Source organism: Bacteroides acidifaciens (genome assembly GCF_024623065.1).
GTDB classification, from domain to species: domain Bacteria; phylum Bacteroidota; class Bacteroidia; order Bacteroidales; family Bacteroidaceae; genus Bacteroides; species Bacteroides acidifaciens.
This window is the reverse complement of sequence record NZ_JANJZR010000021.1, coordinates 1-57,671: the sequence shown is the minus strand read 5'-3', so window position 1 is coordinate 57,671 and position 57,671 is coordinate 1. Positions and strand designations below refer to the sequence as shown.

Genomic DNA, 57,671 nt, shown 5'->3' with positions numbered 1-57,671 from the left:
TTGGGAACTTCCACCCGCGACATCTATTCGGGACTGCTGACCAATTACGGCACAGGAATAGGCAACGTCACCAACCCCTATGCAGCCCAAACAGTAAGTATCCCTACGAAAGACGGTACATATTCCAATCCCTACATTTGGATACGCCGTGCCAACATCATGCTGAAGCATATCGACGAACCGGCGTGTACAGACCAAGAGCGGCTGCATCTCGAAGCCATCGCCCGGTTCTTCCGTGCATACTGCCACTATGCGCTGATGATAAACTACGGTGATGTCATCTACGTAGACCATCTGCTTGACGACGCATCACCCGAGTTGACGAAAGCGCGCGACTCACGCCTCTATGTTGCCGACCAGATTTACAAAGAACTGGATTGGTGTATCAAAAACATACAGGACGACCTTGCCGAGCCCAATACGCTGAACAGCGACGTAGTGAAGGCCTTCATGTCGCGATTCACGCTTTTCGAAGGAACGTGGCGCAAATACCACCAGGTGGACGAATCCGAATGTGCGTCTAAGGAATACATCACCGGCAGCCAACTGCTCAATGTATGTGCCACAGTTTCCAAAGAGTTAATCGAACGTTACCCCACCCTGTACACTGGTAACTCGCAGGATACCCATCCCGGCAAAGGATGGGGAGAGATGTGGACAACGGAAGATCTTCAGGACATCCCCGGCGTATTGCTCTACGTGAGATATGTGGAAAACTACAAAATGCACCGCTTGGGACACTTCGAGCACATCGCTTCGGCAAGTCTCGAAATGCCGCAGTCTACCGTAGACCTCTACCTGACCAAAGATGGATTGCCCATCCACAATCGCAATGCCAAGCACTACGACTACAACCCGGCGGACAAATCCTATACGGAAGGAGAAACATACGACTATGCCAACTGCAATGTGTACCGCACTTTCCGTATGCGCGACCCGCGTATGTGGCAAACCATCATGCCGCCCTACCACGTGTCAGGACTTGGAGAAGCAAATAGCTACAAACTTGACAAATCGAACGATGGCAAATGGATGGAGTATCTCAACCAGTTTGCTCCACGCGGTATTTACGATGCCAATAACGACACATACAAGATTCCGAACTTAGCTGCCGGATACCATCAGATACCATCCCACAAGGCCTTGCCGAGTAGTAACTGGGCAGGAAACTACCTGAAAAACGTTCCCAACGTAGCCACCTGCGAGGTAGGAAACGATCAAATCGCCACTGGTGGCGAACAGCTCATATACGCCGGAAAAGCCTTCCAACGTGGCAAGAGCGGCTATTTCGTATGGAAACATCATGCGGCGTGGGACAAACAGGACCAGAACAATCCTATGGAAATATCAGACAAGCCTGTCTTCAAGATTGAAGAAGTAATGCTCAACTACGCTGAAGTCATGTACGAACTGGACAAATTCGACCAACCCGTAGCCGACCTGACCATCAACAAACTGCGCGACCGTGCCGAAGTGGGAAGAATGCAGGTAAGCGCAATCGGAGACGACTTTGACCCCGACCGCGATAAGACCGTAGACCCCGTTTTATGGGAAATACGCCGCGAACGTCTGATAGAACTTATGGGCGAAAGTTTCTCATGGGAGGATGTACGCCGCTGGAAAAAAGCCGACTATTTTGTCAACAAACAGCCTTACGGAGTTTACCTCGACAACGTATCAGCTACCTTCAACAACGGAAAAGCTACCACAGGCGGAACCGGAATCCTGAACCTGACAACCAAGATGGAAGCCTCGGAAGCAGAACTTGCCACTATGGGCAACGCCGGACATCTCTATTACTACCTCGATCCTGTATCGGCAGGCAAAGGATGGCAAGAGAAATATTACCTGTCTCCTATTCCTTCGGACGAATTGCTACTGAACAAAAAACTGGAACAACAGACGTTGTGGCAATAACATTCGGATAACCTGAAAGCAAACAGTCCGCCGACAACCTCCGAAGGTTGCAGGCGGACTGTTTGCTTTATCCTTCCTCCTATAAGACCCGATATATCACACGGTAATATCCAATAAAACCTTCCCTTCTACATTGAGTACTCTGACTCTCATTTCCTCTTTCTTTTTCTATAATCAAGTGTTTTTTTCGGATTTGGGAAGATGGGAAGATACGCTGTCCGGCAAAGGAATGGTCTGCAAGCGAAGCGGGACTACAGACGTCATCCATGCCATTCGCGTTTTTGATGTTGTAGCTCATCAGTTTCAGTATATACTGAGCCTGCCATGGAAAAAATAAACAGAACATCAACAAGTAATAAGAAAATCTTTTTTATTACTTGTATGTTTTTCAATGACTTATATCAAACGTTTCAAAGTCGTGTCTGAATTCCGGTCCAGCTACTCAAAGTTCTTCCGGTAGGTACATCCGTTTCTCCATTCAGAGCATCCGTAGGCTGTTTTTCCTTTTATAATCGTCCCCTTGCCACAAACCGGACAAGGCTGCCCGACCAACGATTCCGATTGCGTTTTCTTTGTTTTCGGTGCACTTGCTGCTTTCCGTTCGCGTTTTTTAGGTTCCTTCTTCGCTTTCTCTTCGGCTTTGGCAGTTATTGCGTCTTGAATGGTAATACGACGGTTCGTATTGTCAGACAGCACACTCATCACAATTTCCGAAACCATTTGCTTCAGTTCTTCGAGAAACTGGCGGGCATCGTATGTCTTCTTTTCAATCTCACGGAGTTTCTTTTCCCAAATACCTGTCAGTTCTGCCGATTTCAAGAGCTCTTCATGAATCAGTTGCACCAATTCCACTCCTGTCGGTGTGGCAATCAGGTTCTTTCTCTCTTTGCGGATATAGTTTCGTTTGAACAAGGTTTCTATAATAGCGGCACGGGTAGACGGACGACCGATACCATTTTCCTTCAAAGCATCGCGAAGTTCGTCATTATCTACCAATTTTCCGGCTGTTTCCATTGCACGAAGCAAAGTCGCTTCTGTAAAAGGTCTTGGCGGCTGCGTCCATTTCTCATTCAAGTCGGGAATGTGAGGACCACTCTCCCCTTTCATAAAGGCAGGAAGCACATTCTCCTCTCCGTCTTCTTTTTCGTCGGCAGACTCTTTTACGTCTTTCGCAAATACAACGCGCCAGCCCGGCTCAATAATTTGTTTGCCGGTGACTTTAAATTCTATCTTATCCACTTCGCCCATCACAGTAGTGGTGGAAATCTTACAATCGGGATAAAACACTGCTATAAAACGGCGTGCTATCAAGTCATAGACACGACGTTCCATATCGGTAAGATTTTGAGCATAAACCCCGGTAGGGATAATAGCGTGGTGGTCCGTCACTTTAGAGTTATCAAATACCTTTTTCGATTTAGGTAACGTGGAACCGTTCAGCGGGGCAGTCAAAACTTCGTAGTCACGAAGTCCTTTCAGGATACCGGGACATTTCGGATAAATATCGTCACTCAGGAAAGTGGTATCGACACGCGGATAGGTAGCCACTTTCTTTTCGTAAAGAGACTGGATAAGTTTCAGCGTCTCATCGGCGGAATAGGCGAATTTCTTGTTGCACTCCACTTGAAGAGAAGTCAAGTCAAACAAGCGCGGGGCGTATTCCTTTCCGTCTTTCTTGCCGACACTGGTTACTACAAATGGCAAGTCTTTGATACGTTCTACCAAAGCTTCCCCTTCTTCACGATTGGCAATGGGGTCGATGCCCGGATTGTCTATTTTCTTTTTTCCACCGTTCTTCTCTTCTTCCGCAGCTATTTCTTCATCACTTTTGCGGATGAGGGCAGAGAAGGTAGTGTCGCGATAGTTTGTCTTCAACTCCCAATATTGCTTGGGTTGGAAATTGGCGATTTCCAACTGACGGTTGACAATCAATGCCAAAGTAGGCGTTTGCACACGACCGATAGAGAGCACCTGCTTGTTTTGACCGTACTTAATCGTATAAAGACGAGTAGCGTTCATTCCCAACAACCAGTCACCTATTGCACGAGAAAGTCCCGCCTCATACAACGACTGGAAATCAGACTGGTCTTTCAACTTGGAAAAACCTTCACGAATAGCTTCTTCCGTCAAAGAAGAAATCCACAGTCGCTTCACCGGACAGCGTGCTCCAGCCTTCTGCATCACCCAACGCTGAATCAATTCTCCTTCCTGACCGGCATCACCGCAATTGATAATCTCATCCGCATTCTGCATCAACTGCTCGATAATATGAAACTGTTTCTCAATACCCGGGTCATGCCCAATCAGTTTGATACCGAAACGCGGGGGAATCATCGGTAAGCTGCCCAAACTCCACGATTTCCAATTAGGCGTGTATTCATGGGGCTCTTTCAAAGTACATAGATGCCCGAATGTCCAGGTCACCTGGTATCCGTTTCCTTCGATATATCCTTCTTTTCTTGTATGAGCACCGAGTACTTCGGCTATATCACGTGCTACAGATGGTTTTTCGGCTATGCAAACTATCATTCTTTCTCCTCTTGTTTTTATACTAAACTACGTGCAAAGTTACACGAATATTTGTCTAAAAGAACAATATTCTGCAGAATATGTTACTCCTACCAAAGTAAAGCACTCATAATGAGGATACGAGCAAAATAACATCCCGTTTCTTCATTCTATCTGGAGTGAAAAAACGGGATTATTACATTTTAGTCAATTAGTATCCATATAATATTCCGCACCTAATCATTTTATTTCAAACCTGTGAAGTCACAGAAGAGAGGATAGTGTGAAGAAGCGGTCGCAACGTCGGCTCCGGTCAGATATTCCATCACGTCGGCTTGCGTCACAGTAACGCCATGGTCTTTCAAAGATACAATAAAGTCCAGACGACGCTGTTTTCCACCGTTTTCAGTCGACTTGTCCGCACTAAGAAGATTCCAGTCTTCCTTTACTTTCTTGAAGAAGTCGCTTTCCAAATTGCCTTCATTGAAATAGCCAGCCAAGAATGCCGGCTTGTTATAAGCGGACAACTTCGTATGCAATGTCTGAAGCGCCTCGATACGTTTAGCCATATCCGTATCAAAATTCGTACTGGCTACCACAAATTTCTCATATTCCACTACCATTGCCGCACGCATCTCACTCTTTCCCGGCATCTGATATCTGTCCACACTGATTGGTTCGTCTTTCGTCAATATACCTACGCCAAACTCCCCGCCCTTGTAATCAATCGCTTTAGCAAAATAATCATACATATTACTCTTTTGCGCCAATGTATTCAACTGGTCTATGCCGCTTGAGCGCTCCGTCTCCTTATCCAGTCCCTGCAAGCAGATAATATCGGAATTCATTTTATTTATAACAGCAGCGATGCGATCATAGTCAATAATTCCGTCCGTACCGGCACAGTTTTTCGTGAAGTAATTAGCTATGCGTAGATCTCCCGCAGCTTTCGGAAATTCTTCGAGTGCCGTCACCTTACGGAAATCACAATAAAGAGGATAATGGTCGGAAGCCATCGAAACGTTAACACCGTCCAGATTATACACGACATTCGATTTCACCACACTCGTTGCAGGACTCTTCAATGCCACAACAAAGTCGATGCGCTTGGTAGATTGCCCCGTAGGGAAAGTATTTTCCGTAGAACTAACTACATTCCATTCCTTTTTCAACTCCGTAAAAAATGCCCCGTTCATCAAGTCTTCATTAAAGTCGCCTGCCATATACACTACCTTTTTGTATTCTTTGGCAAGCTGTGTCAATAACTTCGCAGACTCTATTCTGTTATTTTCTTCCAGAGCCAGGTGCGTGGAGATGACTACATAGTTCTCAAATTCGGCTATGGCAGCAGAACGAAGTTCGGCACCGGGAAGCGGGTAAGTCCGCGTACTGACCGGTGTTCCTTTAAATAAAAGACCGTTTCCGTATTCACCTCCCTGATAGGTGATTGACTTGCTGAAATAGTGGTTCATTCCTGTTTTATCCGCCAAGGTTTTCAACTGGTCGACTTTATTACTGCGGGTAGTCATATAGTCCACTTCCTGCAAGCAAACAATATCAGGTTCCATCCCATTGATAATAGCTGCAGTTCTGTCATAATTAATCACATCATCGCTACCGGCGCAATGCCTTATGTTAAAAGTCAGTACTCTGAGATTATCCTCTCCTTTCGGGTAAGTATAAGAAACCTCCTGCTTACCATAGGGTATCATATTATCAAACTTGGAGTTGTCCATGTCATCGGCACAGGACAAGTTGGCAAACACTGCTGCCAGAAGACATATATAAGAAATCATATTTTTCATAAGAATTTATATTTCTGAATCTAATTAATTAAAGTTCAATCCGTCATTCCAACCGGGATTCTGTGTTACCACACCATTGGACAAAGTACGTTCGCTGATAGGAACAGGGTATAAATAATCTCTGTCTTCATTCCATTTTTTAGTAATGAGACTGTGACAAATGATATAACCACTCTCGTCGTTCGACAAGCGAATCTGTTCGCCAATCTCCAAATACAAAGGTACATTTCCGGCAGGTTTCGTTCCAACATAGAAACAGACATCATCCGTACCGTCCTGATCCAAATCGTAAGTGCCCGGACCGGGGATATAGATTCCCAGCAAGTCGTTCTCGAATAATTTCCCTTCTTTCCAACGCATGATGTCGTAATAGCGGAAACCTTCCATCGCCAGTTCGATAGTCCGTTCACGACGAATTTCAAGAATTACCCCCTGGTTGGCTCCTTTCACATTCGGATAACCTGTGGCAGCACTCATCAGGTACGGATCCGGTTTTGAATTAGCCAGTTCCATATCCAGATTCCCCATCCCTACCCTGTCTCTGAGTAACTTGATGGATTTATTAATATCCGCCTGCTTCAAAGTTCCCAATTCGGCTTTTGCTTCTGCAAAATTCAAGTACACCTCTGCCGTACGGAACAGTGGAATATCATTGCATGACTTATTATATTCATCATAATTAGCCGTCATCGAATATTTTATCAGGTGATACCCCGTCATTGTGTAGGCAAGGTTCGGAGCCTCTTTCTTTGTACTTCCTATTCTCGTATATCCGGGAGTACGGATAGTTTGTGCTAGTCGCGGGTCCCGATTCTGACATTCCTGGTCGAAAGTCATTGTTTCATAACCGGCTTTATCCGTGAAACGGCTTCCGTCCGCCATCAGATAAGAATTCACAATCTTCTTATTTAACCCCGGACGCCCCATCGTGGTGGCATTCTCATAATTCTGCACATTATGAAGCACGGAAAGAGAGGCTTCATAGTCGCGACCGAAAATGATTTCATCCGCTTGCAAATTCATGGAAGCGAATAAATCCCTATAAGGTGTGCTACCCGATTTATAGAGCGTATATCCGCTTTCATTCATAAATGTTTCGGATGCCGAGACACAAGCGTCCAAATATTTCTCATAATCCTCTAATCCATGATATTTACGGAAAGTCCCCTCGAACAGACAGACACGGGATTTCAGTGCCAAGGCTGTCCACCGGGTCAGTATATATGCATTTTTTGTTTTCGGAAGATGGGTAATCGCAAAATCCAGGTCGGCTAACATTTTCTGCATGACGAATTCCCGTGAATCCCGGGCTTTATATAAATCCGGGTCGTCCGAATCAAGTGCTTTGTCATACCAGGGAATGTCACCGTACCTCTTCACTTTCTCAAAATAGAAATAAGCTCTGAAAAAACGGGCGACACCATCATAGCGGTTACGGGCATTCACATCCGTGCAGTTGTGGGAATACTGTAAATAGAAATTAATATCCCGAAGTGCAGTAAAATTCCAGCCGTTACCCTCGTCGGGGATGATACGCTGCCCGGACATTTCGAGCATCAAATCGGACTTGACAATTAAATCGGATGATTCGGAATAGATATCGGCGGCAGCCGGAATCAAGTTATTATAAAACTGGTTCGTAAACAACCGCAACTCATCCTCAGTCTTGAAATATACATCCGGATAGAGACGGTCTTTGGGCGTCTTATCCAACCAATCGTCGCAAGAAACGAAAGATACCGCCAATGCGAGCAACCAAGATACTATATAAACAGATTTCATAATTCAGAATATTATTTAGTTTAAAAAGTTACGTTCACTCCGAAAGAATAGGTTTTCGACCAAGGATACAGTTTAGCGTTACCATTCGCAGATTTAATAGAGTTCTCCGCCGAAGCTTGTTCCGGGTCAATGTAATCGCTCTTTAGCGGAGAGAAGGTAAACAGGTTCTCGCCACTGAAATAGATATGCAGGCGTTCTATCTTCACTTTCTTTGTCCATACGGCGGGAATCGTATAGCCTACTGTTATATTCTTCACCCTGCAATAAGCCAGGTTCTGCAAATAACGGTCGTTCACCACTCCCAAGGAACGGTTGTTGCCCAAAGCAAGATAACCTATCGGACGCGGGAAATAAGCATCCGGATTTTCCGGGCTCCACACATTACTCAAGAAATCACGGGGAATGAATGATGAATACGGACGTGCATACGGTCCCCAGAAGAATACGGAATTCGTGCCCGGATACCAATCCTGATGCCCTACCCCCTGAAGATAGATGGAGAAGTCGAAGCCGTACCAGTCGAAACCACCTTGAATGCTATATGTATAGCGCGGCAATGAGTTTCCGATTATTTTCCGGTCGCCGGGGTCATCCGCCGTATTCGAACCGGAAGAAATTTTATGGTCGCCGTCCAAATCGATGAATTTCACGTCACCGGCATGAAGTCCCGGATTCACTTGTGCCGTGTTGATGACGAAGTTCACAGCTGACTGATCGATATTATAGCTTGCCGCTTCTTCATCTGTTCTGAAAAGTCCGTCTACCACATATCCCCAAATATCACCCAGTTTCTGACCGACATAATAATCACTCAATATCTTGGACGGATTATCGAATTTTGTTATTTCCGATGTGTTGTCTGCCAGACCTACGGACAGGTTATAGCGGAAAGGCTTGTTTGCCAGTTTGAAGGCATCGTTCCAGGTCAACATCAATTCCCAGCCTTTAGTACGCAGATTGGCTGCATTTTGCTTGGGCTCATTAGCCCCATAAGCACCGGGCAATTTCTTGCCGGAAGTTTGCATCCCTTTGGTATCTCTGATATAGGCATCGGCAGTCAGATTCAAACGGTTATTGAAGAAACCGAGATCCAGTCCCACATTCCAGGTTGAGACAGTTTCCCAAGTCAAGTCTGCAGAGTTCGGGTCGGAAACACTGGCATAGGAACCTTTCTTCTGGTCGCCAAAGATATAGTTCATGGTGCCGTTGGTGTTAATGGTCTGGATATAATCATAATATCCTACCTGCTGGTTTCCCAACGAACCGTACGACAGACGCAATTTCACATTATCAATATTCTTCTTCAAGTTTCCGAAAAACGGTTCTTCACTGATTCTCCATCCTACGGAAGCCGAGGGGAAGAAACCGAATCGGTGTCCGCTTCTAAATCGGGAACTTCCGTCATAACGCCCGCTCGTCTCGAATAAGTAACGACCACCCTTGTAGGAGTAATTAAGACGATAAAATGCTCCTAAAAGTGCGTATTCATTCTGTCCGCCGGACATAGTCATCGCATCTCCTACTGCCAGGTTCAAGTCATTCAGGTCATCGGAAAGCAAGCCTTGGCGGGAGACTTTAATGTCTTTCAAACGTTTGGTTTCATAGTTATAACCAGCCATAATCTTGAATTGGTGGTCGGCAATATCCAACATGTAGTCACCATAAACATTGAAAGCCTGGTACCAATGATTGGTTTGTGTTTCTTTCAACTGGTTCACGCCGTTTCCGGTAGTCAGATAAGATATTTCACCCGGATATTTGGAATAGGGCACATTCACCGTCCTGTTCATGGTTTGGTAGTTGTAATGCAGGTAACTGTAATTGGCACGGACATTCAGGTTCTTCATCACGTTGAAGCTTGCCTCAAAAGTGGTGGAGAACTCATAGCGTTGGTCTTCATTCTTATGCTTGCCATAAGCAAGGATAGCACCCATTCCATCCAAAACAGCGGAATTACTCAATGAAGTCAGATACACGGCACTACCGTCTGGATTGACAGGAACGAAGCTGGCCAACGCATGATTCACTGCGGTATTGAAGTTGTTATTGATACCCGATAATCCCGGATAAGAGTAACTATTGTAATGGTACTTCGTATTATTGCTGATAGTCAGTCTGGGGGTTATTTTAGCCGAGATTTTGCTTCTGAAGTTATACACCTTATACTTGTCCGGGTTCTGCCTGAAAATACCAGTCTGGTCGACTGTATTTCCTGACAAGTAATAGTTCAGTTTGTCATTTCCCCCGCTGACACTGATATTATGTTCCCACATCGGCCTGTTTTTACGATAGAGATAATTATACCAGTCAAAGTTACCGTAATAGACGTATGTGTCTCTTCCGTCGCGTTGGTCGGTCACTACCCAGGGACGTTCCGGATTCTCCGTTTTATCATTCCGGCGCAGCCAAAGCTGGCGGTAGTCTTCTTCTGTGTAGTTAGTATAAGGCTTTCCATTATAGTTGGTATAAAACAAGTCATTGATACCTGCCGAATAATAGCCTCTGGTTTCAAAATCGGTAGAAGTCGTCTGATTGCTCCATGAATATCTTCCATCATACGATACGGTAGTCTTACGGGCAGAACCTTCTTTAGTAGTCACAAGGATAACACCATAAGAGGCACGCGCACCGTAAATGGCAGCCGAAGAAGCATCTTTCAGCACTGAAATGGATGCGATATCATTCGGGTTCAAGCGGTCGATGTCTCCCTCTATACCGTCAATCAGAACCAGCGGCGACGCGTTGCCGCTAATAGAATTGACACCACGGATATTGATGGTTGCCGAAGCCCCCGGATAACCTGAACCGAAGGTTACATTCATATTAGGTACTGTTCCTTGCAGCATCTGCGAAGCTCTCGGTACAGGCCTGTCTTCCATCGTTTTACTATCTACTACAGCAACAGCCCCCGTCAGGTTGATTTTCTTTTGAGTGCCATAACCAATGACTACCACTTCTTCCAACGTCGCTGTATCCTCACGGAGCATCACTCTCGAAGATTTCTGCAACTCGGGGACTTTGATTTCCTTCTTCTCAAATCCGATATAGGACACTACTACTACCGCATTGACCGGAACGGACGACAATGTAAATTCACCATCCAAATTCGTAATCGTTCCCATAGACTGTCCTACCACCTGTACACTGGCACCGATTACCGGCTCACCATTCACATCGACTACTTTCCCCGTAACCCGGTGTAAAGACTGTGACGGGGCGGCAGCGATATTTCGTACCGTCTTCTTCGTGATGATAATCATCCGGTTTTGCAGCTTGTACTCTACATCTTTATCCAAAACAGCGGCAAGCACATTGTTAACGGTTGCCTGTTGAAAGGAAGCCGTTATTCTCTTGTTTTCGTTAACCTCGTCCGTTTTATAGATAATGGAGTACTTTGTCTGCCGCTCAACTTCTTTCAATACCGCCTTTAGCGGCTCATTTTTAAAGACCTTCGTTACCGTCTGCGCCCCAAGTGACTGGACGCCCATACATAACAGAATCAGGAGAAACAGCCTAAAAAATGAGTTTCTTCGGTCATTCATAATTTTATCAATTAAGTTGTTACAATTTAAAGTGATTTATATTTAAGGATATATATATTCGATTGTAGTGTTTCTCAGAACCGCTTCTATAAGATAAAACAACTCATCATCCATCTGCCCAACCCCTATAAATACAAAAAAGCAGAAATAATCTGCTTTTTTGTATCGACCGGTGCTCATTTCTCAGCCCACTGGAATACCGGGTAACCGTCCGTTCCTTTTTTCCAAAGATTCGGATTCCAAGCTACGATAATATTTCCCAGTTCATCGACAGTCTTTGCAACTCCGTGAAATGTCGTTCCTGTGGCTGATGATTCATCTGACGCGGTAATCGTACCTCCGTTCACTTTCAGTATGATGCTTTCACAAGCATAACAGTTCTCATAGCTGCCCAAAGAAGCAGAGACACCGACAATACGCCCTACGGTTGACGAAGCATCTGTTCCGGTCAGATTACTCCACGCTACACAGTTCTTGATAGCAATATCACAATTCTTGTCGATTTGTCCCAAAATACCGCCTATGCCCCCTTTGGTTGCACTGACTGCTCCGTGTGCATAGCAATTCTCAATAAAGCCACCCACACCAACTTTCCGTCCGGCAATACCACCTGCTTTTCCGCCGCTTGCCGCTTGGTCGTTGACGGTTGCACTTGAATAACAGTTCTTTATATAACTTTCCTGTCCATCATAGCTATTTGCCAATACGCCGGCTATTCCACCTGCCGCACCTGAACCTGTCACTTCCCCGGTCGTAAAGCAATTCACAATTCTTCCCGTCTTACTGCCATTTCCCTTGTCTTTAAGTCCGAGATAACCGGTGATAATTCCAATGCCTTGCCGAGTAGACGATACAGAAGCGTTAACAAAGCCTACATTACGACAATCACCGCACAATACTCCGAAGAAACTCGGATAATCACCGGCAGAGCATTTAAAGTTTTTAATGACATGGCTGTCTCCGTCAAAATCTATCTCATAAGGAAAATCCCCTGAGCCATTCAGCGATTGCCAGTCATCAATACCTGCCATATCAATGTCAGCACCCAATTGGAAATAAACTTTTATTCCCGATTTCAGCACACTGCGCATATTCTTAATCTGCGTCCCATTCATAATCACATAAGGTTTGCTGTCCGTTCCGTTTCCTTTCTCGAACAAACCGCCGGCACCGTCTCCGTCACTATCATTATTTCCGTCATCCGTTTCCGTCTTTTCAAATGGAACACGAGTATAAGAATCTAAAGGATTAGGGTCAGAACACGAGATTGCAACAGATGCCATCATCAACAGCATCCCAAATCTGCCTATTTGAGTAATATTCATACTTGATTTCTTTACAATTAAACATTGAGTTCTTATCTTATATATATATCCTTTTCCTTATATTCTACTTTGATAGGTATGATTTCTTTAAGTGCGTCCATTACATCCACGATTGTCTCTTTATTGCGTAATGAAACACGGAACTTCATGTCGCCTAACTTCTCCGACCCCAACTGAATACGCACATCGTACTGACGGGAAAGTTTCTTCACCATCTCTCCTAATGTGATGTCATCATATTCGATTCTGTCTTCCGCCCATGCCATCGCCTGCCATGCATTGACTTTCTTTCCCTTCAACTGCCCTGTCTGCAAATCCAAAGAAATGGATTCTCCCGGCGACATCTGTATTTGTTCTTCCTTATAATTCAACTCTACCACTCCTTCTTGCAAGGTAGTCGTTATATAAGAATCATCCGGGTAAGCGGATACATTGAACTTTGTACCTTTCACCACCACATCATATTCCTGTGTTTTTACCATAAATTTCTTTCCATTCTGCCTGGTTACTTCAAAATATCCCTCTCCTTCCAGTTCCACAACCCGGTCGGCGGTATTGAAATGATTCGAATATCTCAATACGGAACCTGAATTCAGCCATACGATAGTACCATCCGAGAGCTGTACTTTACTTTTATCCCCCAACGGAGCCTCGCAGACAAAGAAGGTTTTCGGTGCAAACAGGTAAACAGCCTGCCGGATACCCAGTGTAGTACCGACAATCAACGCTACCACAGCAGCGATACGGGCTATCTTCCATATATTCAGTTTCGGTTTCTTCAATAATGGGACAATAGCTTCCTGCGTGTATATCTTATGCTTCAATGCTTCCCATTCGGCATTGGTCTGCGAATCGGGCACCCGGTTGTTCATCCATTCTTTCTCCCACTGACGGAATCTGCCATAGCCGTCTTCCGCCTGTTCGAGACTTTCAAACAGGGTTCTTTCGTCAGCTCTTGATATACGTCCTTCAAAGTACTGAATAGCCAATGCTCGGATATTTTCTTCTTGCTTCATTATATTCACTTTCTATAAGATGTAACAACCCATATTTCATTTACCCAACCCCCGAAACAAAAAAAGCAGAAAAAACTTTCCTGCTTCTTATTCTTTATATGCTCAAAGAACGTCTTAATCACTTATGCTCCATCATCAGCCACACCAATATCACTATATATAGGTCTACCGGATAATGTTCGCTGAAATGCCGGGAAAAATACTGCAAAGCTCTTGCAATATGTTTTTCGACCGCCGTAGTGGATATTTGTAGTTTTTCCGCGATTTCCCTGTTCTTCAATCCTCTGAAACGACTTAACAAAAAAATCTCACGCGATCTGTCCGGCAACTGATTGAGCACAAGAGCAATCTGTTCCTGCAATTCATTGTATAATAATTTATGTTCCGCATCCTGCATAAAGTCTGCGTAGTAGAGCCTTTCCTCTCCGTCCAGCTTTGCCAGATATTCCACCCGGTACTTTTCAACAATCGAGCGATGTTTCAAATAATTCAGGCATCCGTTACGGACCATAGAAAAAAGAAGAGAAGTGAGTGAAAGAGCAGATAACATTTCGCGACGTTCCCAAAATCGTAAGAAACACTCCTGAATAATATCGCGAACTGTTTCTTCATCTTCAATAAAACGAATAGCATACCCTCGCAAACGAGGATAATAACTCTTGAACAGAAACTCAAAAGCCGCATTATTACCTCTTTTCAGTTCTCCCAATAATTGTTTATCATTCATGAAATCTACCATAGTTTAGAATTTTACGCGCAAAGGTACGGTCCAATAGTTAACAAAGTGATGACAATATTATGAATATTTTTTCAATTAATCAAATTTGAGGTACTTTTTATACATGGCTCTTTCATTTAGGATTTCGTTGCTCATTCAAAAATGTTGTTATTTTATAGGGAGTGCTTCCTAGGGTGGTTAGGGTGCTTTTTTGCTTCCACTGTTCATAATTCATGAAATGGGGCGGCAATATAACGATTATAGCATATGAATCCGAAACGGTTAAGAAGACATCTGGCGTACAGACCTCTGAAAAGCGTCTGTATGTGAGTAGTCTGCTAACGGGCACTCCGGCGTTGGGTTCATTGGTGCGCAACCACTGGTTGATAGAAAGCATGCACTGGCCGTTGGATTTCAATGCTGCAAGACAGGATAAAACGCAAGTCGGCAAAAGCCGCCCGCAATCCTGACTCCATACAGAGAAGAGTCCATTCGGTATTCTCAATATGTAAAGGCCTCCGCAAAAAAGCGGTCTGACAAAAGAAAGGCATGACTGAACTGATGAGATATGTATCAATGAGCTTTACCCGACTTTTGAGTTTCCTACACCAAAAATAATGAAAATTTAGATTTGGTAAAAGAATAACTTTCTGACATACAGCAATAAAAAATACCTGATTTGCGATGAAGCGGAGAAGGTAAAAGTCAGGAAGGACAGGAAGTACATCAACCTCACCCTTGACAACATCAAGACGCAAATCATCAAGCACTACCAGAAACTTTCCGATCGTGAGGTCGCCCGAAAAAAGAAAACGGCAGGACATGGAAGTGCATTTCCGACACAAGGGGCAGACGAATGAGATACAGGCCGTTATATTCACCAAGAACGACTACCGTTTCAACGGTTCCAAGCAAAGCAGTTCATCTTGCGATACCGCTGATGCGGAAACCAGTCAGGCAATGGCGGACATACTTCACAGGAAGAAGAAACGCAAACGGAGAATGAAATTGTAACAGCCGCAGCTTCACAGTCCGATGAATTAACACAGTTCGGCTGTAGATTTCATTACTGACCATATTTTCTAACGAATAAATCCCGATTTGCTTCTCCCCATGTAATCATGGCATCAAGAATTGGCAATAGCGATTGCCCGAGTTCTGTAATGGAGTATTCTGAACGTGGTGGAAGTTCAGGATAAATGGTTTTAACAACAAGACCATCATCCACCAGTTCTTTCAGTTGTAAATCGAGTACGCGCGGTGTAGCTTCAGGTAGAGCCTTGTGCAATTCACTCGGACGCATTGCAACATTGCGGAGTTCATCCAATATGCAAGACTTCCACTTAGAATCTATCAGGCTCATAGTTAGCCGGAGTGGACAGCTTAAATCGACAGGTATTTTTCTTTCGTACATTTTTTCTTTTCGCTATTACAAATGCAAAGGTAAACATAATCTCTCACAATAGAGATATACTGAAAAATAATTCAGTATATGAATAATTTTTCGGTACTTGCCTGTACCAGCATTACCCCGTAACTTTGCAGACGATTAATAAAAATAATAAAAACATTATGAGAGACTCTATTAAAGAATATGAAGCAGTACAAGAAGCTGCTATGAAGTTTGTGAAGAGTGTGGCTGAAGGTGATAGTAAATATGCACGCGAGTTATTTACCGATGATGCTGTGCTATTCGGCTTTCTTGACGGAGAACTGGAACACGGCTCTATCGAACAATTCTACCACAACGTGGACACTGTCAGTGGAGGTGAAGCATTTAAGGCACGCATTGATGTGGTGGCGGTGGAAGAAACACTGGCGGTTGTTCGTGTTCTTGAAGAGGGTTGGGGAGCTCGTATTGATTTCACGGACTATCTGCTTCTGCTGAAAATTGGCAGTGAATGGAAATGTGTAGCCAAAGCCTATAATCAAAACTCAAATACAATACAAAAGAAATAGAAACAATGAGCAAAAGAATTGTCATATTAAACGGAAGTCCACGTATGAAAGGCAATACGGCTGAACTGGTGGAAGCCTTCAAGCAAGGTGCGGAAGAAGCTGGACATACGGTGGAAGTTTTCAATCTGCAACGGATGGACATTCGTCCTTGTTTGGGATGTCTGGGTGGTGGACGCGATTCAAAAAGCCCTTGTCTACAGAAGGATGATATGGCGAAAATTTATCCGCATTATGAAACGGCAGATGTATTGGTTCTAGCCTCGCCAATGTATTACTGGAGTATCACCGCACAGTTGAAAACCGTCATTGACCGTTTGTTTGCCGTGACGGAAAAAAGTCCGGAGTATCATACGCCTATGCAACATTGCGTCTTACTCATGGCAGCAGAAGGCGACACACCGGACAACTTCGAGCCTGTGGAGCATTACTACCATGCTTTACTTCGTCACCTCGGCTGGGAAAACTTAGGCGAAGTATATGCTGGCGGCGTTATGCAGATTGGCGATATTACCGAACATCCTTCGTTAGAAAAAGCATATTCATTAGGTAAAAACATCTGAAACCGTGAAAGTATTACTGATACAGCCCTCACAAAGATGGATGTACTTTTACAGCATTAGCTGAGGGCGTCCGTATTCTGTATAAGCATGATATTGAAACTGAGATGCTGTATCTTGACAACAAGCCTGTTGCCGGATGTATGACCTACGAAAAAGTATAAGCAGACTTACAGAAACGGGGAGCGGAAATAACCGCCATGCGCAAAAGGTCTTTTATTATGCCGGGCTAATGCAGAAAGATTGCGATAGGGATAAAACAGAAATGTATAAAAAGCATGAAACGTTTTGAACAGAACGTAAAAATAAACACGGTGCCAATTCGTTACCTCTATTTATCCCCTCTTTCAAACCTCTATAAATAAAGAGATTATAAACGTCTTCCAAAATTAAGAAAAATCTCCCACTAACCATACGAAGAGAAATAAGAATTTGTGAAAGTATTGAACAGGTTCTTATAAAAAAGAAGTGATTGTCCTTCACTGCAAAAAGACAATCACTTCATGAGTATTCTAAGTCAATATGCCGACTGTAATTATTCTTCTCCCATCAGAATTTCCAAAATCTGGCAAGCGGCTTTCGCTACCGGAGTACCCGGACCGAAAATAGCAGCTACACCTGCCTTATACAGGAAGTCATAATCCTGCGCAGGGATAACACCACCAGCGATTACTACGATATCTTCACGTCCTAACTTCTTCAACTCTTCGATAATCTGCGGAACCAGTGTCTTGTGTCCGGCAGCCAGTGAAGAAACACCTACTACGTGAACGTCGTTTTCTACCGCTTCGCGAGCTGCTTCCGCAGGAGTCTGGAACAACGGTCCCATGTCCACGTCGAAACCACAGTCTGCATAGCCGGTTGCTACTACTTTGGCGCCACGGTCGTGACCGTCCTGTCCCATTTTGGCAATCATGATACGAGGTTGACGTCCCTCTTCCTTTGCAAACTTCTCGGCGAGTTCGCAAGCTCGCTTGAAGTCGCTATCGTTTTTACTTTCTGATGAATACACGCCTGATATAGTTCTGATTATTGCTTTATAACGTCCCACTTCCTGTTCGCAAGCATAAGAGATTTCACCTAATGTAGCACGAACGCGGGCTGCCTCGACTGCCAGTTCGAGCAAGTTACCTTTGCCGGTCTTTACACATTCGGTAATCGCAGCCAATGCCTTGTCCACTTCAGCCTGGTTGCGGCCTTCTTTCAAACGTTTCAGGTTCTCAATCTGTTCGAGGCGAACGGCAGTATTATCAATTTCAAGAATATCAATCGGAGCTTCTTTTTCCAAACGATACTTGTTCACACCCACAATGGTCTGCTGACCGCTGTCGATACGAGCCTGTGTACGTGCAGCAGCTTCTTCGATACGCATTTTAGGAATACCTGTTTCGATAGCTTTCGCCATACCACCCAGTTTTTCGATTTCCTGAATATGTTCCCAAGCCTTGTGTGCCAGTTCGTTCGTCAAAGACTCTACATAATAAGAGCCGCCCCATGGGTCAACGTTCTTGCAGATGTAAGTTTCTTCCTGAATATAAATCTGTGTGTTACGTGCGATACGTGCGGAGAAATCTGTCGGAAGAGCGATAGCCTCATCCAATGCATTGGTATGCAAAGATTGGGTATGTCCCAAAGCTGCAGCCATAGCCTCAATACAGGTACGTCCTACGTTGTTGAACGGGTCTTGTTCGGTCAGTGACCAACCGGAAGTCTGCGAGTGAGTACGCAAGGCCAGTGATTTGGGGTTCTTCGGATTAAACTGTTTCACAATCTTCGCCCACAGCATACGTGCGGCACGCATCTTGGCAATTTCCATAAAGTGGTTTGTACCGATTGCCCAAAAGAAAGACAGACGCGGAGCAAACGCATCAATGTCGATGCCTGCGGCAGTTCCGGCGCGAAGATATTCCAAACCGTCGGCCAATGTATAAGCCAACTCGATATCTGCAGTAGCACCAGCTTCCTGCATGTGATAACCGGAGATAGAAATAGAGTTGAACTTCGGCATCTTCTGTGAAGTATATTCGAAGATATCAGAAATAATCTTCATAGAGAATGCAGGCGGATAAATATAGGTGTTACGCACCATGAATTCTTTCAGAATATCGTTTTGGATTGTACCTGCCATTTCTTCCAGTTTGGCACCTTGCTCCAGTCCGGCGTTGATATAGAAAGCCATTACGGGAAGCACCGCACCGTTCATGGTCATGGATACGGACATCTTGCTCAAAGGAATACCATCGAACAGGACTTTCATATTTTCCAACGAACAGATAGACACGCCCGCCTTACCTACGTCGCCCACTACACGCTCGTGGTCGGGGTCGTAACCGCGGTGGGTAGCCAAGTCGAATGCTACCGACAGACCTTTCTGACCGGAAGCCAGGTTACGGCGATAGAAAGCATTTGATTCTTCGGCAGTAGAGAATCCGGCATACTGACGGATAGTCCAGGGACGAAGGGTGTACATTACTGAATACGGACCACGCAGATACGGAGGAAGTCCGGCTGCATAGCCGAGATGTTCCATCCCTTCGAGGTCTTCTTTTGTATAAACAGGCTTCACTTCAATGTGTTCCGGCGTCTTCCAGTCGGCAGAGATACCGTTAGCCTTTTGCCATTCAGCACCGTTGACAGGCTGAAATGCGGCATATATATCGATGTTTTTAAAATCTTTTCTCATCTTGTTATTTACGATTTAACGATTTACAATTTACGATTGAAGTTACTTCTTCAACAACTTGGCGTTAAACTCTTTCAAGGTATCCAGTACGTTGACACGGACATGGATGAAGTTTTCGATACCTGCTGCTTTCAATTCGTCCATACAAGCAGGAGCACCGGCAACGATAAACATGGCGCGACCATCCAAAGCCTTGAAGGCAGGAATTGCATATTCCGCATATTCATCATCGCTCGAACAGATTACAACAATGTCGGCTTTGGCAGCCACAGCCGCTTCCACACCGGCTTCCACCGTTTCAAATCCGAGGTTATCAACCACTTCATAACCGGCACAAGCCAGGAAGTTGCAGGAATATTGCGCACGTGCCTGACGCATCGCCAGATTACCAATTGTCAACATGAACGCTTTCGGACGTTTGCCGGACGCTTCCGTTTCGAGACGCAATGCTTCAAACTCACTCGCAGCACGGTCGAATACCAATGTATCCACATCTTTTTCGCACGTATGGTCTTTTCCTCCGCAACAGCATTTTGCTTCGGCCGGTTGTTTGCCATCGGATTTCTCGTTGAAGTTGGGGAACTGATTGGTACCCAACAATACTTCACGGCGCTGAGCAACCGCTTTGTGACGCGCTTTGTTGCTTTCGTTGACAGCAGTCTGAACTGTTCCGGCTTTCAATGCTGCATAGAAACCTCCGGCTTCTTCGACCGACAAGAACAGGTTCCATGCTTGCTGGGCGATAGATACCGTAAGGTTTTCAATATAATAAGAGCCGGCAGCCGGGTCGATTACTTTATCAAAATGAGACTCTTCCTTCAACAGCAGTTGTTGGTTGCGTGCCAGACGTTCGGAGAATTCATCCGGAGTCTCGTATGTCTTGTCGAACGGAGTGACAGTCATTGAATCCACACCGCCCAATGCGGCACTCATCGCTTCAGTTTGTGTACGGAGCAGGTTTACGTGTGCATCAAACAAAGTAAGATTGAAAGTAGAAGTTTCGGCATGAACCGCCATTTTTGCCGCGCAACGACATTCGCCATTAGCACCTTTGTTATCACAGTCGCGCAGGCATTCAGGATTGTAAGAAGCAACGATATTCGCCCACAATAGACGTGCGGCACGGAATTTAGCTATTTCAAGGAAATAGTTGGAACTGATACCAAAATTGAATTTGATTTTCTTGGCCACTATGGCAGCAGGAACACCGGCATCGGTCAGTTGGCTCATGTATTCATTACCCCAAGCCAATGCATAACCTAATTCCTGAGAAATATAAGCTCCGGCATTGTTCAGCGATAATGCGTTCACATTCAGCACGCGGTAGAAAGGAAGCGGTTGGATAGCTTCAATCAGTGCTTTGGCAGTCTGTACCATATCCCCCTTTTCCTTGCCGCGGGTCAGCATCTTGTTGAAGAAATCATAGTTGATGGAGCCTTTCAACTTCTTCACATCATAATCCTTCTTCTGAAAATAAGCTACCAGCAGATTAGCCAGTTCTACAACGTGTCCCTGACAAGTAGAGAAGTTCAGTTCAACACACTCAGCCTGAATATCATTCAACAGAGTCTCAAGATATTCCGCATTGAGTTCTTTTGCCTTTACATGGAAAGAAAGTGAATCTACACCTTTGTTCAGGATATCCAGTGCTTTCGCATTGGCGTCTTTGGGGCATTCCACTCTGATTTCCTGGCGAACCAGCCACTCATTGTTATCTTTTTTAGTTCCTCTCAGATACGGGAATTCTCCGGGAAGCGCATCAGTAGTTTTTAAACCTTCCAAATCTTCCATCCGGTAGAAAGGTTTCACTTTGAACCCTTCGTTTGTCTTCCAAACGAGCTTCTTCTCAAAATCAGCACCTTTCAAGTCGGCTGTAACTTTCTCCATCCATTGTTCGGTGGAGACAGGAGAAAAGTCTGAGAAGAGTTTTTCTTTTTTGTCTGCCATAGTTTATCTAAAATTAAAACAAGAATTAATATTGTCTTTATTTTTATCTGTCTCTTTCCAAATGTCTGTTGTTCGATTTGCAAATATAATTAATAAGTTCAAACAAAACTTCTTTTTATAGAAAATTCGCACACCTCTCCGTCCTGTATAGAATCCGTATGGAAATTCTTCTTTTGTGCGATTTTTAGTTCTCCTTTTATTTGATTAGCTCCAATGTTATGACTAATTTTGCACCCGTTTTCAAAAAGACATTATAAAAACTACTATAGTTATGGATTGGTTACAAAGTTTATTATGGGACCCCAGTTCCGTGGCACATATCGTGTTCCTCTACGCATTCGTAGTGGCGATGGGTGTATATCTTGGTAAGATAAAGATATTCGGAGTATCGTTGGGCGTCACTTTTGTTTTGTTTGCCGGCATCCTGATGGGACACTTCGGCTTCACTGCCGATACACACATCCTACATTTCATCCGTGAGTTCGGATTGATTTTGTTCGTATTCTGTATCGGTCTTCAGGTGGGGCCGTCTTTCTTCTCTTCTTTCAAAAAGGGAGGAATGACATTAAACCTGTTGGCTGTAGGCATCGTAGTGTTGAACATAGCTGTTGCATTGGGACTTTATTTCCTTTGGGACGGTCGTATTGAATTACCGATGATGGTGGGTATCCTCTATGGAGCTGTAACAAACACTCCGGGTCTCGGTGCTGCCAATGAAGCGTTGAACCAGTTGAGCTACAACGGTCCGCAGATAGCGTTGGGATATGCCTGTGCTTATCCGCTCGGTGTGGTAGGCATTATTGGCTCTATCATCGCTATCCGCTATATCTTCCGTGTCAACATGGCAAAAGAGGAAGAGAGTCTGAAGGCACAAAGCGGAGATGTCCATCTGATGCCACATATGCTGAGTCTGGAGGTGCGTAACGAGTCTATCAACGGAAAAACTCTGATTGAAGTAAAAGACTTCCTTGGACGTCAGTTTGTATGTTCGCGTATCCGTCATGAGGGACATGTCAGTATCCCCGACCATAACACGATCTTCAATGTGGGCGATCAGTTGTATATCGTTTGCTCAGAAGATGATGCTGCCGCTATCACTGTTTTCATCGGTAAAGAAGTGAATATCGATTGGGAGAAACAAGACTTGCCGATGGTATCACGCCGTATACTGGTGACCAAGCCGGAAATAAACGGAAAGACGCTCGGTTCGATGCATTTCCGTAGTATGTATGGTGTGAATATCACACGTGTCAACCGTTCCGGTATGGATCTGTTTGCCGACCCGCATCTGGTATTGCAAGTGGGCGACCGCGTGATGGTAGTAGGACAAGAAGACGCCGTAGAACGTGTAGCAAGGGCACTGGGAAACCAGTTGAAACGCCTAGACACACCGAACATCATTACTATCTTCGTCGGTATCTTCTTGGGAATCCTGCTTGGTAGCCTACCTATCGCTTTCCCAGGTATGCCTACTCCTTTGAAACTTGGTTTGGCAGGCGGACCGCTGGTAGTAGCTATTCTTATCGGCCGCTTCGGACATAAGTTCCACTTGGTGACTTATACGACAATGAGTGCCAACCTGATGCTTCGCGAAATCGGTATCGTGCTCTTCCTTGCGAGTGTGGGTATAGATGCCGGAGCCAACTTCGTACATACAGTGGTTGAAGGTGACGGTTTGCTTTACGTAGGTTGCGGTTTCCTAATCACAGTTATCCCGTTGCTTATCATCGGTGCGGTTGCGAGATTATATTATAAAGTGAACTACTTCACACTGATGGGATTGATAGCCGGTAGCAACACCGACCCACCCGCATTGGCTTATTCCAACCAGGTAACTTCAAGCGACGCTCCCGCAGTAGGATATTCTACTGTTTATCCATTATCCATGTTCCTCCGTATTCTGACGGGACAGATGATATTATTGGCGATGATGTAAATCCAGCTTAGCATATAAACAGTAAAGCCGGCTATATCCTTCAACAGAATATACCGGCTTTATTTATTTTACTTATACCCGTTTTATACTCTCAACTTCAATCTCTTCACCACAAACTCTTCCACAAACCGCACGGTTTCTTCCACACCCAAAGAAGAGGAATCCACGCACAGATGGTAAGTAGCTGCTGCCCCCCAAGTCTTATAGCTATAATAATTATAGTATTCCGAACGTCTCTTGTCTGCTTTTTCGATAATCTCTTCCGCAGCCTCTTCATTCACCTGATGAATCCGGCAAACCCTTTCAATACGGTCTTCCTTCGAAGCCGAAATAAAGATATTCGCGCAACGGGGATGCTCGCGCAAGATATAATCTGCGCAACGCCCTACAAACACACAGGACTTCTCTGCCGCCAAACGACGGATGACATCACTCTGCACTTTAAACAGAGCATCATTGCTCAAACAATTAGTGCATGGCATAGCTCCTTCACTGATAAAAGGGAAACGCATGCCGAACAATCCGCCAATTATACCTTGCGAAGCTTTCTCATCCGCTTTTTCAAAGAATTCCTTACACAGGCCGCTTTCCTCGGAAGCCAGATTAATCAGTTCCTTATCGTAGAAGTCGATTCCCAAACGAGCTGCCAACTTCTCTCCGATTTCCTTGCCGCCGCTACCCAATTGTCGACCGATGTTAATTACATAATTACCGCTCATAGTACATTTTGTTTTATGGTTTGATAGCAAACATACGATTTTTTTCTAAAACCTACATCATCAGACAAAAGTTATATTTGAAAGTAACAATGAATCTTCTTCCCTTTTGGGGATAATACAGATAATTCCTGGAAGTGACTAGAAATTAGAAACTCATGATCACTTAAAATTCTCCGTAAAGAAAACGCCCGCAGGGAAACTATTCTTATTTTTTATATCAAACTGTAAAGCCGGTGTTTTATTGAAATCCAAAATAGCAATATCATTGGTTTTATAATCCGCATATCCTTTCAGAGTGGCAAAATAAACTTCCCCGCTCACCGGATCAACGCCCAAACTGTTATAATAGATCCCTGCATCCTCCACAAACTCTTTTATATCAGCAACTTCTTCCGTCTTATTCTGAGAAAAAATATGTCGGTATAGTTTAAAGCCGGCATTACTGAAATAAATAATATCATCTTTAGCAGAAAACGCAGGGGCAACTCCCCACCCGGCACCAATACTGACATTCAAAGTATGAGAATCAATAATCTTATAATCAACCGGACTGACTTTTATAATACTCGCAGGCTTTGTACATGAAACCCACAAATTCCCATCATACGCTTTAGCAACACCGGATAAAGCACTTTCAAAAGGAACAGTATGTATAACAGCCCCGTCTTGAATAACAAAAAGTCGCTTATTGCCCATCACAAATGTTTTGTCTCCAACCACAGCCATACGTTTTTTCAAAGCACCTTTCGTCCCCTCAACAAAAGTCAGAACTTCGGTGGAAGTATCCAGCATATAGACTCCATTATTATCACGAATATAAAGAGTCTCTCCGACTACAGCCAAATTGGACGGCCAGGACAAAGTAGTATTATCATAAACCTTTTCTTTCTCCAGACTAGTAGCATTCGCAATAGTCAGCAGCCCTTCACCACCATTTTTGGATCCATTTTGAGAAAGTATATACATCTTATTATCACTGATAAACAGATCTTGGCAGACATTACCAAGTAAAGTTTGATTTACCCGATAATATGCACTATCTACCGCTATGCCTTTTGAATCCACAAAGGTCAAGGTTCCGGTTTCATTCCCCATATTTCCTTCATTCAAGATAAAGGCGCCTTTGCCAAACCGACCTTCCACCTTGGCTGTCATAGTCGTTTGAAGGTTTTCTCCCTTATCATCCGACACCGCCAGCCCTATAACATATTCTCCAGTCTTAGGCTGCGAAAATTTATATGTTGAAGCGGTTGAAACTTCCTTTCCGTCTACTGTCCATACAAAATTCACCACTCCAGGCAGATTTTCAACCCGAGCATCCAGATACAATGTATCTAACTGAGCAATCACATTACTTTCCGATTCACTCCCTATCCATACAGATGAGTTCAGACTTTCCTCCTCATCACATGCTGTAAAAAACAGCCCCAAGGCAACAATTGCCAATACCAAATGCTTTTTCATTTCAAATTATCAATTATTTCTGAACTTATTTGCGGGTATCGATATCAACTCCTAAAACATGCAAATCCTCAATCCCTGATATCTCAGTGGAGCATTCACCTAACCAACCGCTTTCCTGATTGACACCGGTATATATCTTTATGAAATCAATTCCCGGCAAATGTACCTTCTGACCTTTTGAATTTACCGCCCAATCTATATCAATAGCAGACTCATCCATGGCATTCTTCTCATTATCAGCATACCCATAACGAAATTTATACAAAACAAAATAACTACCTTTTCCACTTTCATCAACAGCATTTTGAGGTAAACAAGTCCCATTAAATATTATCTTATCCTCTTTTATCCATTCCGGGAAATAGCACTGATTATGAAATCTATTTTTTACTTTATAACCCGAATTTCCCTGGTTATCTTCCCACCGGATATATTTTTCTCTTTCTTCCGAAGTTTCCGGTTCTTTTTCCGGACGATAATAGGTGATTTCATAGTTTCGATAAGTCTTCACATCATTTCCCGCAGCTACAGCCTTGTCATACCATAATTCCAATGCAGCGTCTTCATGAGCACTACCGGCAATCTCATACCATTCGTCCTCATCCGGCATACCATTCTGATTTTTATCATAAGCCACCATGATCACTCCCGGCTCACAACTTCCTCCCTCCGGTGCATCAGGATCCGGATTGGCCGCAGAATAAAAAGCATTGCCAAGTACCCGGAAATCACGTTTTCCGGTAACATTAGTTATTGTATGGTCAAAACCTACTACGACATATCCTCCAAATCCTCCCAACGAAATCATCCCCCTTTCATTATTACCGATAGCAGCTAATACTTTTTCGTTCATAACCTCTTGAGTATCTCCCTCTTCATATTCCGGCAATGCATTAGTAAATTGTCCCACAGCCGGAACAAAATCAAAAACCTTAGTGATATAAGCCGTCGCTCCTTCAAGGTCCGGTTCGATATTATCAAAAGTTACTGTGACCGTAAAGAGATAATCATAATGATTCTCACCTTGTGACGCACGCAAAATCAGTTCATATTCTCCTACCTCTTCAAACATATACTCCAAATCCTTTGTCCGGGCAATTTCACTGCCGTCCAGCAGCCATAAATAAGAAATCCCTTCATCCGACTCACTTTCAACCCGTACCTTCAACAGTTGATCAACAACAACCGCAAAGCCACCCTCCGGTTGCGACACATGGATGTCTTCCTTTTTCAGTAGGTAAGCATCTTCTCCATCATTACATCCCGTGAATACAGTTCCTACAAACAAAGAAACCGCAATGACAAATGCCAGTCTTAAAACTTTCCTATCCATTTTATTCATTATTAGTTATTATTAGTTATTGAAATGTTTTCGTTGTAAAAGCAAAATGAGCCGGTATATCCCCCGCCCTGACTTTCCATCTTTTCTTTCCTTCAGGACTGAAACAGTAAAGATACCCGGGTACAACATAACTTTTCGCATCCGTTACAAATATTTCTTTGGTCTCGGGATTTACAGCTATTCCATACGGAATTGTTATTTCAGTTTCAGTCCCATCAGTAATAAAATTGCGGGATACTATTTTATTTTGTTTCACGTCATAGAGAGCGTAAGTAATAGTATTACTTTCCGTCACATAGCTCCATTCTACACTTGTCATATAAATCGAATCTCCACTCAAGCACATTTCACTGGCAGCAACTCCCAAATTTCCTGTCACACGATCTGTCTGAGTATCTATAATAAAAACATCCGATCCCGTTCCATAATAATCTCCTCTCGAACTCACATATATACGTCCGTATCTATCCAACTTCATACGGTGAAGATTTATAGCTACATCAATTGTTTTAATAACTTGAAAGGTCTTCAAGTCAATCACCGATACCGTCCGGTCATAATCCGGGAAACGATAACCGCCGGAATTGGCAACATAAAGTTTCCCGTCCTTTATTACCATTTCTTCCGGTTGATAGCCGACTACCACTTCACGGGTTACAGCCAAACTTGTCGTATCCACCTCAACCACTTTTCCCGGACGCGCATTGGGATCTATTCCGACAGGACCTGCATAAGAACTTACATAAGCCTTTCCGTCATTAAAAGTGATATACCGGCAATTTATCACATTTATTTGCCCCAGATGCTGTGCCGTTTCCACATCCATCACCTCTATAAAATTCGAGCAATTGATTACAGCATACAGCTTATCTCCATAAATCTGCAAATCATTTCCAACATCCCCCAGTTCTTTCACTACGGACGGATTTCGCTCGGCATAAATATTACGATGATACTTACCGGTAGTACTGTCATAAAAATCAAGCGTACACTTATTACTTCCCATATTTCCTTCATTGAGAAGATACATTCCTTTAATGCTGACGCTCCCTAAAGCTCCCTTGCCAACGTCTATTTCGTCAGAAGGTAGAACCGGAAGCTCGTCCCGACAAGCCAGCAAACAACAACCTGTTAATATACCAAGCAAGGCACGCGAAAGAATATTATTCACAATCATATCGTTAAGTTTAAAATGAATTTAAAGTTAGTTCCGGGCATCGGATAAGACCTCACCACCTCATATTGTTGATTAAAAATATTATTTACTTCCAAGGTCAATTTGAAATCATACTTTCTCCAACTGAATTTCTTAGCCAAAGAAAAATCACTTGTATACCAAGGGAGACGATAATTCTCCGGAGTATTGGCCGAAACATCATAGCGCTCTCCCGTATATACAAAGCTATAATTCAATTCCCATGATTTATATCCCGCATTTAATATAGCCGATCCACTATGCCAAGGGATATACGATATTTGCCCCCCATACGTATCTTTATCCGATTTATCAGTAAAATCCTGCGCTTTCTGATACGTATATGATAACCGGCTGTCAAATACCCAATCGTTACCAAACTTCCAAAGTCCTTGCAAAACGACATCCACTCCTTTTATTTTAACAAGTCCCATATTAATCATTGTCCAACGAAAGAAATTATTGGTAGGAGTAGCTATTATTTTATTTTCCACCTCATTATAATACGCATCCAATTGCACATTCAGTGCTTGCAGCCAGGTTCCGGAAGATAATTTCTGATAAGTGAATCCTACGTTATACTGATTAGTATACTCAGGTTTCAGCTTTATATTCCCTATAAATGTATAATACAAATCGTTCAAAGTCGGCATACGAAATATCCGTTTGTAAAAAGCACGCAGATTTAAATCAATATTCTTGAAAGGTTTATAAGAAGTGATAACGGTAGGAGTAAATTCCATCTTATTCCCAGCCGAAGTAGTATCTGAAGCTACGTTCTCATTTACAAAAGTTCCCAAGACACTGGCCTGCAACTTAAAGCGCTCAAGATGCAAAGAGGTAGCTGCCGCTACCAACGCCGTATTTCTTCGGGGATAAGGGAAATCAGTCAAATTAGCGTTCAGTTTATTCCATTGGTAGTCTGCTGAAATATTTATATCCCAAAAAGGAAAAAGAGTAACCCTGTTAGCCATTGACAAGTAAACTTCCTGTTGGCGATATGTATTATTTACATACATGGTAGCCTCCTCCTTTTGGGGATCCGCCAGATAATGCAGATAATCATATGCGTATTTGGCATTCAACAACAGACTGTACACATCACCAAAATCTTTTTTGAAAGAAGACTGGAAAAAGAAATTTGTATCCCATTGGCGATCCTCATGTGAGAAACGATTCCGCACAACAGCACCGGGATATCCACGTTCTGAATTATAAAAATAAGCTTTCGTACGCCAATAACCACTTTTTATCTTGCCATATAAGCCGCCCTCAGCACGCAGCGCATTGACATCCCCATTACGGCGTACTGCCGTTGTATCATATCCTCCATCCACCGCATAAGTAAATTTATACTTTCCGGTTGTATACATATATTCAGTACTAAGTGACGTACTCACATTCTCACTCAGTTTCTGTTCCCAAAGCAAAGAGGGATTGACAACTCCGAAAGAACCCGTCTTAAAAGTCGCTTTCACATGATAAGCCCTATTCTCCTGAAAAACAGGTATTCTTGACTGTAGATAAATAGAACCTGCAGAACCAAAATCTTTCGCTGATTGGAAAATGGCACTTTTCTGACCATTATATAAAGTGACAGCTTCCATATTATCCAAAGAGAAACGTCCCAAATCAACCACTCCATTCTGCGCATTACCCAGTTCAATGCCGTCATAAAACACTCCTACATGATTCGTTCCCATACTTCGGATATTAACGGTCTTCAGTCCTCCTATTCCACCATAATCCTTTATTTGTACTCCGGAAAAATAACGTATAGCGTCCGCTACCGAATGCGCCGCCAGTTTCTCCAACTTATCCCCTGATAAAAATTGCACCGGAATTACCTCCTTGTTAATTCTGGCAGTAACCACTACTTCATTAAGATGATGCAAGCTGTCCAGTTTGCTTTGTGCTGATAACAATAAAGTCATACTCAGAAAGCATCCTATCCACAATACCCTAAAATAAATCCGCCCGAACATAATCCTCCTGTTTATTAATTAAAATAATAAACTTTCATAGGGTTACAGCGAGGATGCAATTTTCCATACACTCAAACATATACACGTGCTTCTCCCCGCATAATAGGGACACTCAAAAAGGGGATATTCCTCCTTCCTGAAACTTCACATCACCAATCAAAGATGTATTTTGAATAAAAAACCGCACTCTTCAAACTCCAATCCCGGAAAGTTTCAAGAATTCAACTTTGGCAGGTCTTCTGACTTACTCCATTTTCCTGACGCCCTTCCCATTCCTCCAAAGCGGAACAGTGGATTTGAGTATTGTAGGAAAACTTTTGGCGGAGCTTACAGCAGCGGGTCTGTTCAGGATTTACACCTGATTCCCTTTTCACCACTCTTTCCGTAGAATCGGAAAAGTGACACCAAAATTTCTGGGGGCAAAGATACACAAATAGAAACAAATCGGAAGAAAAATCCAACTAAAATAAAAACAAACTAATAATAAGTCCTATCTTTGCCGTTCGAAAGGACCCACTATTATTTTTTTCTAATTAAACATCTTATAAAAGTGAAATCTCCTGCTCTGACTATCACGTTACTTTGCCTGCTCTTTTTGGCAAGCTGTATCACCCGTAACAAGACATCTCTGGAAGCATTCAACCAAGATGTATATACCCCTGAATACGCTTCGGGATTTAAAATCCTAGGTGCCGAAAACGCCGCCAGCACGCTTATACAGATTACCAACCCGTGGCAAGGCGCCAACGATGTAACAATGTCCTATTTTGTTGCACGCAACGGCGAGCAAGCGCCTGCCGGATTCAATGGTCCCGTTATCCCTGCCGGAGCCAAACAGATTGTATGTATGTCTTCTTCCTACATTGCCATGCTTGACGCATTGGGAGAAATTAGCCGGATCGTCGGAGTTTCGGGTATCGATTATATCGCCAATCCCTACATCCTTGCCCACAAAGATTCAATCAAGGATATGGGTCCTGAAATGAACTACGAACTGTTGATTGGATTAAAACCCGACGTAGTTTTGCTTTATGGCATAGGTGACGCCCAAACCGCTGTAACGGACAAGTTAAAAGAACTTTCCATACCTTATTTATATATGGGAGAATACTTGGAAGAATCACCGCTCGGCAAAGCTGAATGGATGATTGTTCTTTCCGAACTGACAGACAAACGGGAAAAGGGAATAGAAATATTCCGGGAAATCCCCCAACGTTATCATGCACTGAAAGCCCTCACAGATTCCGTCAGCCAGCGCCCTACCGTAATGTTCAACACTCCGTGGAACGATAGTTGGGTAATGCCTTCTACCCAAAGCTACATGGCACAGTTGGTTGCAGACGCAGGTGCAGAGTATATTTATAAAGAAAACAATTCCAACAGTTCAACCCCTATCGGACTGGAAACGGCCTATGGCCTGATACAAAAAGCCGATTACTGGATTAATGTCGGTTCGGCGACTACGCTTGATGAGCTGAAAGCTGTGAACCCCAAATTCGCAGATGCTAAAGCCGTGAACGAAAAGACTGTTTATAATAATAACTTACGGTTGACACCGACAGGCGGAAACGATTATTGGGAATCGGCAGTTGTCCGTCCCGATGTAGTGTTGCGTGATCTGATTCATATTTTCCATCCGGAGCTCGTTTCCGATTCACCTTATTATTATAGACACCTGGAATGAAACAATCCCGCAGACACACCGCTCTATTATTCATCGCATTAGGAATAGTTGCCATTTTATTACTATTAGTAGATATGGCAACGGGAGATACTTTCATCCCTATATCAAAGATATGGACAGTACTCACCGGGGGGGAATGTGACGAAACCACCCGCAATATAATTCTCTCCATCCGCTTTACCCGTGTCATAGTGGCTGCATTGATAGGTGTAGCGCTTTCAGTAAGCGGTCTGCAAATGCAGACAGTTTTCCAGAATCCGCTGGCAGATCCTTACCTGTTGGGAGTAAGCTCCGGGGCAGGTCTTGGAGTAGCATTGTTTATACTAGGCGCCCCGCTTCTCGGTTGGACAGATTTTCCCTTTCTGCAATCAATCGGTATTGTAGGTTCGGGGTGGATAGGGACTTCCGCCATACTACTGGGAGTAGCCATCATCAGTCGCAAAGTAAAGAATATATTAGGTGTACTGATTATGGGAGTCATGATAGGTTACGTGGCAGGAGCTATCATCCAGATATTACAATACCTAAGTTCTGCAGAACAACTGAAAATGTTCACACTCTGGTCTTTGGGCTCGCTTAGTCACATCACGACAGGGCAATTAACGATTATGATACCAGTAATATGCATAGGGTTGCTGCTATCCATCGCCTGCATCAAATCACTGAATCTGTTGTTGCTTGGTGAAAATTATGCACGCACTATGGGAATGAACATCAAGCGTTCAAGAACGCTTATTTTTATATCCACCGCATTACTGACAGGAACGGTCACAGCCTTTTGCGGTCCGGTAGGATTCATCGGGCTGGCTATCCCACATATCACACGGATTCTGTTTGACAACGCCGATCACCGGATATTGATGCCGGGTACGATGCTGACAGGGTTGATCGGGATGTTGATTTGTGACATCATAGCCAAGAAGTTTCTGTTGCCGGTGAATTGCATCACTGCGCTATTGGGGGTTCCGGTTATTTTATGGGTAATAGGTAAAAACTTGCGTATATTCAAATGATTCAACTGAAAGATCTGACATTAGGATACGAACAACGTATATTGCTGGAGAAAGTTTCCACCCATATCACGGGCGGGCAGCTTGTTGCACTGCTCGGACGAAATGGTACAGGGAAAAGCACGCTTCTCCGTGCCATTATGGGACTGGAAACACCTAAAAACGGAGAAATCATCTTGCATGGGAAAAACATCGCTTCACTGAAGCCGGAGAAATTAGCCCGGAAGATTAGTTTTGTAACCACCGACAAAGTACGCATCGCCAACCTGCGTTGCAAAGATGTAGTCGCATTGGGACGTGCTCCTTATACCAACTGGATCGGACAGTTACAGGCGGAAGATGAGAAAAGAGTGGTTACTGCCATGCAGCTGGTAGGAATGTCCGGTTATGTAGAAAAGACAATGGATAAGATGTCCGACGGAGAATGCCAACGCATCATGATAGCACGCGCACTTGCACAGGATACACCTATCATTCTTCTTGATGAGCCTACTGCTTTTCTAGATTTACCTAATCGCTACGAACTCTGTCTGCTACTGAAAAAACTCACGCAAACGGAAGAAAAATGTATCCTGTTTTCTACACACGACCTAGACATCGCCCTGTCTCTCTGCGACACGATCATGCTGATTGACAACCCACAATTGTATAGTCTCCCCACAAATGAGATGATAACGAGCGGACATATAGAAAGACTATTTCAAAATGAAATGGTGACATTTGATGCCAAGACTATCAAAATAAAAATCAAACAAATATTCTCCTAAAATACTCCTTATAAATTATTTTAAAGAAAATCCCTTGCCACATACCGCAGCAAGGGATTTTCATTCAAAAGGAATACAATTATCAATCCTTCTATATTCTCAGAAATAAAACTATGCTTTATTCTTGATTATCATCACCTCAATAATAGATATGGCAGTCTGTTCAGGAACCCCAAGAACTTCCGCCAACTGATTGATGATGTCTTTTTCTTCTTCTTCGAGCACTCCGTCTGCCAATGCAATATCTACCGCACAAGCAAAAGCGGTAAGTTTCAAATCATCCGATAATTCGGCTGCCGAAGCATTGACCAATGCACTCGGACCGTCTTTCTTCAATATCTTAAAAAGTTTATCGAACAACTTGTCAAAAGCAGGCCCGGAAAAGTTATCGTATATTTTCAATCGACGAATATAATTAACAATCCCATTCCATTCAGATTCAGCAATAGAACCATCTGCTCCTGCCATAGCAAGTGCAATTCCTGCAAAAGCCTCTTGTTGTGTTAATTTCGTTTCTTCTGATGCAGTTTGAAAGATTTTATCAAAAAGTCCCATTTGTTTAAAAATTTAAGTTTTTTGTAAATTAGTTATCTAGTGAAAGTCTCATAACTTTCACACAAATATAAATACTAATCATCAAATATAAAACTTTTGAAGCTGTTTTTCCTTTTTTTAACTCAGGAAATAAGATATATAGCTATTTAGAGAAACTATGCTTTCACAATACGGATGACGCAAAGAAACCGACAGCACCGATACAAATCAGATTTACCATATCGTTTTTCACAAAGACCAGAATAAGCAAAGAGAAAATACAGGCAACAATATTCACACGGAAATATTTTATTTCAGCAATACGGGCCAACAAGAAAGCACCCAATAAAGTTCCTTTTTGAATATCTTTTAAACCTACAATACAAGATATAAAGGAAGATTTAGAAAAAATAATAGGCATGCTGCATTTCGTTGAAGAACAAAACTCTTTTACAGTAAAGAACTACGAAACATCTAAACTCATACCATGACTTTTTTTTAATTTCTGACTCTGCCATGGTCCTATTTAGAGCCTGTTTAAATTTTCCTGAGATTATGTTAGATAGGCTTTACCGACCTGTTTTTATTCGTCACATAGTCTCCGTCATGCTCCTCACAATAACAGAAAATATACTCGAAAGCAACTCTCAAAACTGTGTCGGGCAAAACTCGGAGCAGGCTCTTAATAACCCACTTTTCATTCATTAATAGAAAAGTTCTCTTTCATTAATTGTAAACTTCTTATTATCAGTATGTAAACTTGTTTTTCGTTAACCGTAATCTATAAACGCAAGCTTTGTTTATAAAAACAAAGGCTTTGATTATAAAAACAAAGCTTGCAATTATATAATCAAAGCTTGCGTTTATAGTTTGCATCGAATGAAAAGAAAGTTTCCTTCCTGTCCGAAGGAACTTTATACTTAATGGGCGGGAAGTTTGCTATTAATAGCCAAGAGCGCAACTGTTAATACCCCTTCCGCCAACTACAGACGGACGCGACAAGAAGAGCCGGGGTAAGTTAAAATATCAGCTATAAGATTATGACTGAAGAGAATTTAAACAGGCTCTCTGTTTGTCTATGTCTCTTAGTATTCATTAAAGCCTGGTGCAGCAAACCAGTCGTCAGACAGGCTTCTTCCGGAATTGCCGGAACTGCCACCAAAGCATTGTTCCCGCTATCAGACTGGCTGTCAAGTCAGAAATCGGCATGCTTATCCAGACTCCTAATTGTCCATAATAACGAGGAAGAATCAGCAGGCAGGGAATCAGGATAAGAACCTGACGGGATATCGAAAGGAAGATTGCTTTGCTTGCCATACCGATGCTCTGGAAGAAATTGGAAGTCACCATCTGAAAACCGACAATAGGAAAGAACATCACTACAATACGCAATCCTTTGGCAGAAATATCCACCAGTTCTTGATGCGTAGTAAAGATAGAAACTGCCAATTTGGGAATCAACATTCCCATCAGAAATCCGGCAGTGGTTACGATAGTAGCGGCATAAATCGTTATTTTCAAGACTTTTGTCACGCGCAGATATTGCTTGGCCCCATAATTGTAGCCGGCAATCGGCTGCATGCCTTGGTTCAACCCCATTACAATCATGACAAAAAGAAATACCAGCCGGTTGACAATACCAAATGCTCCGATAGCCAAGTCGCCACCGTGATGCTGCAAGCCTTGATTTATAAGAATCACAATAAAACAGGCCGCCAGATTCATAAGAAAAGGCGCCATACCGATAGCCAAAGAATCGGCTACGATTTTCTTCTTCAACCGAAAAATTCCTTTATGGAAGTGTAGCAGTTCTTCTTTATTAGAGAATAGTTTGAACTGCCATGCCAATGCGATGACCTGTGCAGTAATGGTAGCGATAGCAGCCCCCTGTATTCCCCAGCCGAAGCCATAGATAAAAACAGGATCGAGTATCGTGTTAATCACCACCGTAGCAATCGTAGCATACATCGCCTTCTGCGGATGCCCCGCCGAACGAAGTACGGCATTCAACCCTAAATAAAGGTGAGTGACAACGTTGCCCAATAAGATTACGACCATATAATCACGAGCATAGCCTACCGTGGCGTCACTACCCCCGAAGAAATATAGAATCGGATCTAGAAACATCAATGTGACGACTGTAAAGGCAAGTCCGATGATAATATTCAGTACCAGCACATTGCCAAGCACCCGTTGTGCGGTGTCGTAATCTTTCTGTCCCAATTTCACCGAAACCAATGTAGCCGCACCTACCCCCACCAAAGAGCCGAAGGCGGCGGCAAGATTCATCAGCGGAAAGGTCAATGCCAATCCGGAGATAGCCATCGCCCCTACTCCATGACCAATGAAAATACTATCTACCATATTATAAAGAGAAGACGCCGTCATGGCGATAATTGCCGGAATGGCATACTGCATTAAAAGCTTTCCAATCTTTTCCGTACCCAACGCAGTGGGTGTCTTTTGTACTGTCATACCTATTAGTTTGAGGATGCAAAGATACAAAAAAGAGACAGATTACAGGATATATGAGAAAAGTTTCGTATTTTTGCCCACAAAATTGAGTTAATACGTAACGAAATGAATATATTAGAACTAAGTGAACAGGAAATTATTCGACGTAACAGTCTGAATGAGCTTCGTGCAATGGGTATTGATCCGTACCCTGCAGCAGAGTATGTAACCAATGCTTTCTCTACAGATATTAAAGCTGAATTTAAAGACGACGAAGAGCCACGCCAAGTTTCCGTAGCCGGACGTATCATGAGCCGCCGCGTAATGGGTAAAGCTTCTTTTATTGAATTACAGGACTCCAAAGGTCGCATCCAGGTGTACATCACCCGCGATGATATCTGTCAGGGAGAAGACAAGGAACTATACAACGCTGTATTCAAACGCCTGCTCGACTTAGGTGACTTTATCGGTATCGAAGGTTTTGTGTTCCGCACACAAATGGGTGAAATCAGTATCCATGCAAAAAAACTGACTGTACTGGCAAAGTCTATCAAACCGTTGCCTATCGTTAAATACAAAGACGGAGTAGCTTACGACTCTTTTGAAGATCCCGAACTCCGTTATCGCCAACGCTATGTCGATTTGGTAGTAAACGACGGCATCAAAGAAACATTCCTGAAACGTGCCACCGTAGTGAAAACACTGCGCAACGTTTTGGATGAAGCCGGCTACACGGAAGTGGAAACTCCTATCCTACAATCTATTGCCGGTGGAGCCAGTGCACGCCCGTTCATCACTCACCATAACTCACTGGATATAGACCTTTACCTGCGCATCGCAACGGAACTTTATCTGAAAAGACTGATTGTAGGTGGTTTTGAAGGTGTATATGAAATAGGTAAGAACTTCCGCAACGAGGGTATGGACAAGACTCACAATCCGGAATTTACCTGTATGGAACTTTATGTTCAATACAAGGACTATAATTGGATGATGAACTTTACCGAGAAGTTACTGGAACGTATCTGTATCGCTGTAAACGGCTGTACGGAAAGCGTTGTTGACGGAAAGACCATCAGTTTCAAAGCTCCTTACCGCCGTCTGCCTATCCTCGATGCTATCAAGGAAAAGACCGGTTACGATCTGAACGGCAAGAGCGAAGAAGAAATCCGCCAAGTCTGCAAGGAACTGAAAATGGAGGAAATCGACGACACAATGGGTAAAGGTAAGTTGATTGACGAAATCTTCGGTGAATTCTGCGAAGGTACTTACATCCAGCCGACTTTCATCACCGATTATCCGGTTGAAATGTCTCCGCTGACCAAGATGCATCGTTCTAAACCGGGACTGACCGAACGTTTCGAGTTAATGGTAAACGGCAAGGAACTTGCCAACGCCTACTCGGAATTGAACGACCCGATCGACCAGGAAGAACGTTTTAAAGAGCAAATGCGTTTGGCCGACAAGGGAGACGACGAAGCGATGATTATCGACCAGGACTTCCTGCGTGCTTTACAATATGGTATGCCTCCTACATCGGGTATCGGTATCGGCATCGACCGTCTGGTTATGTTAATGACCGGCCAGACTACCATTCAGGAAGTATTATTCTTCCCGCAAATGCGTCCGGAAAAAGTAGTGAAAAAAGACGCTGCCGCTAAATATATGGAACTGGGAATCACAGAAGATTGGGTTCCGGTGATCCAAAAAGCCGGTTACAACACTGTAGCTGACATGAAAGATGTCAATCCACAGAAGTTGCACCAGGACATCTGCGGTATCAACAAGAAATATAAATTAGCACTGACCAACCCGTCGGTAAACGACGTAACTGATTGGATACAGAAAATTAAATAAGTTCTTCATCCAAATTCATACAAATGAAATTACCCGGTAAGATAGCGATAATGGGCGGTGGAAGTTGGGCCACAGCTATTGCAAAGATGTGTCTGGCTCAAGAAGACTCTATCAATTGGTATATGCGACGCGACGACCGCATCGCCGATTTCAAGAGATTGGGGCACAATCCGGCTTATCTGACAGGAGTAAAATTCGATACAAAGCGTATCTGTTTCAGTTCCAACATCAACGATGTTGTGAAAGAATCAGATACGCTGATCTTCGTCACTCCTTCCCCTTATCTGAAAGTTCACTTGAAAAAGCTGAAAACCAAGATAAAGGATAAGTTCATCATCACCGCTATCAAAGGAATCGTACCCGACGACAACGTTATCGTATCAGAATACTTCACCAAGGAATACGGTGTTCCTCCCGAAAACATAGCTGTACTGGCAGGTCCCTGCCATGCAGAAGAAGTAGCCTTGGAACGCCTCTCTTATCTGACCATTGCCTGCCCGGACAAAGACAAAGCACGCATCTTTGCACGCCGTCTGGGAAGCAGTTTTATCAAAACATCTGTTAGTGACGACGTATCAGGTATCGAATATAGTTCGGTACTCAAAAACGTGTATGCTATCGCTGCCGGCATTTGCAGCGGACTGAAATACGGTGACAACTTCCAAGCCGTACTGATTTCCAACGCTATCCAGGAGATGAACCGTTTCCTGAATACGGTGCACCCGTTGAACAGAAACGTAGACGAATCTGTTTATCTCGGAGACTTGCTGGTGACGGGATACTCCAACTTCAGCCGTAACCGGACATTCGGTTCGATGATAGGCAAGGGATATTCCGTAAAGAGCGCACAGATTGAAATGGAAATGATTGCCGAAGGTTACTACGGTACGAAATGTATCAAGGAAATCAACAAGCATCATCATGTCAATATGCCGATACTGGACGCTGTATACAATATCTTGTACGAACGCATCTCGCCTATGATTGAGATTAAATTACTAACTGATTCTTTTAGATAACCTTTAAACAAGAAAGATATGATTAGCTTGAACATTGAAAAAACTTTTGGATTTATCTCCAAAGAAAAGGTTTCTGCCTACGATGCAGAGGTAAAAGCCGCACAGGAAATGCTGGAAAAAGGAACCGGAAAAGGCAACGACTTCTTAGGTTGGCTACACTTGCCGTCTTTTATCAGCAAAGAACATTTGGCTGAATTGAACGCTACTGCAAAAGTTTTGAGAGACAACTGCGAAGTAGTAATCATTGCCGGTATCGGTGGTAGCTACCTAGGTGCCCGTGCTGTAATCGAGGCTTTGTCTAACAGCTTCACTTGGTTGCAGGACAAGAAAACGGCTCCTGTCATGATTTATGCCGGACACAACATCAGCGAAGATTATCTGTATGAACTCACCGAATATCTGAAAGACAAGAAGTTCGGTGTTATCAATATCTCCAAATCAGGAACGACAACCGAAACTGCGCTTGCGTTCCGTCTGTTGAAAAAACAATGCGAAGACCAACGTGGCAAGGAAACCGCCAAACAGGTTATCGTAGCCGTTACAGATGCTAAAAAAGGTGCTGCACGTGTTACTGCCGACAAGGAAGGATACAAAACATTCATCATCCCCGATAACGTAGGCGGACGTTTCTCTGTCCTGACTCCGGTTGGTTTGCTGCCAATTGCTGTTGCCGGATTCGACATTGAGCAACTAGTTGCCGGTGCTGCCGACATGGAAAAGGCATGTGGCGCAGACGTTCCGTTTGCCGAAAACCCTGCTGCTATCTACGCTGCTACCCGTAACGAACTGTACAGAAACGGAAAGAAAATCGAAATCCTCGTCAACTTCTGCCCGAAACTGCATTATGTAAGCGAATGGTGGAAACAGCTATACGGAGAATCAGAAGGTAAGGACAACAAGGGTATTTTCCCCGCATCAGTAGACTTCTCTACTGACCTTCACTCTATGGGACAATGGATTCAAGAAGGTGAACGCTCTATCTTCGAAACTGTTATCTCACTGGATAAGGTAGACCATAAACTGGAAGTTCCTTTTGACGAAGCAAACCTGGACGGCCTGAATTTCTTAGCCGGCAAACGTGTGGACGAAGTGAACAAGATGGCGGAACTCGGTACTCAGTTGGCTCACGTAGACGGTGGCGTACCTAATATGCGTATTGTTCTTCCTTCATTGAACGAATACAATATCGGCGGTTTGCTGTATTTCTTTGAGAAGGCTTGCGGCATCAGCGGTTATCTGCTGGGCGTGAATCCGTTCAACCAACCAGGTGTAGAAGCATACAAGAAAAATATGTTTGCCTTGCTTGACAAACCGGGTTATGAAGAAGAGTCTAAAGCGATTCGCGCTAAATTGTAATAGAATAAAGTCTATATATAAAAAAGAAGCGGTTTTCTGTAAACCGCTTCTTTTTTATATCCTGTGCCGAAGTTGTTTTTATTCTTTTCCGTCACCTTTATTCCTCTTTTTCATCATCGACCTTTGTTTTTAAGCCGATTTCTTCTTGTGCTCCTTCACATTCAGCCTTCGAAGAAAGATAAAAAGATAACTTAACTTCACCATCTTCATTGACATGAATAACAGTAGCCTCCACCTCTACTTTGGTTTGCCTTACTCCGTCCTTAAAACGATATTGCCCTTTACTTTCATCAGTCAAATTACCTTCTGTAGAGATTTCCGATTCCGTCAAAAATTTGGGTTTAGCTTTTACTTCTTCATCATTCTGAAGTGTAAAAGTTTTCAATTCGGCACCATTTCCATCCAAAAGTAAAAGAGCCTTTACCTCGTCTCCCACTTTCAGAGCCGGCAACTCATCCATTTTATTGGCATAGTCTTCTTCTTTTGCACTATCACCATCCGATTCAACCTTCACATGTAGCTTTTCGATCTTTATCACAGGACTTTCCCCACTATTGGAACAAGCGCCTAAAAACAATGGTAGCAACAATAATACTCTCTTTTTCATGCTATCGTCGAGTTTATAACGTTACAAAAATACACATAATCTTCTAAACAGCAAATATTTGTGTAGTTAATCACACAACGGCCTTGTTTACAACTATCTCGCCATTCTACTCCATCTCTCATTTTTTATCGTTATCTTTGCCTCGCATATGGGGATAATTTAAAACGACTCAACTTTAAAAAAAGAATAGAATGAAACAAAATGTACTAAAGAAATCCTACGGATTCGTGTTGCTATGTAGCTTGCTATTATTGATGGTATCAATCAGCAGTTGCCAAGAAAGTAAACTCAAAGCAATAGTTACTATTGCAAACAAACAATGCCCAATGGATATGGGAGAAGTCGGTACGATTACCAGCATCACTTATGACGGGAGCAATGTGGTGTACACGCTCAACATGAATGAAAGCATTACCGATATAACCATCTTGAAGGACAACCCCGAAAGCATGAAAGAGTCTATCAAGATTATGTTCCGGAATCCGGCGAAAGATGTCAAAGAGATGCTTAAACTGGTAGCCGAATGTAACGCAGGACTTCAAATGAAGTTTGTAGGGAAAGACTCCGGCCAGGAGGCAGTCTGCGAACTCACCCCCGAAGAAGTGAAAGAAGTTCTCAAAGCCGAATCCGACCCGTCACAAAGCGAACGTGCCAAACTTGAAGCACAACTGAAAATGGCAAATCTGCAATTCCCGATGCAGGCAAGCGAGGAAATCCTTATAGAAAAAATCGAACTTATTGATGAATCGGTTGTTTATATCTGCAAAGTAGATGAAGACGTATGTCCCATCAGCCAGATTGAAGCAAATGCGGAAGAAGTAAAGAAAGGAATTGTTGCAAATTTGGCTGCACAGTCCGACCCGGCAACTCAGGTATTCTTGAAAACCTGTATCAACAATGATAAAAGCGTAGCTTACAGATATATCGGAACGAAATCGGGCAATCATTATGATGTAGTCATCACCCTGCCTGAATTGAAGAAAATGATAATAAAAAAATAAGTATTACGAGAAAAGATTCTACGACGTACCAAGTATGAAAAAGAAACTGAAAGCCGTCTTGTTCGACATGGACGGTGTACTTTTCAACTCTATGCCCTACCACTCCGAAGCCTGGCATAAAGTAATGAAATCTCACGGGCTCACCCTCAGCCGCGAAGAAGCGTATATGCACGAAGGACGGACGGGAGCTGCTACTATCAACATCGTATTCCAACGTGAACTAGGCAGGGAAGCTACCCAGGAAGAGATAGAAAGTATCTATCAGGAGAAAAGTGTCCTGTTCAATTCGTATGCGGAAGCGGAACGTATGCCCGGTGCATGGGAGTTATTACAAAAAATAAAGAGTGAAGGACTGGTTCCTATGGTAGTGACCGGTTCGGGGCAGTTATCGCTGCTCGAGCGATTGGAGCACAACTTTCCGGGCATGTTCAAAAAAGAATTGATGGTTACGGCTTTCGATGTAAAATACGGAAAGCCACACCCGGAACCTTATCTAATGGCACTTAAAAAAGGCGGATTGAACGCAGACGAAGCCGTTGTCATAGAAAACGCTCCGTTGGGAGTGGAAGCCGGACACAAAGCGGGCATCTTCACGATTGCTGTAAACACAGGACCGCTGGACGGACAGGTCTTACTGGATGCAGGAGCTGATTTATTGTTCCCTTCCATGCAAGCACTTAGTGAAGCCTGGGACTCCCTGAACATATAAACATCCGTTTTATTCATTAATATGTTTATCTTTATAATACCGATTCTACTATGCAAAAGTTATTATCCTTACCCCCTAACTTAATCCAGTGTTTTCACGAACTGGAAGAAGTGAATCACGCCGACTGGTTTTGTACGTCAGACCCTATTGGAAGCAAACTGGGTTCCGGCGGTGGAACTACCTGGCTGTTGCAAGCCTGCCATCAGGAATTTGCACCTCAGGATACTTTTAGCAACTGGATAGGACGCGAGAAGAGGATATTGCTTCATGCGGGCGGACAAAGCCGCCGTCTGCCAAGCTACGGGCCTTCCGGTAAGATACTAACTCCCATCCCCATTTTCAGTTGGGAACGAGGACAGAAGTTGGGGCAGAACCTGCTGTCATTGCAGCTTCCGCTATACGAAAGAATCATGAAACAAGCTCCTGCCGGACTGAACACGCTGATAGCCAGCGGAGATGTATATATCCGTTCGGAAAAGCCGTTACAAGACATTCCCAATGTAGATGTCGTGTGCTACGGTCTTTGGGTGAACCCATCACTGGCAACACACCATGGTGTGTTTGTATCCGACCGGAAAAGCCCGGAAGTTCTCGACTTCATGTTGCAGAAACCTTCGCTTGAAGAATTGGAGAGTTTATCCAAAACACATCTTTTCTTGATGGACATCGGCATTTGGATTCTAAGTGACCGTGCCGTGGAAGTATTGATGAAGCACTCGTTAAAAGAAGGAACGAACGATATTAATTATTATGATTTATATTCAGACTACGGATTGGCCCTGGGAGAGCATCCCAAGACAGAAGATGAAGAAATCAACCAACTGTCTGTAGCCATATTACCTTTACCTGGTGGAGAATTCTATCACTATGGCACAAGCCGTGAACTAATTTCTTCCACACTATCCATCCAGGATAAGGTACGCGACCAGAGAAAAATCATGCACCGGAAAGTAAAACCCAATCCGGCTATTTTTATTCAGAATTCTATCACGCAGATTTCTCTTTCGGCCGATAACGCCAACCTTTGGATTGAGAACAGCCATATAGGAAAAGGCTGGAAACTGGGTTCCCGGCAAATCATTACCGGAGTACCGGAAAATTATTGGAACGTCTGTCTGCCGGATGGTATCTGTGTAGATATTATTCCTGTCGGTGAACACGATTTCGTAGCCCGCCCATATGGATTGGATGATGTATTCAAAGGAGCGTTGGAAAAAGTAACGACTACTTATCTCAATATCCCGTTCCCGCAATGGATGGAAGAAAGGGGAATTACGTGGGACGACATCAAAGGTCGCACGGACGATTTGCAGGCCGCTTCCATATTCCCTAAAACTGCTTCAATAGAAGAACTGGGGATATTAGTACGCTGGATGACGTCAGAACCCCAAATGGAAAAAGGAAAAGAACTTTGGCTGAAAGCGGAAAAAGTTTCGGCTGATGAAATTTCGGCAGGTGCTAATCTTAAACGCCTTTATACACAACGCAGCAGTTTCCGCAAAGAGAACTGGAAAGGATTGGCAGCCAACTATGAAAAGAGCGTGTTCTACCAACTCGATTTGCAGGATGCAGCCCATGAATTTGTACGTTTGGATTTAGATACTCCCGACACACTGAAAGAGGATGCCGCACCAATGGTTCGGATACACAACCGCATGCTCCGTGCACGGATTATGAAGTTACGTGGAGAAGATGCTTATCAAAAAGAAGAACAGGCTGCTTTCCAACTGCTTCGCGACGGTTTGCTGGGAGTTATGCCGGAGCGTAAAAACCATCCTATACTCAGCGTTTATTCCGACCAAATCGTATGGGGACGCAGTCCCGTGCGGATTGATGTGGCCGGAGGATGGACGGATACTCCGCCCTACTCTCTTTATTCCGGTGGAAGTGTCGTTAATCTTGCCATAGAATTGAACGGTCAGCCACCATTACAAGTATATGTGAAACCCTGCAAAGAATATCACATCGTACTCCGCTCTATCGACATGGGCGCAATGGAGATTATCAGGAACTATGAAGAACTGCAAGACTATAAGAAAGTCGGTTCTCCGTTCTCCATTCCTAAAGCAGCGCTTAGCTTGGCAGGTTTTGCACCGGTGTTCTCCGCCGAAGCTTACACCTCATTGGAAGAACATTTGAAAGCTTTCGGCTCGGGAATAGAAATTACACTCTTGGCTGCCATCCCGGCAGGTTCCGGCTTGGGGACCAGTTCTATCTTGGCATCCACCGTTCTCGGGGCTATCAATGATTTCTGCGGACTGGCCTGGGACAAGAATGATATTTGCAGTTACACATTAGTACTGGAGCAACTCCTGACCACAGGCGGCGGTTGGCAAGACCAATACGGCGGTGTATTTTCTGGTGTCAAACTGCTTCAATCCGAAGCAGGTTTCGAGCAGAAACCGTTAGTACGATGGCTACCCGACCAGCTCTTTGTTCATCCTGATTATCGCGACTGCCACTTGCTATACTATACAGGAATCACCCGTACAGCCAAAGGTATATTAGCCGAAATTGTCAGCTCCATGTTCCTCAATTCCGGTCCGCATCTAAGTTTGCTAGCCGAAATGAAAGCACACGCCATGGATATGAGCGAAGCTATCCTGCGCAGTAATTTCGATAGCTTCGGTCGATTGGTCGGCAAAACCTGGATACAAAACCAAGCATTGGACTGCGGTACGAATCCACCGGCAGTAGCGGCTATTATCGAGATGATTAAGGATTATACATTAGGATACAAACTTCCCGGAGCAGGTGGCGGCGGTTACTTATACATGGTAGCCAAAGACCCGCAAGCAGCCGGACAGATCCGACGGATACTGACGGAGCATGCTCCCAATCCTCGTGCCCGCTTTGTAGAAATGACGCTTTCCGAAAAAGGACTCCAAGTTTCAAGAAGCTAAAGAAAAGAGGAAGAGACGGAGATAAGTAAACAGGAATGGAAACTAAAAGGCAGCAAGTGAATGTTACTTCAAATGCTGCCTTTTGATACTTTCAAATTATAATTGGATAAATTCTACATCGTCTACTTGAAGTTCCTGCTTACCAAATGTATAGTAACCAAATCCTGTATATTCTAATGGCATATAACGTACTTTCAGAATCTGTACACCATCAACAATGAATGTAAGAACCTGTCCATCGCTTATAAGTTCCCATTCTTGGTCAACCTTTTTTTTATCCTTCCATTTTACACCTTGTTGGATAGCTCCTACCACTATTCCATCCACTCTACGTTCAAATCGTACCATTTCATTATTGAAATTGAAACAATAGAAGTTTCCTCCGTCCCTATAATTAAAGACTAATCCAGTGGTACGATCATTTGTCAATTTCTGAATATTGACGTGCGTTCTGATTTTGAAAGGTTTCTGTACATCAAGCGGAGCATAGCAATGAGTCTCAAAGAATGTATTTGCACCAACTTTAGTAGCTACACCACTTAATGCAGTAAGAGCAATTCCTAACCCTTTATTTTCTCCTTTTGATACGATAGTCATTTTGCCCCCATCTATGACGGCTGTTCCATTATTACTTTCAAAAGCACATTCTGTCCATTCGAGAGAATTCGCATCAAACGTTTCTTTAAAATTTTGGGCATTTGTCTGATTAAGCAAGATGAATGCCATTCCAACTGTAAATACTAACTTTTTCATAAATTATAATATTAAATGATTAAAAAATTAAAGACTACTAACTTTGCCTATACGTGTTTGTAACTCTTCGATCAAGGGCTCTAACTCTTTAGGAATACGGTCTACTTCAGTAAACTCTCCATGTCTCGCAGCCATAGTTCCTGCAACTTCTGATGAAACTTTTATTTGAAAAGCGACACGCTTAGGTGTCGAAATATCCCTAATCGTTACTCTATTCCTTATCTGCTTTTCAGATAGACTAAATGCCTTGTATTGCCATGGAGTTTGTAAATAACCACCATATATATCAGTAGCGGCAATTTCATCAAAGTAATTCAAAAGTATTTGATGTAGTAATTTCCATGCAGGTGAAGCATCCACTTTATCACCATCCACATGATAATAAAGGGAATCCAAATCAATTGTAAAAAATTTATTCACAACACCGGATGCGGCAGAAGCACGATAAAATCCATCTTGCTGCAATGCAAAAGACAAACTAGTCCGTTTATCCCCTCCATAAAACTTAGTCAAAATCGGTTTATATTCATTACATTCACATCGGATGATTATAACTTCATTTTTTTTCTTTGGACGTGTAAATTCTGCATATCCATAACCTGCTAAAGCATTATTTATATATATGGCAGCATCCTTGGGTTCAACGGTAACCTTTACAACCTTAGGTATTTTCTCTGCGTGACACACGACCACAGACATTAATAGTACTGTTATTAAAAGTAAGAATTTTTTCATAATCATATTACTTACATTATTTAATTTGAGGTTTAACTTGTTGTCCAGAAGAATAACGATAATCTTTAGGAATATTCAATTCAAACAACTGATTTTTCTTTCCTTTGACATAATAATTCCTATTATATATCTCAACACCATTTTCTCTACATGAAACTTTAATATAATCAGTTCCTTTGGGAACAATATAGTTAACTTGTCCTCGCCCAACATATTCTTCGTCAACATATATTTCTATATGTTGCTCATCGCATAAGAGGCTTATTGGAATACTGGTAGCACATGAAATAAAAATAGTAATGGTTATAAATAGTCCAATAAATTTAAATGTTCTCATTTTAATAGATTGTTTATCTTTCTATACCCTCAATAGAAAGGGTCAATTACAGAAATAAGTGTGAGGATACGCAATTATATTGCCCACTTGCCAATTGGCGGTAGTTTCAGGTTAGAACTGTCTATTTTGTATAATAAATGTATTATAGTCAGTGTTCCCTACTGACTGTTACATAATAAAAAAGCGTGGGAACTGTTAATTTCTTATCTGTCTTAGAGGTATCGCCAAACACCCACGGAACAAATAAACAACAGTCCCACGCCACTATGAATATACAATCTAAAAAGGAGTATAAACACGAGGCGTGAGCGTCCTGTTGTATTACATTTGTTCCGCTTTTGAAAATTGGCGATTTTCTAAGACAAAGTAATATCATCAAACGCTCTATATTAACTAATAAGTCCTTTCAGACTTAACGCATTAAGTATCTGAAATTGTTGCAAAGTTACTAAAAGCTATTTAATTTGCAAAAACTATTGTTTATTAAAAGTTGAGAACTGTCTCTTCTCAATTATTCAATGTTGGTATAAAACTTGATTAATTCCCCAATCCCACTTCACCAAAGCATAGCATCTCAACAAGATGGATTTTCTAAAATTAAAGAGAGAAGAATAATAGTAGAAATTCTATCTATATGCCCCAATAAGTACTGTATTTAATTCTGATTTAGAACAGTTTGGCTTAGTTCTATTCCAATAAATGTACTATATTTGTGTTTACATATTAAATGAATTCTTATTACATAAGAGAAAGCAATAAATGAAACTAACTGATAAAAACATCTGGAAGTATGAGGGCCTAATATTACTTTGGTGTATAATTACGATGTTACTTCATCCTCTTTCATTCATGGAAATTACTTGGCTGATAGAGGGTGCTGTTATTCCAACCTATCTATGTTCATACTTACTTGGCAGTATTATTGCATGGTTATTTTACAAAGGCAATTCTTGGTGGAAATTGGCTTTACTTACATTTTTCTCCATAAATATTTTGTTCACATGGTTAATGCAAATAGAAGTCTATGACTGTGGGGATGCAATGACATGGCTCATGTTTACAACAATGAATATTTTTAATACATTGCTATCTGCTGTATTAATATGTGGGTGTTGTTACTATATCCAAAAACGATATAATATATGGAATTAACGGGTAAAAGATTTTGGATATTAGGATTACAATCGATAGTTATTGTATCAATCCTGTCATGTACAACAAATTGAAAGACTGGGTTAAATCCTTAGAGCTTACAAACAGACTGCCCGATAGTCTTTTAACCTTTCTGACCTGTGTAAATCTCACCTTGACGTTGTAAGCTCCGGCACTCTAAATCTCACCCTTCTTAATTTCTTCTCTAATAATCAGCATATTAGTTTATTTCAAATTAGGAAACAAGAAAGCCAATTATATACTATTCTACATTATGAATCCGGCTCAGTTGTAATTCTTGGGGATTTGATTCAAGACAATCACATCCTTAAAATTTAATTCAATTCTATACTGTAATGAATGAGATTTTGTTTTCAATTACTGATTTGCATAAGTATAACATGAACTTTTGACTCATAAGTTCCACCCGTTTCACCTTATAACTGAAACATCGATGAATAAGGAGATAGCGGGTGAAAGCGTAGGAAAAAAACAGGTGAAGTCTTCCATTATCGCTTTCACCTTTTGAATTTATTTATACCGATTGCTAGACATATATAGCCACCGTGATGGACATATATAGCCACCGTGCTGAATATATAGATGCAATACGGTGAGTATATAGATGCAATCTGTTGAATCTATAGATGTACCAATTTAAGTATTAACAGATGAGAACCAAGGTATTAACACCTGACGACTAGGCTATTAACATCTAACAGTTCATCTGTTAATACCTGACAATGGATTTGCTATAAGCCTATTTTCATTAGCTATAATGATATCCAGATTAGCTATAATGATATTGGTTTTAGCTCAAAGGATATTTTGAAAAAACAAGGTGAAACCGATAATGTTCTGTTTCACCTGATTTCACCCCCCGCTTTCACCCGCTATAGCCTTATTCATCGGCATTTCAGGAATCAGGTGAAAGCGATGAATGGCAATAATCTTATAGTGGCATTGATGATACTTTAGTTATAAAGAAAGAGGTAAGTTACACAGTATTCCGCTATCGAACGAGTCAGAACTGCACAGTTTAGCTCACTTTCACACAGGAATGAATCTATTTTGTTAAGAATGTGATTGCCCTGAATCAAATCCCCCAATTTTCAGAATGAGCCATGAATCCACTCTTAAGCAACACCAGCAAACAAAAGAAATCCCTCAATAATCTACTGACTATCAAGGGATTCATCTGTGACCCCGGTGCGATTCAAACGCACGACCTTCAGAACCGGAATCTGACGCTCTATTCACTAAGCTACGGAGCCATTCTTTTCAAATGCGAGGACAAAAGTATAAAAAAACTTCTCATTTTCCTAATGTTTCTTCTTTTTTTATACTTCTTATATAACTTTCCCTTATCCAAGTTCTGTTATTTTGAAACGCTTTACAGTATTTACTTTATCAATTTGACAATATTTTAGAGAATATCCATTACATATATCAATTTTATTCCTATCTTTGTCGACAATCAACATTCAATAAACCTATGAGTTACTTGATAAAACCTAAGAACTATAACCCACTACTCGACCTCAAACAGACCGAGTTGGGAATCAAACAAATAAAAGAGTTCTTCCAGTTAAACTTATCGTCCGAATTGCGTCTCCGACGTGTGACTGCCCCCCTGTTTGTGTTGAAAGGTATGGGTATCAATGATGACTTGAATGGAATAGAACGCCCTGTTTCTTTCCCTATCAAAGACTTGGGCGATGCACAAGCCGAAGTAGTTCATTCATTGGCTAAATGGAAAAGACTGACATTAGCCGATTACCATATCGAACCCGGTTATGGCATTTATACAGATATGAACGCCATCCGCTCCGATGAAGAACTGGGCAACCTACATTCTCTCTACGTAGACCAGTGGGACTGGGAGCGTGTCATTACCAATGAAGACCGGAACGTAAACTTCCTGAAAGAGATCGTCAACCGTATTTATGCGGCTATGATCCGTACAGAATATATGGTATACGAAATGTATCCGCAAATCAAGCCGTGCCTGCCACAAAAGCTACATTTCATCCATTCAGAAGAATTACGCCAACTTTATCCAGATCTGGAGCCTAAATGCCGCGAACATGCTATCTGCAAAAAATACGGAGCCGTGTTTATTATAGGTATCGGTTGCAAACTAAGCGACGGTAAGAAGCATGACGGACGTGCACCGGACTACGATGACTACACATCCAAAGGACTCAACGACCTCCCCGGACTGAACGGCGACCTCCTTCTGTGGGACGATGTACTGCAACGTTCCATTGAACTGTCATCCATGGGTATCCGTGTAGACAAAGAAGCCCTTCAACGTCAGTTGAAAGAAGAGAAAGAAGAGAAACGACTGGAACTTTATTTCCACAAGCGACTGATGAACGACACCCTTCCATTATCTATCGGTGGTGGTATCGGACAATCCCGCTTGTGTATGTTCTACCTGCGCAAAGCCCATATTGGAGAAATACAAGCCAGTATCTGGCCCGAAGATATGCGCAAGGAATGTGAGGAACTTGAAATACATCTTATATAATTACTATGAACGTACAGATTGAAGAAAGCTGGAAGACACATCTGGCACCTGAATTCGACAAAGACTACTTTCGCACACTGACCGATTTCGTCAAAAGCGAATATAGCCAGTATCAGATATTTCCACCGGGAAAACTGATATTCAATGCTTTCAATCTTTGCCCCTTTGACAAAGTGAAAGTTGTAATTATAGGACAAGATCCTTACCATGGACCGGGACAAGCACATGGTCTCTGTTTCTCTGTGAATGACGGAGTCCCCTTCCCCCCTTCATTGGTAAACATCTTCAAAGAAATAAAAGCAGATATTGGTTCAGACGCCCCGACCACGGGAAACCTGACTCGCTGGGCAGAACAAGGAGTTCTATTACTCAACGCAACCCTGACCGTACGTGCCCGCCAGGCAGGTTCACATCAGAATAAGGGCTGGGAAACATTTACCGATGCTGCCATCCGTGCCCTGGCAGAAGAAAAAGAAAATCTGGTATTTATCCTGTGGGGCTCATATGCTCAAAAGAAAGGAGCGTTTATCGACCGCAACAAACATCTGGTGCTCACCTCTGCCCACCCCTCTCCTCTTTCAGCTTACAACGGCTTCTTTGGAAACAAACATTTCAGCCGTACAAACGATTACCTGAAAGCACATGGAAAAACTGAAATCGCATGGTAGTTGGAGAAGTCGAGAATGGAGAGTTAAGAATAAAGAGAAAAAGCAAAGAGTAAAAAAGAGCAAAAAGCAAAAAAATGGCTGCACTATTCGTCGAATGATAGCGCAGCCATTTTTCTTTTTCTATATTGTAGCAAAACAATTACACGCCCGAATTTCTACTCTCAACTCTCAATTATTAATTCTCCACTTATCCTAGTACCACTGAATGTTACTTTGCGTCTGGCTTCTCTGCTCATACTTCAAGTCTTGCAAGATGCTTGCATTCGCACGAATCGTAACATTGTAGTATTTCCAGCGTCCGAAAGGAGAAAGGCTGGCGGACAGGTTGAAACAGTGCAAATCACGGGAGATTGTACAAGAAGTCTGCGTAATCTCTTTTGCCTGAAAATCATAACCGGAGTTGAACGAGAGCGACCAGTTGTTAGAAATCTTTATATTTCCGTTTGCATTAATGTTATGCGTATACGTATAAGGGTATCTCATAGAATGACGGTTGATAGGTTTCGTCCTATCCTCGCGAATATTGAACGAATAACTAAGACTCAACGACCAAGGCATCTTAAACACCTGATAGCCATCCGGGTCAGCTTGTGCTTTCTCTACCTTCTTAGGCGTAGTGCCATCTCCTTCCGTTCCGTCAGCATCTTCATCCTCTCCATCCTCCGACTTCTTATCCTTGCCTTGTTCATCCTCTTTCGGACCGAACCATTTCTTCCAGGTGTCATTATTAAAGGTATAGTTGAAAGAAGAGCCATATCCTTGGAAACGTCCGAAACGTCCATACGACCATTCCGTACGATTACCGGTCACCACATCACCATTCTTATCGAACGTATAAGCATATGTAGCAAACGATGCATTCATGTTGAAAGTATAATTTTTCGTCAGTTTCAAACGGATGTTCATACTTAAATCACTCCATGGCCTCTCTTTGGCAGCCATATTATAGGACATGTTCGCTCCCAATTCATCAATCAGACTGACTTTTTTAAGCGTATCTTTTTTGGCATCGTAATACTTCATCTCCAAATTATTTGAGATAGAGAAGGTGACTGTTCCCGATCCTTCACGCGAAGGCACTCCATAAGGTTGCCTCGTGAAAGGGGAATAATATTGCGTATTGCCATTATAATCTGTATATTCTTCCCAGTATTTGCTGAATCCCGGAGCACCGCTAAGACTTACCTGCGGCGTGAATACATGACGAATCTGTATTTCTTTCTTCTTAGCAAAAAGAGGTTTGTACATACCATATAGTTTCGTACTCAAACTCAAACTTGCCGAATAATCGGATACCCGGTAAAAGCCATTCAGCGTATCACCCGGCAATGCTTCCAATTTATGCTCTACCTCATTGTATTGCTGATTAATCTTACGAGTATACCAGCGTTCCGTATAATTGACCGAAGGTGAAACCTGTAAATATTTGAACAGCGTAAAAGTAGCGCTGATAGGAATATTATGATTCATTGCATTTTCCCATTCGCTCAGTCCGGCTTTGAATAAACGGTCATCCTTCGTACGGATACTGTTTGTCAGACGTCCGGTATAGCTAAGAGAAATCTTCTCATACCAACGTTCGGCACCTGCCGCTTTCTTACGTTTGAACGGGAACAGACGGCTTAATGTAATATTCAAGTCAGGCAAAGTGACCGCAATAGAAGAGTCACTCATTGTCTGTGCGATATTAGTAGTTCCGGATAAGGTCAGACCGATATCGGGGAAACTTCGCGAGTAACTGATACTTGATGTTTTGGTATTCTGAGTCAACAACTGGGAGTTATAGAGGTTGTTGATATTGGAACGTTCGTAACTACTGGTTGAGAAGTTCACACTGGCAGAGAAAGTGCTGTTCGGGCTGGCCTTGGCATCCTGACGATGATTCCATACTACCTTAAAATCCTTGGCAACTGCATAGTCCGGCATCCCTTTATCTCCCGTCTTGGTGACCTGATAGTCCGCTTGCAGTGTACCGGAGTATTTATAGCGCTTATTATAATTTGTTAATCCGGACAGTCTCCATGAACCTTTCGTGAAAATATCCCCCGTCATCTTCAAGTCCATTATATCACTGATGGCAAAATAATATCCCCCTTCGGCCAGACCGAAACCACGGCTGGAGTCGTCCATATAAGTCGGCATAATGAAACCGGAAGAATAACTGCTGGAGAACGGGAAGAAAAAGAACGGAACAGCCAATGGCAAGGGGACGTCTTCCACTACCAGATAGGCGGGCCCTGTTACCACATTCTTTTTAGGACGTACTTTCGCACGCGTCAATTGCATATAAAAGTGAGGATGATCGTGGTGGTCGCAAGTCGTATAACGTCCATGCTCCATAAAGATTTCATCATTCGCCCCTTTCTTTGCCTTACTACCGGTCACGTATCCTTCTCCCTGCTGGGTAACGATGTCCGTGATTCCTGCTTTCTTGGTCTTGAAGTTATAACGGATAGTTTCCGTATCATAAGAAGTATCCCCCTCTTTGAATACAGGTTTGCCTTTTTCCACTCCGGTGGAGTCTTTGATGCCATAGGCATGAACAGTACTGCTGTCCAGGTTCATCGAAATGACTTCGGCAGCCAGTTCGATATTCTGATAATTGACCTTTCCGCTACCGTAAAGCGTAGCAGACCCGCCCAAAGTAAATACGGTGGAGTCGTTAGATTCATATACAACCGGTGCATCAAGCGGTTGCTTCTTCTGAACGGGTGCGACGGAATCAATGCGTACCGTAACCGTATCCGCCTTCAAAGAATCTTTCCCTTGCAGGGAGTCCTTCTGTGCAGTATTGGAGGCAATCATTCCTCTTCTTCGACGCTGAGACGTAGCCTCATCGGGAAGCATCAGTAAGACAATCAGCAGTATGAATGATATAAGTATTTTTGCTTTCAATGGCGCCATTAACTAATAGTTTACGCTTGAAGTGGCAAAAGTACACAAACTTCACCAATTATGAGCCAGAAACTTCGTTATTTAATTATTTTTTAGTGCTATAAAAAGAGAGAACACCATCTATCAAAGCGACTCAGACCTTCCTCACCATATTTTGCAATACTTCGCCGCGCTTTCTCCACTGTTTTCTCTTCATCCAGATGGGTTTTAGAAAAGAACTTATCCGCAAAGCAAATCAATTGCTCCTCTAAAGTAATGGGCAGCATCTCGCGATGAGGAACGGGAAGTTGCTGGGCAATGATATCCTCCAACGAAAGTCCGGCTCCCGTATGACGTTCGCACACCAATGCGTGTTGAGGGAAACCTTCCGCCCGCAAGATTTCGGCTCCCAAATATCCGTGCGCGATATAAGGATGAGTGCCAAAGCACTGAATGGCTGGAGCGTCCGTCTGAAAAATACCAATATCATGCAACAGAGCGGCTTCTTTCACAAAACTCCGGTTTAAACGCAATTCGGGATGAGCATCCAGCATTTTCATTGCTTTTCCGGCCACAGCCAGACTATGTATTACTAAGATTTGTCTCTGCTGCGTATTCTCCGAATAATATTTATCAATGATTTCGTATGGATTCATGTGCTTGTTTTTTTTGCTCTCTTGATGAGAAATTAATATTTTTGTGCAATATTACAAAAAATCACCGACATGAGAAATAGACTTTCCCTTATTCTTTATTTTCTATTTATCGCGCTCTTTCCCGAGTGTGTCAGCGGCAAAGTTGCTACAGGTGCCGAACGCTTCGAACAATACCTGCCGTTTATCCGGGGGAAACGTGTCGGAATGGTTGTAAACCACACTTCTGTTGTCGGGACGAAGCAGACTCACTTGCTCGATACCCTACTGAAGCAAAACATCAATGTAATCAAAGTATTTGCCCCCGAACATGGATTCCGGGGAAATGCAGATGCGGGGGAGACTGTGAAAGACGGAAAAGATTCGCACACCGGAGTTCCCATCGTTTCCCTTTACGGCAACAACAAAAAGCCGACTGCCGCCCAACTAAAAGACATCGACATTATCTTATTTGATATTCAGGATGTGGGAGCACGCTTCTATACTTATATCAGTACGATGTATTATGTAATGGAAGCCTGCGCAGAAAATAACAAGGAGATGATTGTACTGGACCGTCCCAATCCATGTGATTACGTAGAAGGGCCAATACTGAAACCGGCTTACCGAAGTTTTGTCGGCATGCTACCTATCCCCGTGCTTCACGGATGCACCATCGGCGAACTGGCACAAATGATAAACGGGGAAGGATGGATTGCCAACAAGAAAAATCCTTGCCCATTAAGGATAATCCCAATGACCGGATGGAAACACGGAGAACCTTATTCACTTCCCATAAAACCCTCTCCTAATCTACCGAATGACCAGTCCATCCGCCTGTACGCCTCGCTTTGCCCTTTCGAAGCAACCCGTGTCAGCGTAGGCCGGGGAACTACATTTCCTTTTCAAGTACTGGGGGCACCCAACAAGAAATATGGAGATTTTACTTTTACTCCCCACTCTCTCCCCGGCTTTGACAAAAATCCGATGCACAAGAATGTTGCTTGCTATGGAGAAGACCTTAGGAACGAGGACGACATGAACGGATTTACGCTCCGCTACTTCCTGCATTTCTACCGTTTGTCCGGTGAAGGCACAGCTTTCTTCTCCCGCGCCCGATGGTTTGATTTGCTTTTAGGTACAGATAGTGTACGCAAAGCTATCCTTAGAGGGGATTCGGAAGAAAAAATAAGAAATAGCTGGCAAAAGGAATTACAGGATTACAAAGAGATGAGAACAAAATATCTTCTCTATGAGTAAAAAACAACTATCATGCTCTCATTTATTTTCATAAATCACTTATTACTAGAGCAATAAATATGATAGATAACATTTATTTCTGGTATCTATCATACTTAGACCATCAAAATGGGGTATCTATCATAGTTGATTATTCCACATCCTCTCCCAAACTTTCATTTTTTTCCGTCCATCGCCAACTTGCAATACCATTCTCTTTTTGCTCATCCCAAACAGCACGAATCTTTTTAGCTTCAAATACTTTTATAGCATCTCTTTCAGTCATAGCATTATGAGCCTGTTTAAATTCTCTTCAGTCATAATCTTATAGCTGATATTTCAACTTAACCCGGCTCTTCTTGTCGCGTCTGTCTGTAGTTGGCGGAAGGGGTGTTAACAGTTGCGCTCTTGGCTATTAATAGAAAACTTCCCGCCCATTAAGTATAA

Annotated in this window: 40 protein-coding genes, 1 tRNA gene, 5 pseudogenes and 1 riboswitch (1 of these 47 running past the window's edge); of the genes and pseudogenes, 19 read left to right on the top strand and 27 right to left on the bottom strand. The window is 42.9% G+C overall.

Annotated elements, in window-relative coordinates:
* Nucleotides 1-1,917, top strand: the 3' portion of a protein-coding gene (locus tag NSB03_RS08595) for a RagB/SusD family nutrient uptake outer membrane protein (protein WP_257466332.1). The gene continues 213 nt to the left of window position 1, outside the view; 1,917 of the gene's 2,130 nt are visible here — the last part of the coding sequence; its start codon lies off the left edge, out of view; it ends in the stop codon at nucleotides 1,915-1,917.
* Between the two features lie 250 nt (nucleotides 1,918-2,167).
* Here NSB03_RS08595 and NSB03_RS20755 read toward each other — a convergent pair.
* The 8 genes and pseudogenes from NSB03_RS20755 to NSB03_RS08560 all read right to left on the bottom strand — a co-directional run.
* Nucleotides 2,168-2,291: pseudogene (locus NSB03_RS20755) on the bottom strand (endonuclease/exonuclease/phosphatase family protein); the annotation flags it as partial.
* Between the two features lie 64 nt (nucleotides 2,292-2,355).
* Entirely contained in the window at nucleotides 2,356-4,446 is a 2,091-nt protein-coding gene (locus NSB03_RS08590) for a DNA topoisomerase 3 (protein WP_135037517.1), read from the bottom strand.
* A 224-nt stretch (nucleotides 4,447-4,670) separates the two neighbouring features.
* A complete protein-coding gene (locus NSB03_RS08585; RefSeq protein ID WP_024987289.1) occupies nucleotides 4,671-6,230 on the bottom strand; it encodes an endonuclease/exonuclease/phosphatase family protein in 1,560 nt (519 codons plus the stop codon).
* 24 nt (nucleotides 6,231-6,254) lie between these two features.
* The gene (locus tag NSB03_RS08580) at nucleotides 6,255-8,012 is read right to left on the bottom strand and encodes a RagB/SusD family nutrient uptake outer membrane protein (RefSeq protein WP_257466331.1); all 1,758 of its coding nucleotides are present in this window, start codon (nucleotides 8,010-8,012) and stop codon (nucleotides 6,255-6,257) included.
* Between the two features lie 20 nt (nucleotides 8,013-8,032).
* The gene (locus tag NSB03_RS08575; RefSeq protein WP_257466330.1) at nucleotides 8,033-11,554 is read right to left on the bottom strand and encodes a SusC/RagA family TonB-linked outer membrane protein; all 3,522 of its coding nucleotides are present in this window, start codon (nucleotides 11,552-11,554) and stop codon (nucleotides 8,033-8,035) included.
* A 176-nt stretch (nucleotides 11,555-11,730) separates the two neighbouring features.
* Entirely contained in the window at nucleotides 11,731-12,879 is a 1,149-nt protein-coding gene (locus NSB03_RS08570) for a hypothetical protein (RefSeq protein WP_024987288.1), read from the bottom strand.
* A gap of 32 nt (nucleotides 12,880-12,911) precedes the next feature.
* Entirely contained in the window at nucleotides 12,912-13,895 is a 984-nt protein-coding gene (locus NSB03_RS08565) for a FecR family protein (RefSeq protein WP_024987287.1), read from the bottom strand.
* 118 nt (nucleotides 13,896-14,013) lie between these two features.
* The gene (locus tag NSB03_RS08560; protein ID WP_024987286.1) at nucleotides 14,014-14,634 is read right to left on the bottom strand and encodes an RNA polymerase sigma-70 factor; all 621 of its coding nucleotides are present in this window, start codon (nucleotides 14,632-14,634) and stop codon (nucleotides 14,014-14,016) included.
* 305 nt (nucleotides 14,635-14,939) lie between these two features.
* Here NSB03_RS08560 and NSB03_RS08555 point away from each other — a divergent pair, with 305 nt between their 5' ends.
* The 3 genes and pseudogenes from NSB03_RS08555 to NSB03_RS08550 form a co-directional block, all read left to right on the top strand.
* Complete coding sequence (locus NSB03_RS08555; RefSeq protein ID WP_159102130.1) at nucleotides 14,940-15,083, top strand: hypothetical protein; 144 nt, start codon at nucleotides 14,940-14,942, stop codon at nucleotides 15,081-15,083.
* 240 nt (nucleotides 15,084-15,323) lie between these two features.
* Nucleotides 15,324-15,407: pseudogene (locus NSB03_RS20970) on the top strand (Arm DNA-binding domain-containing protein); the annotation flags it as partial.
* A gap of 16 nt (nucleotides 15,408-15,423) precedes the next feature.
* Nucleotides 15,424-15,627, top strand: a pseudogene (locus NSB03_RS08550) (hypothetical protein); the annotation flags it as partial.
* A gap of 52 nt (nucleotides 15,628-15,679) precedes the next feature.
* On the opposite strand, the gene NSB03_RS08545 reads toward NSB03_RS08550, so the two are convergent.
* Nucleotides 15,680-16,027 (bottom strand): winged helix-turn-helix transcriptional regulator, encoded by a 348-nt coding sequence (locus NSB03_RS08545; protein ID WP_024987283.1) that lies wholly within the window; start codon nucleotides 16,025-16,027, stop codon nucleotides 15,680-15,682.
* A 158-nt stretch (nucleotides 16,028-16,185) separates the two neighbouring features.
* Here NSB03_RS08545 and NSB03_RS08540 point away from each other — a divergent pair, with 158 nt between their 5' ends.
* Nucleotides 16,186-16,572 carry a nuclear transport factor 2 family protein gene (locus tag NSB03_RS08540; RefSeq protein WP_024987282.1) on the top strand — a complete coding sequence of 129 codons (387 nt, stop codon included), beginning with the start codon at nucleotides 16,186-16,188 and terminating at the stop codon, nucleotides 16,570-16,572.
* A gap of 5 nt (nucleotides 16,573-16,577) precedes the next feature.
* The gene (locus NSB03_RS08535) at nucleotides 16,578-17,132 is read left to right on the top strand and encodes a flavodoxin family protein (RefSeq protein ID WP_024987281.1); all 555 of its coding nucleotides are present in this window, start codon (nucleotides 16,578-16,580) and stop codon (nucleotides 17,130-17,132) included.
* Nucleotides 17,133-17,664: 532 nt separating this feature from the next.
* Here NSB03_RS08535 and scpA read toward each other — a convergent pair.
* The gene (gene scpA, locus NSB03_RS08530; protein WP_024987280.1) at nucleotides 17,665-19,812 is read right to left on the bottom strand and encodes a methylmalonyl-CoA mutase; all 2,148 of its coding nucleotides are present in this window, start codon (nucleotides 19,810-19,812) and stop codon (nucleotides 17,665-17,667) included.
* Between the two features lie 42 nt (nucleotides 19,813-19,854).
* Entirely contained in the window at nucleotides 19,855-21,759 is a 1,905-nt protein-coding gene (gene mutA / locus NSB03_RS08525) for a methylmalonyl-CoA mutase small subunit (RefSeq protein WP_024987279.1), read from the bottom strand.
* A 271-nt stretch (nucleotides 21,760-22,030) separates the two neighbouring features.
* Between mutA and NSB03_RS08520 the strand changes: the two genes are divergently transcribed.
* A complete protein-coding gene (locus NSB03_RS08520; protein WP_024987278.1) occupies nucleotides 22,031-23,695 on the top strand; it encodes a putative transporter in 1,665 nt (554 codons plus the stop codon).
* A gap of 83 nt (nucleotides 23,696-23,778) precedes the next feature.
* On the opposite strand, the gene NSB03_RS08515 is transcribed toward NSB03_RS08520, so the two are convergent.
* The 5 genes from NSB03_RS08515 to NSB03_RS08495 all read right to left on the bottom strand — a co-directional run bounded on the left by NSB03_RS08515 (nucleotide 23,779) and on the right by NSB03_RS08495 (nucleotide 30,400).
* Nucleotides 23,779-24,414 carry a cytidylate kinase-like family protein gene (locus tag NSB03_RS08515; RefSeq protein ID WP_024987277.1) on the bottom strand — a complete coding sequence of 212 codons (636 nt, stop codon included), beginning with the start codon at nucleotides 24,412-24,414 and terminating at the stop codon, nucleotides 23,779-23,781.
* 159 nt (nucleotides 24,415-24,573) lie between these two features.
* Nucleotides 24,574-25,878, bottom strand: a complete 1,305-nt coding sequence (locus tag NSB03_RS08510) for a DUF5074 domain-containing protein (RefSeq protein WP_024987276.1) — start codon at nucleotides 25,876-25,878, stop codon at nucleotides 24,574-24,576.
* 25 nt (nucleotides 25,879-25,903) lie between these two features.
* Complete coding sequence (locus tag NSB03_RS08505; RefSeq protein ID WP_024987275.1) at nucleotides 25,904-27,211, bottom strand: PKD-like domain-containing protein; 1,308 nt, start codon at nucleotides 27,209-27,211, stop codon at nucleotides 25,904-25,906.
* Between the two features lie 25 nt (nucleotides 27,212-27,236).
* Nucleotides 27,237-28,397 (bottom strand): YncE family protein, encoded by a 1,161-nt coding sequence (locus NSB03_RS08500; RefSeq protein ID WP_024987274.1) that lies wholly within the window; start codon nucleotides 28,395-28,397, stop codon nucleotides 27,237-27,239.
* A complete protein-coding gene (locus tag NSB03_RS08495) occupies nucleotides 28,394-30,400 on the bottom strand; it encodes a TonB-dependent receptor plug domain-containing protein (RefSeq protein WP_024987273.1) in 2,007 nt (668 codons plus the stop codon). Before NSB03_RS08495 ends, NSB03_RS08500 begins: the two co-directional genes overlap by 4 nt.
* Before the next feature lie 212 nt (nucleotides 30,401-30,612).
* A riboswitch (cobalamin riboswitch) is annotated at nucleotides 30,613-30,824 on the bottom strand.
* Nucleotides 30,825-30,950: 126 nt separating this feature from the next.
* On the opposite strand from NSB03_RS08495, the gene NSB03_RS08490 reads away from it, so the two are divergent.
* Genes NSB03_RS08490 through NSB03_RS08480 form a run of 3 tightly spaced genes read left to right on the top strand, consistent with a single transcriptional unit; the run spans nucleotide 30,951 to nucleotide 33,861 of the window.
* Entirely contained in the window at nucleotides 30,951-32,084 is a 1,134-nt protein-coding gene (locus NSB03_RS08490) for an ABC transporter substrate-binding protein (protein WP_024987272.1), read from the top strand.
* Nucleotides 32,081-33,097 (top strand): FecCD family ABC transporter permease, encoded by a 1,017-nt coding sequence (locus tag NSB03_RS08485; protein WP_242357988.1) that lies wholly within the window; start codon nucleotides 32,081-32,083, stop codon nucleotides 33,095-33,097. Before NSB03_RS08490 ends, NSB03_RS08485 begins: the two co-directional genes overlap by 4 nt.
* A complete protein-coding gene (locus tag NSB03_RS08480) occupies nucleotides 33,094-33,861 on the top strand; it encodes an ABC transporter ATP-binding protein (RefSeq protein WP_024987271.1) in 768 nt (255 codons plus the stop codon). Before NSB03_RS08485 ends, NSB03_RS08480 begins: the two co-directional genes overlap by 4 nt.
* A gap of 111 nt (nucleotides 33,862-33,972) precedes the next feature.
* On the opposite strand, the gene NSB03_RS08475 is transcribed toward NSB03_RS08480, so the two are convergent.
* The 3 genes and pseudogenes from NSB03_RS08475 to NSB03_RS08465 form a co-directional block, all read right to left on the bottom strand.
* Complete coding sequence (locus NSB03_RS08475) at nucleotides 33,973-34,416, bottom strand: tellurite resistance TerB family protein (RefSeq protein WP_024987270.1); 444 nt, start codon at nucleotides 34,414-34,416, stop codon at nucleotides 33,973-33,975.
* Between the two features lie 169 nt (nucleotides 34,417-34,585).
* Nucleotides 34,586-34,750, bottom strand: a pseudogene (locus tag NSB03_RS20880) (MFS transporter); the annotation flags it as partial.
* A 767-nt stretch (nucleotides 34,751-35,517) separates the two neighbouring features.
* Nucleotides 35,518-36,870, bottom strand: a complete 1,353-nt coding sequence (locus NSB03_RS08465) for an MATE family efflux transporter (RefSeq protein WP_024988159.1) — start codon at nucleotides 36,868-36,870, stop codon at nucleotides 35,518-35,520.
* 105 nt (nucleotides 36,871-36,975) lie between these two features.
* Between NSB03_RS08465 and lysS the strand changes: the two genes are divergently transcribed.
* The 3 genes from lysS to NSB03_RS08450 are packed head-to-tail and all read left to right on the top strand — an operon-like array spanning nucleotide 36,976 to nucleotide 41,081.
* The gene (gene lysS, locus NSB03_RS08460) at nucleotides 36,976-38,706 is read left to right on the top strand and encodes a lysine--tRNA ligase (protein ID WP_024988158.1); all 1,731 of its coding nucleotides are present in this window, start codon (nucleotides 36,976-36,978) and stop codon (nucleotides 38,704-38,706) included.
* Nucleotides 38,707-38,729: 23 nt separating this feature from the next.
* Nucleotides 38,730-39,725, top strand: coding sequence for an NAD(P)H-dependent glycerol-3-phosphate dehydrogenase (locus NSB03_RS08455; protein ID WP_024988157.1), 996 nt, complete (start codon nucleotides 38,730-38,732; stop codon nucleotides 39,723-39,725).
* Between the two features lie 18 nt (nucleotides 39,726-39,743).
* Complete coding sequence (locus tag NSB03_RS08450) at nucleotides 39,744-41,081, top strand: glucose-6-phosphate isomerase (protein WP_257466329.1); 1,338 nt, start codon at nucleotides 39,744-39,746, stop codon at nucleotides 41,079-41,081.
* 97 nt (nucleotides 41,082-41,178) lie between these two features.
* Here the strand turns inward: NSB03_RS08450 and NSB03_RS08445 are convergent, their stop codons facing one another.
* Nucleotides 41,179-41,688: a DUF5035 family protein gene (locus NSB03_RS08445; RefSeq protein WP_024988156.1), complete on the bottom strand. Its 510-nt coding sequence runs from the start codon at nucleotides 41,686-41,688 to the stop codon at nucleotides 41,179-41,181.
* 191 nt (nucleotides 41,689-41,879) lie between these two features.
* Between NSB03_RS08445 and NSB03_RS08440 the strand changes: the two genes are divergently transcribed.
* The 3 genes and pseudogenes from NSB03_RS08440 to NSB03_RS08430 form a co-directional block, all read left to right on the top strand.
* Nucleotides 41,880-42,689 (top strand): hypothetical protein, encoded by an 810-nt coding sequence (locus NSB03_RS08440; protein ID WP_024988155.1) that lies wholly within the window; start codon nucleotides 41,880-41,882, stop codon nucleotides 42,687-42,689.
* Between the two features lie 34 nt (nucleotides 42,690-42,723).
* The gene (locus tag NSB03_RS08435; protein WP_024988154.1) at nucleotides 42,724-43,398 is read left to right on the top strand and encodes an inorganic diphosphatase; all 675 of its coding nucleotides are present in this window, start codon (nucleotides 42,724-42,726) and stop codon (nucleotides 43,396-43,398) included.
* 47 nt (nucleotides 43,399-43,445) lie between these two features.
* Nucleotides 43,446-46,301: pseudogene (locus tag NSB03_RS08430) on the top strand (bifunctional fucokinase/fucose-1-phosphate guanylyltransferase); the annotation flags it as partial.
* A 96-nt stretch (nucleotides 46,302-46,397) separates the two neighbouring features.
* Here the strand turns inward: NSB03_RS08430 and NSB03_RS08425 are convergent.
* The 4 genes from NSB03_RS08425 to NSB03_RS08410 form a co-directional block, all read right to left on the bottom strand.
* The gene (locus NSB03_RS08425) at nucleotides 46,398-47,054 is read right to left on the bottom strand and encodes a hypothetical protein (protein ID WP_024988152.1); all 657 of its coding nucleotides are present in this window, start codon (nucleotides 47,052-47,054) and stop codon (nucleotides 46,398-46,400) included.
* Between the two features lie 27 nt (nucleotides 47,055-47,081).
* The gene (locus tag NSB03_RS08420) at nucleotides 47,082-47,789 is read right to left on the bottom strand and encodes a hypothetical protein (protein ID WP_180323278.1); all 708 of its coding nucleotides are present in this window, start codon (nucleotides 47,787-47,789) and stop codon (nucleotides 47,082-47,084) included.
* 16 nt (nucleotides 47,790-47,805) lie between these two features.
* Complete coding sequence (locus NSB03_RS08415) at nucleotides 47,806-48,126, bottom strand: hypothetical protein (RefSeq protein WP_024988150.1); 321 nt, start codon at nucleotides 48,124-48,126, stop codon at nucleotides 47,806-47,808.
* Between the two features lie 2,353 nt (nucleotides 48,127-50,479).
* A tRNA-Arg gene (locus tag NSB03_RS08410) sits at nucleotides 50,480-50,552 on the bottom strand.
* Nucleotides 50,553-50,773: 221 nt separating this feature from the next.
* On the opposite strand from NSB03_RS08410, the gene asnA reads away from it, so the two are divergent.
* The gene (gene asnA / locus NSB03_RS08405; protein WP_257420587.1) at nucleotides 50,774-51,811 is read left to right on the top strand and encodes an aspartate--ammonia ligase; all 1,038 of its coding nucleotides are present in this window, start codon (nucleotides 50,774-50,776) and stop codon (nucleotides 51,809-51,811) included.
* Between the two features lie 5 nt (nucleotides 51,812-51,816).
* The gene (gene ung / locus NSB03_RS08400) at nucleotides 51,817-52,479 is read left to right on the top strand and encodes a uracil-DNA glycosylase (RefSeq protein WP_135037581.1); all 663 of its coding nucleotides are present in this window, start codon (nucleotides 51,817-51,819) and stop codon (nucleotides 52,477-52,479) included.
* A gap of 192 nt (nucleotides 52,480-52,671) precedes the next feature.
* Here the strand turns inward: ung and NSB03_RS08395 are convergent, their stop codons facing one another.
* Together NSB03_RS08395 and NSB03_RS08390 are read right to left on the bottom strand one after the other, a co-directional pair.
* Entirely contained in the window at nucleotides 52,672-55,383 is a 2,712-nt protein-coding gene (locus NSB03_RS08395) for a putative LPS assembly protein LptD (RefSeq protein WP_257466328.1), read from the bottom strand.
* A gap of 89 nt (nucleotides 55,384-55,472) precedes the next feature.
* Nucleotides 55,473-56,009 carry an HDIG domain-containing metalloprotein gene (locus NSB03_RS08390; RefSeq protein WP_135037587.1) on the bottom strand — a complete coding sequence of 179 codons (537 nt, stop codon included), beginning with the start codon at nucleotides 56,007-56,009 and terminating at the stop codon, nucleotides 55,473-55,475.
* 69 nt (nucleotides 56,010-56,078) lie between these two features.
* Here NSB03_RS08390 and NSB03_RS08385 point away from each other — a divergent pair, with 69 nt between their 5' ends.
* Entirely contained in the window at nucleotides 56,079-57,245 is a 1,167-nt protein-coding gene (locus NSB03_RS08385; protein WP_024988148.1) for an exo-beta-N-acetylmuramidase NamZ family protein, read from the top strand.
* A gap of 130 nt (nucleotides 57,246-57,375) precedes the next feature.
* Here NSB03_RS08385 and NSB03_RS08380 read toward each other — a convergent pair whose 3' ends face one another.
* The gene (locus NSB03_RS08380; protein WP_257466327.1) at nucleotides 57,376-57,510 is read right to left on the bottom strand and encodes a hypothetical protein; all 135 of its coding nucleotides are present in this window, start codon (nucleotides 57,508-57,510) and stop codon (nucleotides 57,376-57,378) included.
* Nucleotides 57,511-57,671: the final 161 nt, after the last annotated feature.

Excerpts from the sequence above, each read along its gene's own strand:
- lysS (WP_024988158.1), top strand. The coding sequence starts at position 36,976 with ATGAATATATTAGAACTAAGTGAACAGGAAATTATTCGACGTAACAGT.
- NSB03_RS08565 (WP_024987287.1), bottom strand. The coding sequence starts at position 13,895 with ATGAAGCAAGAAGAAAATATCCGAGCATTGGCTATTCAGTACTTTGAA.
- NSB03_RS08420 (WP_180323278.1), bottom strand. The coding sequence starts at position 47,789 with ATGAAAAAATTCTTACTTTTAATAACAGTACTATTAATGTCTGTGGTC.
- NSB03_RS08540 (WP_024987282.1), top strand. The coding sequence starts at position 16,186 with ATGAGAGACTCTATTAAAGAATATGAAGCAGTACAAGAAGCTGCTATG.
- NSB03_RS08575 (WP_257466330.1), bottom strand. The coding sequence starts at position 11,554 with ATGAATGACCGAAGAAACTCATTTTTTAGGCTGTTTCTCCTGATTCTG.
- NSB03_RS08515 (WP_024987277.1), bottom strand. The coding sequence starts at position 24,414 with ATGAGCGGTAATTATGTAATTAACATCGGTCGACAATTGGGTAGCGGC.
- NSB03_RS08480 (WP_024987271.1), top strand. The coding sequence starts at position 33,094 with ATGATTCAACTGAAAGATCTGACATTAGGATACGAACAACGTATATTG.
- ung (WP_135037581.1), top strand. The coding sequence starts at position 51,817 with ATGAACGTACAGATTGAAGAAAGCTGGAAGACACATCTGGCACCTGAA.
- NSB03_RS08425 (WP_024988152.1), bottom strand. The coding sequence starts at position 47,054 with ATGAAAAAGTTAGTATTTACAGTTGGAATGGCATTCATCTTGCTTAAT.
- NSB03_RS08390 (WP_135037587.1), bottom strand. The coding sequence starts at position 56,009 with ATGAATCCATACGAAATCATTGATAAATATTATTCGGAGAATACGCAG.
- NSB03_RS08450 (WP_257466329.1), top strand. The coding sequence starts at position 39,744 with ATGATTAGCTTGAACATTGAAAAAACTTTTGGATTTATCTCCAAAGAA.
- NSB03_RS08500 (WP_024987274.1), bottom strand. The coding sequence starts at position 28,397 with ATGATTGTGAATAATATTCTTTCGCGTGCCTTGCTTGGTATATTAACA.
- NSB03_RS08535 (WP_024987281.1), top strand. The coding sequence starts at position 16,578 with ATGAGCAAAAGAATTGTCATATTAAACGGAAGTCCACGTATGAAAGGC.
- NSB03_RS08380 (WP_257466327.1), bottom strand. The coding sequence starts at position 57,510 with ATGACTGAAAGAGATGCTATAAAAGTATTTGAAGCTAAAAAGATTCGT.
- NSB03_RS08505 (WP_024987275.1), bottom strand. The coding sequence starts at position 27,211 with ATGGATAGGAAAGTTTTAAGACTGGCATTTGTCATTGCGGTTTCTTTG.
- NSB03_RS08395 (WP_257466328.1), bottom strand. The coding sequence starts at position 55,383 with ATGGCGCCATTGAAAGCAAAAATACTTATATCATTCATACTGCTGATT.
- NSB03_RS08475 (WP_024987270.1), bottom strand. The coding sequence starts at position 34,416 with ATGGGACTTTTTGATAAAATCTTTCAAACTGCATCAGAAGAAACGAAA.
- scpA (WP_024987280.1), bottom strand. The coding sequence starts at position 19,812 with ATGAGAAAAGATTTTAAAAACATCGATATATATGCCGCATTTCAGCCT.
- mutA (WP_024987279.1), bottom strand. The coding sequence starts at position 21,759 with ATGGCAGACAAAAAAGAAAAACTCTTCTCAGACTTTTCTCCTGTCTCC.
- NSB03_RS08545 (WP_024987283.1), bottom strand. The coding sequence starts at position 16,027 with ATGTACGAAAGAAAAATACCTGTCGATTTAAGCTGTCCACTCCGGCTA.
- NSB03_RS08570 (WP_024987288.1), bottom strand. The coding sequence starts at position 12,879 with ATGAATATTACTCAAATAGGCAGATTTGGGATGCTGTTGATGATGGCA.
- NSB03_RS08465 (WP_024988159.1), bottom strand. The coding sequence starts at position 36,870 with ATGACAGTACAAAAGACACCCACTGCGTTGGGTACGGAAAAGATTGGA.
- NSB03_RS08440 (WP_024988155.1), top strand. The coding sequence starts at position 41,880 with ATGAAACAAAATGTACTAAAGAAATCCTACGGATTCGTGTTGCTATGT.
- NSB03_RS08585 (WP_024987289.1), bottom strand. The coding sequence starts at position 6,230 with ATGAAAAATATGATTTCTTATATATGTCTTCTGGCAGCAGTGTTTGCC.
- NSB03_RS08510 (WP_024987276.1), bottom strand. The coding sequence starts at position 25,878 with ATGAAAAAGCATTTGGTATTGGCAATTGTTGCCTTGGGGCTGTTTTTT.
- NSB03_RS08495 (WP_024987273.1), bottom strand. The coding sequence starts at position 30,400 with ATGTTCGGGCGGATTTATTTTAGGGTATTGTGGATAGGATGCTTTCTG.
- NSB03_RS08415 (WP_024988150.1), bottom strand. The coding sequence starts at position 48,126 with ATGAGAACATTTAAATTTATTGGACTATTTATAACCATTACTATTTTT.
- NSB03_RS08590 (WP_135037517.1), bottom strand. The coding sequence starts at position 4,446 with ATGATAGTTTGCATAGCCGAAAAACCATCTGTAGCACGTGATATAGCC.
- NSB03_RS08485 (WP_242357988.1), top strand. The coding sequence starts at position 32,081 with ATGAAACAATCCCGCAGACACACCGCTCTATTATTCATCGCATTAGGA.
- NSB03_RS08445 (WP_024988156.1), bottom strand. The coding sequence starts at position 41,688 with ATGAAAAAGAGAGTATTATTGTTGCTACCATTGTTTTTAGGCGCTTGT.
- NSB03_RS08520 (WP_024987278.1), top strand. The coding sequence starts at position 22,031 with ATGGATTGGTTACAAAGTTTATTATGGGACCCCAGTTCCGTGGCACAT.
- NSB03_RS08560 (WP_024987286.1), bottom strand. The coding sequence starts at position 14,634 with ATGGTAGATTTCATGAATGATAAACAATTATTGGGAGAACTGAAAAGA.
- NSB03_RS08580 (WP_257466331.1), bottom strand. The coding sequence starts at position 8,012 with ATGAAATCTGTTTATATAGTATCTTGGTTGCTCGCATTGGCGGTATCT.
- NSB03_RS08455 (WP_024988157.1), top strand. The coding sequence starts at position 38,730 with ATGAAATTACCCGGTAAGATAGCGATAATGGGCGGTGGAAGTTGGGCC.
- NSB03_RS08435 (WP_024988154.1), top strand. The coding sequence starts at position 42,724 with ATGAAAAAGAAACTGAAAGCCGTCTTGTTCGACATGGACGGTGTACTT.
- NSB03_RS08385 (WP_024988148.1), top strand. The coding sequence starts at position 56,079 with ATGAGAAATAGACTTTCCCTTATTCTTTATTTTCTATTTATCGCGCTC.
- asnA (WP_257420587.1), top strand. The coding sequence starts at position 50,774 with ATGAGTTACTTGATAAAACCTAAGAACTATAACCCACTACTCGACCTC.